The following is a 54,155-nucleotide window of genomic DNA, read 5'->3' on the forward strand; positions in this document are numbered from 1 at the left end:
TCAGCCGGGCAAGCCGCTCTTCAACGTCAAAAAATCCCGCCTGCTTCATGATCCATACTCCAATCAACGCAAGGAAAATGGAATCACAGAGCAGACCTCAATACCAGAGGGTTTTTCGAACCCTCCAGGTCTATCTAGGTGACATCCATCATTCTGCTCATATATTAGATTGGATTTATCAGATGTCCGAAAAAACGTGGGTCACCAATGATGATTTAGCCAATCTAGTAAAAGCTTTCCTTGATATTTTCGGGCGTGGTGTTTGTGGAGACGGTGCCAATAATACTATCAATCCGGAAGCGGTTTTGTCTCAAAGATATGGCATTGATTTCGATGTATAATTCCAGTCTTCGGAATTAAGCCCGCGCAATATCCAACGGCACCTGGCGGAAGTCATCTTCCGGCCGGGCGCGCTCATGGAAACGGATGTAAGCCTTGGTTGCATCGATGCGGATGCTGTCGGAAATGGCCTGCATCGCGCGCAGCCATTCCTCATCATCGATATTGAGGCGGCGCAGGCTGAGGATCTTGTCCGTGCGGATCTTGCCCTCTTTGCCGACTTCGAACGCATCGGTGACGATGACGCGCAGGTTCTCGTCAGCGCCCTTGGACCAGCGTCCCAGGCAGCTGTCGATCAGCGACTTGGCAGCCTGCAGTTCCGGTCCAAACGAAATGGAATCACCCATCGCGATGGTGATCTTTTTCAGCCCGTCGTAACTGGTCAGCGTGATGTTGCCCTTCTGACCGCCATATGTGGTGCCATACTTCTCGGCAATGAGCGCCAGGACGGTGCGGATGTCCTCGAAGGCTTTTTTGCGAAACCCACTCAGCGCCTTTCGCAGTTCCGCTGCGCCGGTGAACGTCTCGCGCACCAGCTCATCCACCATCAGGTGTTCAGGCTTGACCTTGTCACGGGGCACAAGGCGACCGCCTGAATCCTGCATGTAGCCTTCGGGCACCATCATGCGGCCTCCCGCTGCGCACGCCGCATGTTGGCCGCGCATTCCGCCGCGCGGTCGCTGGCCCAGATCTTCACGCCAGGGCGACGGTCACGGCCCGCAATACGACGATAATGCGCGGCGGCACGCTCCCAGACAGTGACATCCGTTGCGGGCTGGCGCGGCTTGCGGCTCGGCTTCATGAGGCTTCCTTGCTTCACGGGTGAGGGGACCGGCGTGCGTGACGCTACAGGTCCAGAAATTTCCCAGCGCCCGCGCCTTCGCGTGCGTGGCTGTATCGTGTCGTGGTCGCCAGCGATGTGTGGCCCAGCTGCTGCTGCACCACATGCGCTGGCGCACCGTTGTCCTGCATGTGGCTGGCATACGCATGGCGCAGCCAGTGCGCGGAAACCTGCGATGGCAGGCCTGCGCGCTTCGCGGCCCGCTTAACGGAGCGGTGGACCGCATCGACGCTAAGCGGACCGCCATCGTGGCCGGGGACCATCGGCGCTTCTGGCCGACTATCAACACGCAGCGCCACGATCTCCTTCCACACCTTGGCGGGGATCTCGACGGTTCTGTTCTTGCCGCCCTTGCCGAACACATGGGCGACGCCGCCCTGCTGGCGGCGCTTGAGGTCTTTCCACCGGACGGCGCAAAGCTCGGAGATGCGCAGGCCGGTGGCATACAGGACGCGCAGCATGGTCCGCTTGCGCGGGTCCATTTCCCCATCAATGAGGTCGCGCACCTGTTCCTGCGTAAGGATCCGCTCATGCAGGCTGTCGCGCATCTTCGGCACACGGACGGCAGGCCCCACATCGCGGGGCAGCATTTCCATGGCAGCGCCGTAGGACAGCAGCGACTTGACGGCCATCAGCTTCCGCCGTCGCGTGGCGTCCGCTCCCGTCAGGCTGTCGTACCAGCTTTGCAGGTCGGCCGCCGTCACCTGCGCCAGTGGTTTGCCCACATGCGCAAGGAAGGCGCGGACATCGCTTTCATACGCGCGGCGCGTGTTCGCACCACGGTTGTGAAGCCATGTCTTGATCAGCAGATTGTCGGCCGAGTTCTGAGGGGCTTTTGGGGCCTCATCAGTGGACGGCATGGCGCGGTCTCCGCTAACCATATGATTTCGTTATAAAACGGGGTGGTTAAGCCCCCCTGAAATCCGCCAGATAACTGGTGTTATCTTGCGGCTATCAGGCCCCTGCACGGGGTTATCTTGCGGATGCCCGATCCGGTGCTGCCAGATAACTTTGAGTTATCCTTGCGGCTATGGGTCGCGCCAGATGGCGATGCACAGCATGGGCTGCGCCACGATCCATCCCGCCAGAATGAGCAGATCGAAGAACCGAACGATCGGCATTGCGCTAAGCGCATGGATCAGATCAGTCATTATTTGCTGTTTCCATAAACGCCATAGTGTCCCAGCACGACCAACATTATGCTGATGGCAATCACGACGATTGCGAAGGCAACTGCCCACCATACGATGGACGGTAGGTGGCCATGTATTTCCATCGAATGGAGATTCATTTTCACCAGATCCTTGCTATAATCAGGCTTATTCATCCTCTGGTCCGTTCAGGGGGTGGAACAGAAGGCCGTCGGTGTTTGCCCACCGGCGGCCTTTGCTTTTTCAAGCCATGACTTTGTTATCGGGGAAGCAACGCCCGAAAAAGTCTGACTAGGCGTGGCTGAGGAAACATGCCGTTCAGAACAGCCAAAAACGGCAGCTTTCTCAGTGCTAGAAAGTGTTGTGTACCCGGGGGGCGAGTTTACCCCAGCGAAGGCGCGCCAACGCGACGCCCGCGACTGCCCATCATGGGACCGAAGGCCAATGTCGATTTGACCAGGCCGGCGGGAAACCGCTCACTCTGCCGGTCGATTTCTTCCCGTCGGATGGCATTCACGATCGCTGTCACGACAACGGGGGACACGCGGCCCGCAAAACGCTGGGCTTCCCGGGTTACCCACTGGCGATCCCCGCACCGCGCAACTGCATCATGGAACATGACCTGCGACGCCAGTGTCCCGATTCCGATATCTGCCCGATGACGCGGGAACGGTCTCCATTCCAGCGGTACGACCAACATTCGCCGGTTTGTCAGGGTCACGACGATGCCATGCCGGTTTCCACGCATGACAATGTCGCCGCGCGACAGGGTCGGCAGCTGTGATTTCATCTGATGGCTCTATGTTGGGAACGCCCGAGCGGGCATAAAAAAAGCGTGGCGTCCATTCTCTGGACCCACGCATAACGATAGTTTGCCACAATTGACTTAAAAGCGGTGGCACGTCAACCTTTCCATAACGGTCCCGGCATCCCGTCATAATGTTCGGAAAGCTGTTCCAGCAGAAAACACAGCGCGCCTGACGTGTTGCGTTTGTCCTGTTTCAGCCGTGCCGCCATGTCATTGAGGGACAGCCCATCGATCATCAGCAGCACCAGCAGCTGCTCGCCGCGCGCACCGATGCGCTGGCGGATGTAGTCGCGCCGTGCAGCAGATCCCATGCGCCCGATCATGGCGTCATGAATATCACCGCGTTTCGCACCGTGTTCCATTTCCGGATCGGTTCCGCCCAAGGCGCTGATTTCGTAATCGGTTGCCCAGAACTGGGCAGACTGAACCTGCCCTTCGGTAATCGCCTTGGAACGCAGCAGGCCATACAGCCCGGCGCACCGACGCCAGACCTCGACAGGGCGGGATTTCTTGGTGATCTCGACATCCACCAGCGCAAGGTCATGGTGGGCGATACGTGTCTCCGATGGCCGGAAATCGGGACGGTAGGCAGACTGAGCGGGCGACTGTGCCCGACGACGGGAAAGGGCGGCGACTGACACGCGAAGCCTTTCAGTAAGCAGGACTCCCGGCGTCATCGTCTCTTTGCGGAACCTGTGACATCCGGGTCATAGGCAGGATCGATCAGTGGTCGGGAATTGATCGGATTATATCCCCGTTTTGTACACAGGTCAGCAACCGATTCGATTTTTCCCGTTTCCCGCCAGTTTCAGGCGATGCGCGCGACCAGAACCCGCGAAATAATCCACATGGGATCAGGCCGGTACCAGCCGGTTCATCTGCGCCAGCGTATTTTTCCACGACCGGTAATCCGATGGCGTGCCAGGCGCGATGACAAACCGTGCCGCACGGTCATGCATCAGGCGGATATGCCCCTTGCTGGTCAGGCTGCCGCGCCAGCCTTTGGCACGAGCACGTGCGATCAGTTCACGCACGTTCTTGTGCCGCCGCATGTTCATGCCGCCACATCCTGCGGCCGGTAGGCATCCAGATAGGCCTCAAGGGTCAATTCCGTTGGCCTGCCAAGGCTGGCAGCAGTCTGGGCCCATTCCCGCTTGGCGCGGCCGTAGTCGCCCAGTTGCTGCATCAGGTCAGACCATTTGCGCCGGTCCTCGGCCAGATCCGCGCGGGCCTGCTTTTCCCATTCCTCCATGACCGGTGACGGCGGCGGTTCGGGCAGGTCTGCCGCAATCTGGTGCTGGGACCATGCCGCCTGCACGGGCTTGTCGAAACAGCCTGCGTGCTGGGGAACTTCCCGGTTTTCGTGCATGTCAGCCGTGTGATCGGTCACCGCCTGGACAATCACGGCTTCCGGTATGCCCTGTTGGAGCCATTTACGGACCATGCCGATATGCCGGCGCGTGCTGTAGCTGGGGAAGCCTGCTGCCTCCATCACCGCCTTGACCGTCCGATCGACGGCGCCGCGTTCGATAACGGCCTCGGTTTGGGGAAAACCGGTTTCGACAGATTCAGATATAGATGAATTAATATCCTTATCTTTATCTATATCTACGGAAACCGAAGAACCCAGTTTTGAAACCGAACCCCTGGAAACCGAAAACCGATTTGGGTTTTGGTTTCGGTTTTCGGTTTCCAGGGGTTGGCTGGCCGGCACAGACACCATCAGCGGCATGTGGCGCTGACGGACGGCGTCCTCGGCTTTCTGTGCGCGGCGGGCGCGTGCCTGCTCTGGTAATTCACCCTTGCGAGGACGGCCGCCCTTTTCACCATTGATCCGGGCCTTGTAGCCGCGCAGCGTATCGTCCGCAGGAATGGACCCGGCCGCCTGCGCGGCCTCGAACTGGCGCAGGGCCTCGTCCCGCTCGGCACGCCGCCGCGCACGCTCCTGCCGACGGATCTCGCGTTGCAGCAGATGGGGGCTGTACAGCGCGCCATCATCATCCCGTGCGGCAAAGCCCCATTGCTCGATCATGGGCAGCGTGCGGGCCAGCACGTCTGGGCTTTCGCTTATGAAGGTCGCAACCTCGGCATCCGTCAGCATGTGCGTACCGCTGCGCAGCACGATCATCCGGTTGGCCTTGAGGGTATCGAACAGGGAATGCGCCACGCCGCGCGCCTCGGCTGGCATGGTGCGGATCATGGACCACGGCGGCACGGCCCCGGCGTCGAAATCGGCAACTGTGGGCAGTTGTCCTGTCATTTCTGGTCATCCTCCAGCACACCTTTGGCGCATTGGTTCGCCTGCTTCGCCTTTCGCAGAGAGTTTTCCAGAGCGTTGACCAACTCGAGCCAGTCGTGCGGCCACCAGAACAGGCGGATCCAGCCCATGCGGAATGACGGGGGAGGTCCATCATCACGACCAACGCCAAATCGACAGAATTTCAGCTTAAACCACGACATTATCGACCTTCTCGCGCTTGGCGTCGTTCATGGACCAGAGCCATCACCTCATCTGCAAGCGCGTCAGATGAGGCCATGAGTTCGATCAGCGTTGGTGCATCCGGCACGTTCTTCCCCGCCAGCCAGTTCTTGGTGCAGCGCGGCGTGCTGCTGGACGCACGCGCAGCTTTTTCCGCAGCAAAGCGGTGCATGCTGAACGTGTTGCGGATGATTGCTGCCAGTCGCTCACGAATGGCCGCTTTTGGGTTGGGGGCGCTTACCGAGGGAAACATGTTTCCCCAAAAAGACCGATCTTTTCCCACCAGAATCCTCCATGATCTCGATCAGATGCAGATGAGATCAGGAATCGGAAGGAAAGGAGTTTACGGGAAACGGCGCGTGTCCCAGCCATCGCGGGTGAGGGAAGGGACACGCACCACAACAGACCTGACGCGGCAGTCATGCTGACACCTCATTCTGTTCAGGTGCGTCCTGATCCGCAGCCACTGGGGCCGCGAACACACGCACCGCATGTTCACCACACCACACACGACGCACGCATGCTGGCCTGCCGCAGAACGCGGGCCGCACGCCATGGCGCACGGTCCCCTCAATCCACTGGCAGGTTGCACTGCTGGTCATGGCGGTGGGTGAACGACGGGTCATCAGGCAGCCGCGCTGACCGGCGACCACGATACGCAAGGGAAGCCAGCATCGTCGTAATGCACCGCATGAATAATGAAACCCGCATTAAAGACCTTATCGATCTTCGACGAGATATCTTCGGCTGCAGTCTTTACGATAAGGCGAAGGAACAGGCTGTCGCGTCCCTTAAAATGCCAATGGCATATTGGCTCGCCATCAATGACCTTAACGTTTTCCAGACGCAAACCCAGCTGCTGCGCCGCTGCCAGCTTCTGTTCGATCTCACGTTTTTCGCTCTCGATGTCGTAAGCGAGGTCAGCTGTTGCTTTGTCCTGGACACTCTCGGTCGGCTTCGTTGCAGCCTGTGTCACCTTCATATCCAGCAACGGTTCATTATCAAGCGTGCCCAGACCGGCATTGAGACCGACAACCGGCTCAGATGCGCCATCGCCCATGTCCGTGTCGTCATCCATCGACGGCGCTTCGCCAGTCATGATGTAATCACCGAACATAGCCGCATGCGCGATTACGTCCTCGGCATCATAATTGTAGCAGGCCGCATCGGCATGCCGGATGGCCATGGCCAGGCACGCCGCGCGCCTGTTCTGGGGATGCGTCCAGTAGTCAGATTTTTTACCCATAGGGGCGATGTCCTATCGCGAAAGTTGAGGGAAACAGGTCACGCACCGGCTCGACCGCGTAAGCGGGAGCACTCGGTGCGTAGGTCTGGCCTGCGGGCGCATGACCGCCCTTACGGGCCGGTCGATTGTCCGACCGGCCCGCTTGGCCCACCATGGTTGTTGCAACACACACCATGGAGGAACTCGTGCACCCAAAACCCATGCTTATGCGGGCAGGACAATGCCCGCGCTGATTGGCATAATAATCGTGCTGCTGGTCGGCACATGGATATGGGGGAAGATAGAAGACACCTATCACGCGACCATCGGAAAAATGATGAGTGGCGATAATTTGTCGTTGATTCTGCTGGTTGCGTTTTGCGCTACCGTACCAGTGTGCCTGTGCATCAGCATGTTTGGGCGGCGCAAACGTACTGAGACCAATAGCGCACCCAGCGACCATTCCCAAAGCGCAGCAGTCCATACCCAGAAACTGCCCCAGCACGCCAAACTGGGGCGGTACACTGACGGAGTTGTCGACGATCTCGCAATCGGCGCAGGCGGCAAGGACAGCATCCGCATTCCCCTGCACATCAGCTATTTGGGCGGCAGCGGAACACCGACGGACCGCAACATAGATGTCCTGTCTTACACGTTGGGGTGGACGCCGACGCACGCGGTCGTGCCGCTGTATCTGACAGCCTTCTGCCACCTGCGGAATGCGCAGCGCATGTTTCGCGCCGACCGCATCCTTGACGCCTACGATCCCGAAACAGGGGAGGAAATACAGGACTTGCGCACGTATCTCGACGAAAAAGCCCCGCTGTGTCCGCGTGAGCCCAAATATGCCGGTGATGACATCGAACCGCCTAACAGTCGCCGTCGGGAACCATCCCGCGACACGATCCTGATCCCGATTTCTCCATGTAATGTCATGGTGGATTACGAGGATCAGAACGGACCGGAAACGTGCGTCGGAACTGTTGAATCGTTCACCTACGTCGTCAATCAGCGCGTGACCGTGGTGGTCGATATCAATATCCGACGCGCCTTTGACCAGAAAATGCAGGTCATCAAATACCGACAGGTCACATCCGCGACTGATCCCGCCAGCGGCAACGCCATTCCCAGTCTGGGTGAATGGCTCTGGTCGCATCGTATCCGTTAACCATCCAAAACCAGAGGCAAAAGATGGCAATCCGTGAAGTGCATTCCCTGAAATACACACGCCTGTTCGATGAGCAGATCCAGAAATGGTATTTTCTGGTGAAGGCCGTAGTCGTGATCCGGGAAGCGAATGCGACCAGCCTTCCTGCTTATCCAAGCGAGATCGTGACCAAGATGAAATTCCGGGTCTATGCATTGCCCGAAAAGAGCAGCATGAACGATCCGATACCGTGGCTATCAGCGATTCTGCGCATGAGTGCGGCGTAATCGGAAAGTGGGCAACATGGGTTTGCTCGCTCATGCTGCCCCCCGGTGCTCTGGCATCACGGGACAAGTTGCGGTCGGATCAAAGAAATCCGGGCGTATTCTTGCCCGGGAGATGCCAAAGACAGCCTCAATCTGGATCGCCCGGTGAGGAGGGACGTTCCCTTTTTCCCACTTATGCCAAGTCGAAAAATGGACACCCAAACGTGTCGCGGCTTCCTCCAACGTCAACCCGAGCTCTTTGCGGATATCTTTAAGCATCATGCTTCGTTTAGCGCATAAAGCTAAATTGCGGTCAAGCGAATTTCGCTAATAGCCCGATAGGAGGTAAGCAGTGAATCAGAACATCCTGCGGCTATGAGCAAACGTAAGCGAACCGTTCATTATCGCATGCCCCACTTGCGTGCATGGCGAGAGAGTAAGGGGCTATCACGCCAAGCTGTTGCTAACAGGATAGGAGAAATTCGCCTTGATCTGGCGGGTATGGACCAAGCCACAATCGCAAAATGGGAAAGTGGTGAGACCGCCGTGAAGGTAGAAGATCTTGAGCTTTTGGCGCAGGTTTATGGCGTAACAGCAGACCGACTTTTTTTTGCGCCAGGGGATGCACGTTTGCCAGAATGGATGAAGCGCGCATACGAAGTGTTTAGTGAGAAAAGCCCCGAGGCTGTAGAGGCTTGGTTGGAAATGGGCAAAAACTTATCGAGGCGGGACGTCCAGTCAGAATGAATTAGCGTTTTACGCTAAAAATATCTGGACAGATTTTAGCGCGTAAAGCTAACTACCTCCATCGCCACCCGCGATGGAGGTTTTTATGTCTACCGATTCTGATTTATCCCCGTCGGACACCCCGAAGCGTTTCGTTTGGAAAGGCTCAGGGCCGGCGTCTCATCTGAAACTTGACTTCGGCATCGGCATGATGTCGTCCGCACGCAATCTGCGCATACAGTTGGAAGCCGGTCGCGTCCTTGATGATGACATCCAGTCCGCTGCCTCCAATTGCCGGCAGCAGCGGGCCTATGACCTGCTGGACCTGCTCGATGTGCTCATGATCGGTGCGGAGACCATCACACTTGCCGATATCCTGAAGATTGACGCCGCACGCGACCGGCTGCTGGTCGCCTATGTCGCTGAAGCGATCGTCAGGGAAGCCGATATTTCCGAAGTGACGGATCATACCGATGCATAGGCGCACAACAGTTGTTATGCTCGCGCCCGTTCAGGAGAAGTCGCATGGCAGAGCAGTCGAATACAATCGACGTTGGAGAAGTCAGAACAAACGGCTTACGGCTCTGGTGCGCCAAAGAGGCGTTGCGTCAGGCGGAAAAACGGATCGATGCCGAGCTGGATGCGCTAGGCAAGTTTATGAACCGTGCAATTTCCTGCATCGGGTGGTCCATCACATTGACTGCTGCCCTGCTTGCCGCGGCCGTTCAGTATCACTCGTGGGTACTGTTTATCGCAGCGGTTGCCGCTTTTCTGGCAGCCTTGATAAGTGTTCCGATTATTCGGCCACGCAAATGGGGACAGCCGGGGGACAACGCAGGCTACATCATGTCCATGCCGTATCAAACCGAATTGGAGATGACCGAAAATCTTGCGGCACGTGCAGAGACAACCACCAAGCAGAACGAACAGATATTAAGCCGAATGGCAAAATATCTGTTCATTTCTTCGCTGCTTCTTATCGCATCAGTTTTGTTGGCAGCGCCAAAAGCGATAATGCTGGTTCACACTATTTCTTAACGGGCGGTTCATGGTTTACCTGTCCCGGTGGTCGTCCTGATGGCTGGACGGGTGGACGAGCAGGTGCAGGCTGTTGTGCCATAGGTTTCCTCATCGAGTCGTTGAACAGCCCGATGATGGAAGGCGCGGGGAAGGCTGACAACAGCCTTCCCCGATTGCCTGTTGCCCATATTTTTCCGTCAGGGGCAGGCGCATGAGCGGCGACCTGACCCGCATCGAGCCGCCGGAAAAGGTCATCAGTCTGGACACCATGCGGTGGCAGCCGCTTGGCCCCGGCGCAGCCGTGGTATTCTCCGCGCAGGATGAAACCCGTGCCCGGGCAATCATCGCGGACATCCAGCAGCAGTGTCTGGATGGTGATGGCCCATTCCGGCAGCGCCTGCTGGAACTGCACCGCGTTGGCCTGGCCCTCGACCTGATCCGGCTGCTCAGCAAGAATTTTGCCGGGCGTGGGACGGTCACCGTGCTGGAATTCGTCGAAGTGAAGCGTGCATGGGATGCCCTGCAGGCCTCGGTTCTTGCCGAAAAAATCAGAGAGGCGGGGGACGGACAATGACCCTTCCGCTTCCCACGATCGCCCCCAGCGAGGTGCGTGACCTGCAGACCGCGGTCCTGCGCCGGCAGGAATGTGAACGCCAGCTGCGCCTGGCGCTGTGCACCCACCCCGCTCCCGGCATTGTCCTCACCCACGCTGAACGCTGGCGCATCCGCCAGTGCATGGCGCTGCTGATCCAGGCCATGGATGCCGAGGACATCATTGCCCACCAGATCGGCTGCCACCGCGTGGCCAGCCACGTACCGAACGACAAGGAAGCTGCGGCATGACCGACATTTTCCGCCCCATGGCGCCGCGCGATCTGGCATCGCGCTCGACCCTGACCAATCAGTCCGTCGCCATGAACCTGCTGCACCAGCACAACCGCTTCATGGTCGATGCCGAGCAGGCCAAAGCCGAAGGCATCGAGCAGGCCTGCCGCCACGCCACCAGTCAGGCCGATGCCCGCTGGATGGACATGGAAAGCCTGCTGCTGCGCGCAGCCCCCATCGACAACGCCAGTGGCGAGATCGAAGCCACCATTTTCGCCGCGCGCCGGAAGGCGGGGAAGGTGCGGACATGAGGCTTTGTAACTTGGAAACTGTGATGCAACTGCGTCAGCAATATCGGGATGCAGTGCGGGCGTTCGATGAGGTCGCCAGATTGCCCAGATGCTTTTTCCCGTTGGGCACATCTTCTGGCTATGGATCCAGCATAGCCAAGCTGCGCGGGGCTGACGTGCTTCCGCTGCTAGGGAAAAATGCGGCACGTATAGCGGTCGATCTGCTCGACATGGGGATCGATATGCAGGGCGACATCAGTGAACATCTGACGCCGTATATTCTGGCCATCAAAGATGAGAAAACGGCTGACAGCGGGGGGAAGCAGGCATGATCCGACTTCCCGAGCACGTGCGCCATAACCTGCCGACGGCGCAGGAAGTCGGTGCCCATGTGCTGCTGTGCTGCGTGGTGTGGGGATGTCTGGGGCTGATCATTCTGGAGTGCCTGCCATGAAGACAGTCCACATCGGCATGCGCCAGAAGGTGCTGGACGCCCACCGCGACGCCATCCGCTACACCCATGCGCCTGCTGTCCCGGCCACGACCGTGCGCCGCTTCATGCCCGGCCTGAAACGGCAGAGCCACGTCACGCGGATCCTCAATGACCTGGTCCGCAGCGGCATGCTGGCCAAGTCGGGATATCAGGAGCGTGGTCGCTTCATCACGACCTACTGCATGCTTGGGAAAGCGGGAGCGGTCGAATGAAACAGCCCACCAAATTCAAGCGCATCACCGCCGCAACCATCAAGGCCCGATGGAAAAAGAAAGCACGCGCCCTCACTCAGCCCCAGCGACAGCAGGCGCTCGATATGTTGCGTGCGGGAAAATCAGTAAAGGCCATAAAGGAAACGTTGAACGTAGACCTTGATACCGTTCTGGGCATCGTTGAACTGTGCACCGTCAAGACCGTGATTACTTCGCTGAAGGAGGTTGCCCCGTGAGTACCATTCCCAGCGAAGTCGTAGAAGCCGGAGCACGTGCGCTGTGCGAATCATACAATGACCCGCGTGGTCCCGACGCTATGGTCGAGACCATCCGTGGCGGTGCATTGGTGCCCAACTTGCATAACTATCGCCGGGCAGCCGCCAACGTCCTGATCGCGGCCGCCTACGCATCCAAAGGACTGAAACCGCATGCCCTGAACGATCAGGCGCATCCGTGCCTGCGCGGTCTCCGGTTCGGGCAGGAGATCTATGACGTGGAAATCTACGGCGACGGGACCGGTCAGTACCTTGGCCAAGTGGTCGAAAGCGGTAGCCCCTGCCGGATTGTATTCCGTGGGCCGCTGGTCAGGGAAGGGAATGTGAAGCTGATCCGTGCGCGTGGCGTGCAGGCTTGGATGACAGAGGAACAGAAGGACGTCACGGCATGAAGGACGCATCGCGCCTGCCATATTGGCCGCGTGCCATGAGCGAGGAACTGGCGGCCGCGTATGCCGGCGGCATCAGCGTCACAACGCTGCGGCGAGAGGTGGCCGAAGGCAATGCGCCCAAGCCCCATCATATCTCTGGTCGCCGGGTCGTCTGGTTCATTGAAGAACTGGATGCCTGGATGGACCGGATCAAGGGGCAGACTGTCTCAGATCAGCCCGAAAAGAAGCAGACAACAAATTCATGGGCTGCTGCGGCTGCAGCGGCAGGGAAGACCAGTGGCCAACGTCGTTCTACCTTACGTTAATACCTATCAGGCCCGTCGCAAAAAATACGCTTATTACCGTCGGCATGGTGTTCGCCTGCGGATCGCGGGCGAGATAGGCAGCCCCGAGTTTCTGAAATCCTATCAGGAAATCCATAACCGTTTTGAGCAAAGCGAAAGGCCTCGGCCGGGCATTATTCCCGGCAGCCTGGCCGAACTGATAGCCCGTTATCGGGGAACACCAGAATGGACGCAGCTCAAGCCCAGCACGCGGAAGGACTATGAAAAGTTTCTCCAGCCGCTGGAGGACGATTTCGGCATGGCGCTGGTGTCTGAACTGGACAGGGCAGCCGTAAGGCTGGTCCGCGATCGCTACGCTTTCCGCCCCGGCCGGAAAGAAGGGGATGATCCGATTCCAAGCCCGCGTCGTGCCAACAAGACAGTATCGATGCTTTCGATCCTGATGAGCTACGCCATCGAGATCGGCATGCGTTCCGATAACCCGGCCCTTCGTCCCAAACGGCTCAAGACCGGTCCGGGATATCGCGCATGGACGCGTGAGGAAATTCAGACCTTCCTGCGGGAAAAGCCGCAGTTTCGGCTGCCCCTTCTGCTTGCGCTAGGTACGGGGCAACGCGGGATCGACCAGATTGCCATGACCTGGAGCGCCTTTGATGGGGACGTGATCGAGGTCGTGCAGGAAAAGACGGGCGCAAAGGTATGGATACCCTGCCATCCCGAACTGAAAATCGTCCTTGAACGGGAACTGACGCTTCGGACCGCGGATACCATCCTGACATACATACCGGGCAGGCCGTGGGAACTAGGACAGTTTCAATCCGCTGTCAGTAAGGCAATCCGGTCTGCCGGGCTGAAAGGAATCGTGTGGCATGGCCTGCGGGCGACAGCGGCGTCATGGTTGGCGGAAATGGGATGCACGGAACGGGAAATCATGGCGATCACAGGACACACTACGGCCGCATCTGTAAGCGCATATGTGCGTCATGCCGAGCAGAAAACCCGCGCGGTGAATGCCATCGCCAAGCTCTCCAATCGCGCCCTGGAGCAGCAGCAGGAAAAGAGGGGAGTGACTAACATTTTCAAACAGGGGAGAAAAAGTGACTAACAACCATACCGGCCCAGCCGTAGAAAAGTTGTCTAAGTCCTTGAGGATAAACCCTAACGTGATGGTAGCGGTGGACGGATTTGAACCGCCGACCAAGGGATTATGATTCCCCTGCTCTACCGCTGAGCTACACCGCCATCGCGTTAGGATGAGTGCGAAATACCCGCGCTTATGGGGGAAGTCAACCCGCGTTTTGGGCACCTGCATGAAAAAGCGCAAAAAGTCGCCTGATTTGTCAGGCTCAGTCGTTAGGGGGTAAAAGTGTCCGCTCACCCCATGGCACGCACACAACCCGAAAAGGCTGCGTATCCTTTGTGAGAACTGAATTCCTTAGATTTCTGACTGCCCTGCGCCTGATGTTCGGCTGGTTGCCCGGCCTGCTGTCTTCCATCCTCATGCTCTGCGTGGCGGGTCTGGCTGCTGAAATGTTCAGCCGATTCATCACGAAACTGATCCTGCGCATTCCGGGACAGAAGCGTGGGGCTTTCATACGCTCCTTCACCATGGCCATGCAGCGCCCCGTGCGCATCATGCTGGTGCTTCTTTTCGTGGGCACGGCGCTGCCGGTTTCGGGGCTGCCTTATTCAATCATGCAGGTCGCCACCCATACGCTGGTGGTGCTGTTCGTGCTGATGCTGGGTTATGCGGCGGTTGTCGCCACCCGTATCCTGTCCGACGCCTATCTCAGGCGGATCAATGGCAAGGATGACAAGGACGACATCCTGCTACGCACGCACATGACTCAGGTGCGCGTCCTGCGCCGCACGACGGATCTGCTGATCGGACTGCTGACCATCGGTGCTGCGCTGATGACGTTCGAGCCGGTACGGCAATATGGCCTCAGCCTGTTCGCTTCCGCCGGTGCGGCATCGCTGGTTGTCGGTCTGGCCGCGCGCCCGCTGCTGACCAACCTGTTCGCGGGCATGCAGATCGCCATGACCCAGCCCATCCGTATGGAAGACCTCATCATCATCAACGGGGACTGGGCGTGGGTGGAGGAAATCACCTCAACCTACGTCGTGCTGCGTGTGTGGGACTGGCGGCGGCATATCGTGCCGATTTCCTATTTTCTGGAAAATACATTCCAGAACTGGACCCATAATTCCGCGGCATTGATCGGGGTTGTGTTCATCTATGTGGATTTTAACGCGCCGATGGACCGGATACGGGCACGGCTGCGTGAAATCGTGCATTCCGCCCCCTTGTGGGATGGCAAGGAATTCGCCGTTCAGGTTTCCGACTGCAACGCCCATGTCATGACGATCCGTGTGATCGCAAGCGCGCGTTCCGCCATGCAGAGCTGGGACCTGCGCTGTGAAATCCGCGAACAGATCCTTGCCTTCCTGCGCGATGAATGCCCCGAAGCCCTGCCGCGTGACCGGCTTTCGCACGTCGCATCCGCATCGGGGCTGGATATGATGGGTGATCCGGCCATGCTGTCACCACCCATCTCACGCCCGCCGCCGGGCGCCTATATGGGGCCGCGTAATGGTATGAGCGGCGGTATGGGATCGACCGATGGCGGGCAGGGGCATGGCTGACCCCCACCGGCCGGTTATGGGTCAGGACAGGTAAAGGAACGCCGCCGCGCCGGCGCCAATGCAGTACCAGCCGAAGGGGCGTAGCGCCCAGTCCTCATGTTCGCGGAAATAACGCATCAGGATGCCGGTGCAGACCAGTGCGACGACAGCGGCGACGATCGCGGCGATAACGGCCACGTGCATCTGTCCCGGCAGGGGCGGGGCATGCCGCAGTTTCAGCGCTTCAAGCACGGTGGCGGCCAGAATGACCGGCTGCGCCATGAGAAAGGCGAAGCGCGCCGCGTTTTCATGCGACAGGCCGCGCAGCAGCCCGCCTGCGATGCATGCCCCCGAACGCGACAGGCCGGGAAAGAATGCCAGACACTGGAACAGCCCGATGACCACGGCTTCCCCAAATCCCAGTGAAGCAAGGGGGCGATCGCTTTCGGGCAGCAGGTTTTCGCGCATCCGGTCTACCAGCAGCAGCATGACGCCATTGAGTGCCAGGAAAACCGCTGCGTAACGCGCCGTGCCGAACAGGCTGCGGATGGCATGTTCGAACAGGCCGCCAATCAGCACCGCCGGAATGGTGGCCACGATCAGCAGTGCAAGGATACGGATGCTGTCCATCTGGATGGTGACGCCGTAGCGGCCGGTTGTACCGGTAAACAGCGCCACCCAGTCGCGCCAGAAAAATACCAGCAGTGCGACGCATGTGCCCAGATGCAGCATGACCAGCAGGGGCAGGAACATTTCCCCGTGCAGGTCCACCGGCCATTTCAGGATGGCGGGCACGATGGCCGCGTGGCCAAGGCTGCTTATGGGGAACTGTTCGGTAGCCCCCTGAATGATCGCTATAATAATTGCCTGAAGGAGTGTCATTGTCCGCTCGTCCATGACGCAGTAGGATGAAAAAAGAAGGTACGGCGTAGCGCCGGTCCCACCTTGTCCCGCATTGCGGCGGATTTCAGGATGGTACGGGGCCGCATCGGGCAGGGGGCCAGCATGGCACGGGAAAGAAGTGGCGCGATCATATCCAGCGGGCTTGTCCTTCTGGTTGCGGGAGGATTCTGTTTTTATGCCCGTGCATCGCAAAGTGGCGGATACCATGACCGCTACCCCGTAACCGCGCGTTTCGTGTCGGCTAACGGGCTGTCCGTGGGCGCGGATGTCGCCATGGATGGTGTGCCAGTGGGCCGGGTTACCTCCATCATGTTAGACCCGACGACTTATATGGCCAATGTGGGTTTCACGGTGGACCGTACATTGTCCCTGCCTGAAGATACAAGCATTTCAATCGGTAGCCCCACCCTTACCGCCGATAACGCCCTGATGATCGAAGCCGGGCATGCGACCACCATGCTCCGCCCCGGCGCCGTGATTACCAATACGCGCGAACCGGTCAGTCTGGAGCAGCAGGTCAGCAATTATATTTTCGGCAATGGCGGCCTGCCCACGGACTGACCGGGGCAGGCGATCGGCTTTCAGTCGTTCAGGGGGTAACTGGCCATCAGCCTGCGCTGGCGCAGCCAGCTCCGCAGCATGGTCATCGCGCCGCTGCTTTTCCAGCCATCGCGCCGTTTGCGCGCGCCGATGCGGAAAGTCTCGCGGTAGTGCATGAACTGCGTGGCGTAAGCATCGCGCAGGGTGGTGCGCGCATCCCATATATGGGTGGCTTCGGAACCCACGCCATTGATTTCGATGATCTGGAAATCTTCCCCCCGGCGCAGGGCGGCAAGGCTCTGCGCCTTGGCATCGATGCGGCCGAAGTGGAAATCGGGAATGTCGCGCATGATGGTGTTGACGCGCGCGACAAGGGCCGGGGTGATGTCCACCGCCCGGTCGTGGAAAATCGAACCCTTGCAGTGATTGCCCGCGAATACCAGTGGCAGGGACTGACCCAGGGGCAGAACGTCGCGCAGGCGGTCCTTCAGACGGGGCAGGTAGATATGCGGCACGAGCCGGGTGCGGGCATCGGCGTGGATCAGTTCCTCCACCGTGGAATGGCCATCGCCGGTCAGGTGCGGCACCTCCTTGTAGGTGAGGGAGGTAATGCGGCCCTCCGCCTCGTCAGGGTGGCGGATATAGAACAGCCCGACTTCATGCCCGTAGGGGATCAGGTGCTGGAGCATGACCGCCACATTGCGGCCAAAGGCGGCAAGCCCGGTGCGCAGGCTGTCCACGTCGCGCATGATCCGCACGCCCGTTCCGTTGCAGCCGATATCGGGCTTGAGCACGACGGGAAATGACAGACCGGCCTTTTCCATGGCGTCGAGCGCGCGGGGCAGGTCGTTGTCGCCAGTGGTCAGCACGGCGTAGGGGGCGATCCACTCGCGCGCTACATCGCCCGCCATGTCAAGGATGGAGCTTTTGCTTTCACCGCACAGCCCGCCGGTTTCGATGCGCGGATTGGCGGCGGTGGGCAGGCTGAAATCCCGGTACCACAGTCCCAGCACGATCCAGTACAGGACGACCGGCGTGTAGAAGATCCACCCCGGCCAGAACTCGAAAGCCGACACGGTGGGGGCGGCTGCTGGTGACGGCGGCCGGTGGTCAAGGGTGGTGGTCATGTCGGTCATCGGGTCTCATTGCTCTGCAAACGTGCGATCATGCGGCTGATCAGGAAAATGGTCAGGACAAAACCGGCCATGCCCGCCCATTTCCATGTTCCCAGATGGTCAATCAGGAACTGTCCCACGCGTAGCGAGACCAGAAAAAGCAGGGATGTCCATATCAGGGTTGCGAGGACCGCGGCGATACAGAACAGTCCGAACCGGGCGCGAAAGAAACCACATGCCGTATAAAGCGGCAAGCGTGCGCCGGGCACGAAGCGGCTTATGAACACGATGCGGAACACGTTGCGGTCGAACCAGCGGCCTTCCTGCACGTGATCGGGCAATGTGATCCACCGTCGCGCCGGGGGCCACAGCGCGGCCAGACGGCCCATGCCATAAAGCCCCATGTCCCCCACCACGATGCCGATATACAGCGCGACCAGCGCCACCATGATATCGACATGCCCGGTGCGCACCTGCATGGCGGTCAGGATTGTCGCCGCATCCTCCAGTATAAAGGTACCGACAATGATCGCCATCGCCTGCACGAAGGGGGAGGCACCGGCGGCGGCCAGACAGGACATCAGGTATGTTGGCATACAGGCTGTTTCAGTACATCCGGCGGGGATGGAAGGGAAAAACCGTAACCACGTAACACAAGCCCTTCGGTCGGCCCGTCAGGCGGGCAGGGAAATACAGGCCATAAGGCCAACGCATGAACTGCTGTTGGCGTTCTTGTGGCATGCTTCGTCCATGGCCACAAACCGGAAATTATGTCGCGTATTGTATCACGCCTTATCCGATCTGCTTATCAGTGATTGAAACGGGCGGAACGGCGTGGCACAGCATCGGGTATGCTCGTACGTCGTCGCCTTCTTCATGTTGCCGCCGCCTCCCTCGCCGGGGCGGGTGCGTCGTGGCTGCTGCCCGCCCATGCGGCACATCCGCATGCGGGCGCGAAAGCGGCGGCGGTGCCGGGGGATTACGCCAGTTTTGTCGCAGGCATCAGGCGTGATGCGATTCGGCAGGGACTGACGGCGGATGCCGTAACCCAGGCGCTTGCCCTGACCACGCCCAACATGCAGGTGATCCAGCGCGACCGGAACCAGCCCGAATTCCACCTGACATGGGCGCAGTACCGCAGCCGTGTGCTGACACAGCGCAAGATAGATGACGGACGCGCCGCCTTCGCCGCCCAACGCGCCGTGATGGAGCAGCAGGTCCTGACCCGTTACGACGTGTCGCCGGGCGCGGTTATGGGGATATGGGGGCTGGAATCGGCCTATGGTACGCTGACCGGCAGGTTCGACGTGGTCGATGCGCTGTGCACCCTTGCCTATGAAGGGCGGCGGGCGAAGTTCTTCCGCGATGAACTGTTCCATGCGCTGGCCATCCTCAATGCGGGTGATGTCGCACCGGGGGACATGACCGGCAGTTACGCGGGTGCCATGGGCCAGCCACAGTTCATGCCAGGCGCCTACCTGAAATACGCCGTGGATATTGATGGCGACGGGCGACGCGACATCTGGCATTCGATGCCTGACATATTCGGTTCCATCGCCAGCTACCTTGCCGGTTCCGGCTGGGTGGGGGGCGAAAGCTGGGGGCAGCAGGTCACGATGCCCGACAGCGTGCCGCAAGCCATACTGGGCCATGCCCGTATCCGTACACTGGCGGAATGGACGGCAATGGGCGTGCGCCAGATCGGTGGCGCGCCCTTCGCCCAGCCCGACATGACGGGCGCCGTGCTGCGCCCGGACGGGCCGGGGGGCGAAGCCTTCATGGTCTATCGTAATTTCGCCGCGATCCGTCGCTATAATCCATCTGATTTCTATGCGCTGGCCGTTGGCCTGCTGGGGAACGAAATCGCGTGACGGGCACCGTCACCCCGACCGGCGGTCCGCGCCCGGTCGGTACCTACCGGACCAAGGATGCAATGCACACCCGACGTTTCCTTCTGGCTGGGGCAACCAGCCTTCTTGTATCCACCACGGCGCTGGCCGCCCCGGCACGTCGTCGCCATGCGGCCCCACACGCAGTTGATGGCGCGACGCAGGCCTCAGCCGTGCCATCCACCCCGGCGAACAGCCTGATCGGTCCCATCGACACGATCGCGCGCTGGGCGTGCATTGTCGATTACACCACCGGGGCGGTGATACTGGAAAAGGCGGCTGATGAACGGATGCCGCCATCCTCGCTGACCAAGATGATGACGGCCTATGTGGTGTTCGGCATGCTGCATGCGGGCAGGCTGACTCTGGAGCAGACGCTTCCGGTCAGCGAGAAGGCATGGCGGATGCAGGGCTCGAAAATGTTCGTGCCGCTGAACGGAACCGTCACGGTCGCCGAACTGATTCAGGGCATGGTGATCCAGTCCGGTAACGATGCCTGCATCGTGCTGGCCGAAGGCATTGCCGGATCGGAGGACCAGTTCGTCAGCCTGATGAACGCGCAGGCGGCCCAGTTGGGCATGACCAACAGCCACTTCCTGAACGCGACGGGCTGGCCGATGGACGGGCATTACATGTCCGCGCGCGATGTGGCGACGATCGCCATGCACCTGATCCACGACTTTCCGGAATATTATCATTTCTTTTCGGAAAAAAGTTTCCAGTTCAACAAGATCACGCAGGAAAACCGCAATGCGCTGGTGGTCAAGGGCATTGCGGACGGCCTGAAGACCGGCCACACGGACGCAGGTGGATTCGGCCTGTGCGCCAGCGCCGAGCGTGGCGGCAACCGTGTCGTCATGGCGCTTAATGGCCTGCCCAGCAGCAACGCCCGCGCGCAGGAAGGCGAACGGCTGTTTGAATGGTCCTTCGTCAATTTTGAAAACGCGACGCTGATCCATAAGGGCGTGGCCATGGACAACGCGCCCGTATGGCTGGGGCAGACGGCGACCGTGCCGCTGGTGGCCACAAGGGACGTGACGCTGACCCTGCCGCATGGCTGGCAGAACAGGGTGCATGTCAGCATGGATTACAGCAGCCCCATTCCTGCCCCGGTCATGGCGGGGCAGCAGGTGGGCGAACTGGTCATCGCCAATACCGGGCTGGCTGAAATCCGCGTGCCGCTGGTCGCAGGCGCCAGCGTGCCCCGGCTTGGGCTTATGGGGCGGGCCACGGCGGTTCTGGGCCAGAAGCTGGGACGGGGCTAGGCATGTCCGGCCTGTTCATTACGTTTGAAGGAGGGGAAGGCGCGGGCAAGTCCACGCAGGCGGGCCTTCTGGCCGGTTTCCTGCGCGCGGCGGGGCATGAGGTGGAGCTTACGCGCGAACCCGGCGGCACGCCGGGGGCGGAGGCGCTGCGTGATTTCCTGCTGTTCGGTGGCCATGACCTGTGCGCCCGGGCGGAGGTGCTGGCCCATTTCGCCGCCCGGGCCGATCATGTCGAACGGCGCATCCTGCCTGCCCTGCAACAGGGGCGGATCGTCATCTGTGACCGCTTTACCGATTCAACCGAAGCCTATCAGGGCTATGGGTTGAGCCATGCCGATCCTGCCATGCTGGACATGATCGCCCGTCTGCGCGCGCTCATTCCGGTCGTGCCGGATCTGACCTTCGTGCTGCAGGTGCCTGCCGCCATCGCCCATGCCCGCATGGCGCAGCGTGGCAGCGACCGCACGGATCGGTATGAAGCGCTGGATACCGCTTTTCACGCCCGCGTGGCGCAGGGGTTTGACGCGGTGGCCAGCCGTGACGGCACGCGCTGCCGCCGCATTGATGCAAGTGGTGCGGTGGACGGGGTGCAGGCAGCGCTTCGCGCGGAACTGGAGCCTTTCCTTGCGGGTATGGCGGGCAGGGCTGGCAATGGATGATCCCCGCGCCTGCCGTCGCCTGATCGGGCATGACGCGGCATGGCAGGAGTTTCTTGCGGTCATAAGGTCGGGCCGGTTGCACCACGCATGGTTGCTGACGGGGCCGGAGGGGATCGGCAAGACCACCATGGCCTTCATGATGGCCCGTGTGCTGCTGGGCGCGGAAGATCATGACAGCGCCGTGGGCCGCCGGGTCACGGCTGGCACGCATGCCGATCTGCTGGTGGTGGCGCGCGGGATGGACGATCGCCGTCACCGCCAGCGGCGCGAGATCGTGGGCGATGACGTGCGTCCCATTTCAGCCTTCCTGCGCCGCACCGCAGCCGAGGGCGGCTGGCGCGTGGTGATCGTGGATGGTGCGGAATACATGAACCGCACGGCGGCCAACGCCATCCTCAAGATCCTTGAGGAACCGCCCGAACGCGCCATCCTGATCCTGACCTGCTCCGTGCCGGGGCGTCTGCTGCCCACGATACGCAGCCGGTGCAGGGTGCTGGGCCTGTCCCCGCTGGATGACGCAGCCATGCGCACCGTGTTCGCCGGGCGCACGGGGGGCCCCGATGCGGGCAGTCTGGCCACTATCCTGCCGCAGGCCCGTGGCGCGCCGGGCAGGGCGCTGGCGCTGCTTGATGGTGAGGGGGATGTGCTGGCCGGCCTTGTCGCGCGCGTCATGGAAGGTGAAGGGGGCGAGGCGGCAGGCTATGATATTGCCGAACAGGTCACAAAACGGGAAAATGGCTTTTCCGTCTTTTTCGATCTGCTGTGTAATGCCATATCTGAAAAGACGCGCGCGCTGGCCTGCAATCCCGGCCCCGCGCGCATGAGTGACCTTCGCCCGGCCCGCCTGGCCCTGCTGTGGCAGGAAATGGTACGGCTGCGTGCGGAAACCGAACAATTCAATCTGGATAAACAGCAGGCGGTCCTAACGGCGCTTGCGCGGGTGAGTGAAACATGACACGGCGCTACTACGTCACAACACCAATCTATTACGTGAACGGGGCGCCACATATCGGCCACGCCTACACATCCGTCGCAGCCGACGTGATCGCGCGTTTCAAGCGGCTGGCGGGTTTTGATGTCTTTTTCCTGACCGGCACGGATGAACACGGGCAGAAGGTGGAACAGGCCGCGCAGACGGCGGGCATGGAACCGATTGCGTTTGCGGACCGCGTGGCGGCCGATTTCCGCGATATGTACGATACGATGGCCATCTCCTACGATGATTTCATCCGTACGACCGAACCCCGCCATGCCGAAGGGGCATCCGCCCTGTGGAAGCGGCTGGAAGAAAACGGCCATATCTATCTTGATGCGTATGAAGGCTGGTACGCGCTGCGTGACGAATGTTTCTACGGCGAAGACGAACTGGTCGATGGTCCCGATGGCAGGAAGGTGGCCCCCACCGGCGCTGCCGTGGAATGGGTGCGCGAACCGTCATACTTCTTCCGCCTGTCGGCCTTTGGCGACAGATTGCTGGAACTGTATGAAAACCGTCCCGGCTTCATCGAACCGCAGAGCCGCCGTAACGAGGTCGCAAGCTTCGTGCGTCAGGGCCTGCGTGACCTGTCCATAAGCCGTACCAGCTTCAACTGGGGCATTCCCGTTCCGGGTGACCCGAAGCATGTGATGTATGTGTGGGTGGATGCGCTGGCCAACTACCTGTCCGCCCTTGGCTTTCCGGATGAAAAAGGGCCGCGATGGGATTTCTGGCCCGCCAACCTGCATCTGGTGGGCAAGGACATCCTGCGCTTCCATGCCATCTACTGGCCCGCGCTGCTGATGGGGGCGGGGCTTGAGCTGCCTGAGCGTGTGTTCTCCCATGGCTGGTGGACCATCGAAGGCCAGAAGATGAGCAAGTCGCTGGGCAACGTGGTGGACCCGCGTGACCTTGTTAAGACCTTCGGCCTCGACCCGATCCGCTTCTTCCTGATGCGGGAGATGCCCTTTGGCGGGGACAGTGATCTCAGCCGTCGGGCCATCGTCTCGCGCATGAATGTGGAACTGGCGAATGATCTGGGGAACCTTGCACAGCGCACGCTGTCGCAGATCGCGCGCAACTGTGAAGGGGTGCTGCCCCCGCAGGGCGCCCACACGGCAGAAGATACCGCCCTGCTGGCCCCGGCAAGCCTGCTGCCGCAGATCATGCATGAACAGATCGACCGTCAGGCCCTGACCGATGCGCTGGAGGAGGTGTGGAAGGTCATCCGCGCCTGTAACGCCTATATCGACCATCAGGCCCCGTGGAAGCTGAAGAAGACAGATGCCGCGCGCATGGCGGACGTGCTGCGCGTGCTGGCTGATGCGTTGCGGATTATCGCCACCGTGCTTCAGCCCTACATGCCCGGCAGCATGGACCGGATGCTGACCCAGCTTGGCGTGGAAGCCGGGGAACGTGATTTCGCGGCCCTCGATACGCCGCTGCCTGGTGGCCGGGTGCTGCCCGCGCCGCAGGGCATCTTCCCCCGCTTTGTCGAACCGGAGGCCACATGACCCGTACGGGACTGACTGACTCCCACTGTCATCTCGACCATTTTTCTGACGGGGAACTGCCCGAAATCCTGGCCCGCACGCAACAGGCCGGGGTGGATGGCATGGTCACCATCGGCACGCGTCTGTCGCGCGCGCAGCAGCAGAAGAAACTGGCGACGCTGGATCAGCCCGACCTGCGGGTGTGGTGCACCATCGGTACCCATCCCGACCATGTGACGGAAGAAGACCTGCCCGACGCCGCCACCATCGCCGCCATGGCGGATGATCCCTGCGTGGTGGGAATCGGGGAAAGCGGGCTGGACTATTTCCACGGTCAGGCCGATGTCCGCCCGCTGCAGCACGAAAGCTTCCGCGTCCATATCGACGCCGCGCGCAGGACCGGCCTGCCGCTGGTGATCCATACGCGTGAGGCTGATGAGGACACGCTGGCGATCCTGCGCGATGAGACGACGCGCAACGGTGCTTTCCCGTTCCTGATCCACTGCTTTTCGTCGGGGCCGGAACTGGCGCGTGGGGCGCTGGAACTGGGGGGATATATCAGCTTCTCGGGTATTGCGACGTTCAATCGTGCGCAGTCCGTGCGCGACGTGGCGAAAGACGTGCCAGCCGACCGGCTGCTGGTGGAAACCGATTCGCCATACCTTGCTCCCGTGCCCCGGCGTGGCAAGCGTAACGAGCCGGGTTATGTCGCCTATACCGCCCGCGTTCTGGCGGAACTGCGCGGGATGGAAGATGCGGCGTTTGCCGAAATGACCACGGCCAATTTCAGCCGTCTGTTCACTCAGGCGGTTTGACGGGATGGAAATGATCATCCTCGGCTGCGGTGGGTCGGCTGGCGTGCCCATGCTCGGCGGTCCGGACGGGGCAGGGGACTGGGGCGAATGCGATCCGGCGGAGCCGCGTAATCGCCGCACCCGGTCTTCCGTCATCATCAGTGACGGGCCGGGACGCACATTGCTGGTCGATACGGGGCCGGACCTGCGGGACCAGTTTCTGGCGCAGCGTGTCAGCGTGGTGGATGCGGTTCTGTATACCCATGCCCATGCCGACCATGTGGGCGGGCTGGATGAACTGCGGGCGATCAACCGTATTATCGAGGGACCACTGCCCGTCTACGGAACGGCGGAGACGCTGGATGAAATCGCCATCCGGTTCGACTATGCCTTTCGCCCGTGGACACCGCCGCGCATTTTCCGTCCCATACTGGACGCGCATCCGCTTACGCTGCCCTGCCGTCATGTGATGGCGGGGATGTCCATACACCTGTTCAGCCAGCGGCATGGCCGGACCGAGACGATCGGCCTGCGGGTGGGGCCGATGGCGTACTGCACCGATGTGGTCGAACTGAGCGACGCGGCCCTTGATACGCTGCGCGGGGTCGATACGTGGGTGGTGGACTGTTTCCAGCGTGACGATCACCTTTCCCACGGGTGGCTGGATCAGGTGCTGTACTGGCGCGGGATCATACAGCCCCGCCGCACGGTGCTGACCCATATGGGGCCGGACATGGACTGGGGCTGGATGCAGGAAAACCTGCCCGCAGGGGTCGAGGCCGCCTATGACGGGATGCGGCTGTACGCCTGATCCCGCACCGTGTACGGGCCACGGGGGGCAGAAAACGTACGGACCATGCGTGTAATGCTTGCCAGCAGCGGTTTCGCACCCTATGAGGGTGCGCCAACGGTCGGTGACCCGAGGCGCGGGGAAGCCGCCATCTGCTGACGAGGCCCCTGCATCATGTCTTCCATTCAGAAAAACACATCTGCTCCCCGGCTTGAGGATCGAATCCGTGAGGCCCTGGCGTTTGATGATGTGCTGGTTGTTCCCGACGAATCGAGTGTCCTGCCTTCGCAGACATCGACCAAGACCCGGCTGACCCGCAAGATCACCCTGAACATCCCGCTCATTTCCTCGGCCATGGATACCGTGACCGAAGACAGCATGGCCATTGCCATGGCCCAGAACGGGGGCCTGGGTGTCATCCACAAAAACCTGACCGTTGAACAGCAGGCCGAACAGGTCCGTCGCGTCAAGCGCTTCGAATCCGGCATGGTGGTCAATCCTGTCACGGTGTACCCGGACCAGACGCTGGCGGAAGTCAACGCCATCATGTCCCGCCATGGCATAAGCGGCCTGCCAGTGGTCGAGCGTGAGACCAACCGTCTGGTCGGCATCCTGACCAACCGCGATGTCCGCTTCGCCACCGATCCGGCGCAGCGCGTGTATGAACTCATGACGCGCGAAAACCTTGTGACCGTGCGCAACAATGCCGACCGCGATCAGGCCCGCCAGCTTCTGCACCGCCACCGGATCGAAAAACTGCTGGTCATTGATGATGAAGACCGCTGCATCGGTCTCATCACCGTCAAGGACATGGACCGGGCGGTGCAGTATCCGCAGGCCAACAAGGACAGCCTTGGCCGTCTGCTCTGCGCAGCAGCGACGGGTGTGGGTGATGACGGGGTGGTCCGCGCACGTGAACTGATCGGGGCAGGCGTGGACGTGGTGGTGATCGACACCGCCCACGGCCATTCCGCTGGCGTGCTGAAAACCATCGAGCGTATCCGCGCGATCGAGAACGACATCCAGATCATCGCCGGTAACGTCGCAACGCCGGAAGCCGCGCGGGCGCTGATCGGCGCTGGTGCCGATTGCGTAAAGGTCGGTATCGGGCCGGGGTCGATCTGCACCACGCGCGTGGTCGCAGGCGTGGGCGTGCCGCAGTTTTCCGCTGTTATGGAAACCTCTGCGGCCTGTCATGAACTCGATGTGCCTGCCATTGCCGATGGTGGCGTGCGTACCTCGGGCGATATCGTCAAGGCGATCGGCGCGGGTGCTGACGTGGTCATGATCGGCTCGCTGCTGGCGGGGACGGAAGAAGCCCCGGGCGAGGTGTTCCTGTATCAGGGACGGACCTATAAATCCTATCGTGGCATGGGCAGCCTTGGCGCCATGTCCCGTGGTTCGGCTGACCGCTATTTCCAGCAGGACATCAAGGACACGCACAAGATGGTCCCCGAAGGGATCGAAGGCCGCGTTGCGTACAAGGGCGCGATGGGTGCCGTGATCCATCAACTGGTGGGTGGCCTGCGCGCAGGTATGGGCTATACCGGGTCCGCTACGGTGGCCGACCTGCAGAAACGCGCGCGCTTCCGCCGGATTACCGGCGCGGGCCTGCGTGAAAGTCACGTGCATGACGTGTCCATCACGCGTGAAGCCCCGAACTACCGGCAGGACTGACCCTGCCGGTTTCATGACAGTATAACGGTTCCATAATCCATGACACCCAGCGCACGGCTTTCCGCCGCCATTGATCTTCTTACCGCAATGGAGGCGACGCCGCTGCGACCGGCGGACGCTCTGGCCAATGCCTTCTTCCGTGAACGGCGCTATATCGGCGGGGGCGACCGCCGGGCCATATCGGCGCGGGTGTGGGGCATCCTGCGGCACTGGCGCAGGCTGCACTGGTGGATTGAAAACGCTGACATGCAGCCGACGCCCCGTCTGCTGGCGCTGGCGATGATGGCGCTGGGGCCACAGGGGCGTGAAAACCCCGATGATCTTTTTACGGGTGAACGCTATGCCCCGCTGGGCCTGACCGGACCGGAGCGGCGGCTGTATGACCGGCTGCGGGGGCAGGACCTGCTCCATCCGGACATGCCGCGCGCCGTCAGGCTGGAAGTGCCCGACTGGCTGCTGCCCCGGCTGGAACGCACGTTCGGCGATGCGCTGGAAGCCGAACTGGCGGCCATGGAAGGTGAAGCGACACTCGACCTGCGTGTAAACCTGCTCAAGTCCGACCGTCCCACGGCGCGCGCGGCACTGGGGACGGAGGGCATTCATGCCGTGGAGACCACGCTTTCCCCCTGGGGGTTGCGGGTAACGGGGCGCCTGCCGGTTACATCCAGCGCTGCTTTCCGCAGTGGCCTGATCGAAATACAGGACGAAGGCAGCCAGCTTGTCGTCGCGGCCGTTGGTGCGCGACCGGGCATGCGGGTGCTGGATTATTGCGCTGGTGCTGCGGGCAAGACGCTGGGCATGGCCATGACTATGGAAAATCGCGGCCATATCGTGGCCTGCGACGTATCCGAACCCCGGCTGGAAGGGGCGGTGCGCCGCCTGCGCCGTGCGGGCGTGCATAATGCCGAACGTCACCTGCTGGTAGCGGGCGACCGCTGGGCGCGTCGGCGTAGCGGCAGTTTCGACCGTGTTCTGGTCGATGCGCCATGCACGGGCACGGGTACGTGGCGTCGTAACCCTGATGCCCGCCTGCGCCTGCGTGAACAGGACCTGCTGGAACTGACCGCCAAACAGGCCGAAATCATTGACCGTGCCGCAGCACTGGTCCGTCCCGGCGGACGCATGGTCTATGCGACGTGTTCCGTGCTGCGCGAAGAAAATACGGACCAGATCACGGCCTTTCTGGCGCGCAATCCCGACTTCGCACTGGTTCCCCCTGATTCGGAACATGATGACCTGCCGCCCGGACTGAGTACGGATGGTCAGGTCAGCCTTACCCCCCGCCAGCATCATACGGATGGCTTTTTTGCTGCCATGATGCAGCGTAAATCCTGATATACACGAACCATTACGCCCGGTCGTATTTACGCGCATGAACTGGATGCCGGCCAGGCGGCAGGGGTGTTTGCAACAAAGTGGGATACGGGCATGCAGGCCACAAACCTTGCCATAGGAATTCTGTGCGTTCTGGGCGGCGGGATCGCCGCGCAGTGGGTGGCGTGGCGCTTTCAGCTACCTGCCATCGTGCTGCTGTTCGCCCTCGGGCTGTTTTACGGGCCGGGGGTGGGGATGCTGCATCCAGCGGCGACCATTGGCCCCTATTTCCATCCCCTGGTTTCCATGGCCGTGGCCTTCATCGTGTTCGAGGGGGGACTCGCCCTGAACCTGCGCCAGTGGCGTGAATCGGGGGAAGGGGTGCTGCGGCTGACTGCGGCGGCCCTGCCGGTCAACTGGGTACTTGCATCCATTGCCGCGCATTATGTCGGGCACCTGAACTGGGGCACGGCATGGCTGTTTGGCGCTATCGTGGTCGTGACCGGGCCGACCGTGGTGCTGCCGCTGCTGCGGCATACCAAGCTGCAACCCCGGGTGGCGGCCTTCCTGCGGTGGGAAGCCATCGTCAATGACCCGATTGCGGCCATCCTTGCGACGCTGGTTCTGGAATACCTGCTGATCCGGCCTTCGCATATGGGGGGCATTTCGCTGGAAGCGGTCGAGATCGGGCCGCAACTACTGTTCGCCACCATGGTTGCGATCGGGTGTGGTGTCTTTGCCGCCCTGCTGATCAAATTCCTCTCCTCACGCGATCTGCTGCCCGAGATCCTGCGTATCCCGATGATCCTGGCCTTCGCCGTGGGGGTTGCGGCGGTGTGCAATCTGGTCATGCAGGGGGCAGGGCTTATGGCGGCGACCGTGTTCGGCATGGCGCTGGCCAACCTGCAGGTCTCGGGCATGTCGGAACTGCAGCGCATCAAGGAATCCCTCGGCGTGATCGTGGTTTCATGCCTGTTTGTCCTGCTGACGGCCGATTTGCAGCGTACCCTGCTGAACCAGCTTTCCCTGCCGATCATGGCGCTTACGCTTACGGTCATGTTCGTGGTGCGTCCGCTGGGTATTTTCCTGTCCACCATCGGGGCCAGCATGTCATGGCAGGAGCGGCTGTTCGTGGGCTGGATCGCGCCGCGCGGGATCGTGGCCGCCGCCGTGGCGGGGGTGGTCGGGTTGCAGTTGCAGGAAGCGGGCTATCCGGGGGCGGACCTGATTACGCCCGCCGTGTTCGCCCTGATCGCATCGACCATGATCCTGCATGGCTTCTCGCTGCGTCCACTGGCGCGCGCGCTGCGGCTTACGCTGTCTGATGAACCGGCGCTGGCCATCATGGGGGCCAATGCGTGGTCCACCAACCTTGCCCGCGTGGTGCACGAGGTGGGAGTGCCGGTGCTGCTGGTCGATACCTATGCCCCGGCACTGGACAAGGCCGCGCGGTTTGGCGTGCCGGTGCTCAAGGCGGAACTGTTATCGGTCGAAGGACAGGAGAGCCTTGAGGAGCGGCCTGCGGATTACCTGATCGCGGCGACGCCGGATGCCATCTATAACGGTCTTGTCTGCGCGCGCATGGCGCCTGATCTGGGGCGGCAGCGTGTGTTTCAGGTCAGTCCGGGACTGGCGCGTCTGGACCTGTACCATGGCCTGAGTCGGGATTCGCGCGGGAAGGTTCTGGGGGAACCGGGCTGGAATTTCTCCCTGATCGATTCCCGTTATGCGAAAGGCTGGCGTTTTAGCAGCCACGTCATCGAAGAATCCGATAACGAGGATGAAAACCCGTTACCCGGTGATCCGGTCATGCTGTTCATGATTATTCGCAAGGGAACCGCGATCTGGGTCTTTTCGGCCGAGGACGTAACCCCGATCGAGCCTGCGGCGGGTGACATCATCATTACCTACGTGCCGCCAGAAGAGGCCGCAGCGCCGGATGCGCCACAGGTGGCGGTGCCTATACCGGCCTGACCTCGATTTCCCCCAGTCCCGCCGCCAGCAGGTGACGCAGCACGGGTTCGGGCAGGGCGATGCAGCCTTCCGTCGGTCTGCCACCGGCGGGCGGCAGGTGCATGAATATGGCCGACCCCGCGCCACGGCGCACAGGCGCGTCGTTATAACCAAGTACCACGATGATGTCGTAAACGTGATCATCCCGCCAGAGCCGTTCGTGGCGGGCGGAATGGGGCAGCGTGATATGGCGGTTATAGTCGGGATGGGTGGGGTCATCGCACCATCCATCAAGCGCGGAGAGGGGTTCCACCGGCAGATGACAGACTGGTGATGACACGCGGTCCGCGCGGTAGAAAACCCGCCGCAGCGGCAGAATACCGGCAGGCGTTGCGTGATCTCCCTCAGTTTTGTGGTTTTTTATGCCCCCCGCGCCGATGATGGCGGGAACAATTTCGCGCATGCAATGCAGTTGTGCATCCAGCCCTGTATTCGTTTGCAAAATTGCGCGTATCATGGATTCCTCTGGATTGGGTCGTATTTATGTTTATCTCCGGCCCAGATCTGACTGCGTAAGGCATCATGACCGGGGGTTGTGGGGCCGGGCATGAACAGGCAAGACAAAGACCGGACCGATAACGGGCCGGGACTAAAGTGATAAAGAGGGTTCGATGGCAGGAGCACGTCCCATACTGATAGCGGACGACGATCAGACTTTACGTCAAATGCTCGTTGAACAGCTACAGGTTGATGGTGAATTTGAAGCGATCGAGGCTGGCTCCGTCGCCGAAGCCTGGGAGAAACTGCAGACGCCGGGCGCCCGGTTCGATGCAATTATTCTGGATGTTTCCCTTCCCGACGGGGATGGCCGCGATTTCTGCGCCGAGCTGCGCCGCAAGGGCAAGCGCATTCCCATCATCATCCTGACCGGTTCCGATGATGAAACGGATGTCGTGCGCGGGCTTGACGCCGGGGCGAATGACTATGTCGCCAAACCGTTCCGTATCGCGGAACTTCTGGCCCGTCTGCGCGCGCAGATGCGTATTTTTGAAAACAGCGAGGACGCGGTTTTCGCTATCGGGCCTTATATCTTCCGCCCGTCCGCCAAGCTTCTGCAGGAAACGGCGAAGAACCGCCGCATCCGCCTGACGGAGAAGGAAGCGGCCATCCTGAAGTTCCTGTACCGCGCCGGCACGCGTCCCGTGCCCCGTCAGGTACTGCTGAACGAGGTATGGGGCTACAACGCAGCGGTTACCACCCACACGCTGGAAACCCATATCTACCGCCTGCGCCAGAAGATCGAGCCGGACCCCACCAACGCCACGCTGCTGGTGACGGAAGGGGGCGGTTACCGTCTGGACCCCGAAGGTGGCAAGACGGTCCTCGCCTGAGGGCGCTCGCCCCTGGATTTACAGGCTGATTATGACGGGCCACCTGTGATGGGTGGCCCGGTCGCATTTCAGGGGGGGGGGCCATCCGCATCGGGGGTTAACCGGTGGCCTGTTTCTTCCCGCCCTGCGTCGAAAAAACGCTGCTAGACGGCAAGATCGACAATGACCGGCACATGGTCGGATGGCTTGTCCCAGTCACGGGCGGGGCGAAGCACTTCCACGCCACGCAGCGCGTCCTTCAGGTCCGGCGTGACCCATACATGGTCCAGGCGGCGCCCACGGTTCGATGCGCTCCAGTCCCGGTTGCGATACGACCACCACGTATAAAGCTTCTCGCTGGCCGGGACGAAGTGACGCATGGCGTCAACAAAACCGGTATCCTGCCATTTCAGCAGTCCCTCGGTCTCCACGGGCGTATGGCTGACGATCTTGAGCAGTTGTTTGTGGCTCCACACATCATGTTCCAGCGGGGCGATGTTCAGATCCCCCACCAGAACCGTGCGCCGCATCGCGCGGGCGGAAAACCAGTGCCGCGCTTCCTCGATAAAGGCGAGTTTGTGCGCGAATTTTGGATTTTCCACCGGATCGGGAATATCGCCGCCCGCGGGGACGTAGAAGTCATGCACATCAATGGCGTCCGCGCCCGCGCCATGGCGCACGGCGATATGGCGGCAGTCGCCGCGCTGGCACCAGTCGGGTGTATCCTCCAGCACGGTTACGGGCTGGCGTGACAGGATGGCGACCCCGTTATACCCCTTCATGCCCCGGAAAACGACATGATCGAATCCCAGCGCCCGGACCTGTTCCATGGGGAACAGATTGTCCGGTACCTTGGTTTCCTGCAGGCACACCATATCGGGTGCCGTATCCCGGCAGAGCTGTTCCAGCAGGGGCATCCGCAGGCGAAGGGAATTGATATTCCAGGTGATGATACGCATATCGGGTGCATTGCCGATCCGGCGCGGGCTGACAAGAATATTTTTGCCACCATCGGGAAGCGGACAGGACAAAAACAGGAACGAATTGCAAAAGGCGGCTGATATTTCGTGTGAAAAGGAAAACAACCCTCTTGAACACAGGGATGCCACAATTTGTCCACTTGTGGGGTTGACAGGGTTAAATTTGGCTAATGTTGCGAAGGAATTTTGTTCCGGTCCATGGGTTCCCAAATATATTTATTTAAAAACAATAGGTTAGCATTAGTGATGTTTTTTTGGGCAATCCAAGTTCAGGAAAGGAAAACCGCCATCCGCACGTTTTTTTCTGCTTCTGCTCCACAGACTTATCCACATCATCGGTGGATGAACGGCTACCATCCATGACAACAGCCATTTCAGCCCCCTCCACCCGTCCCAAAGGGGTGGAGGCGATTCACCATGCCCTGCAGACCATGCCGCAATCGCCCGGCGTGTACCGCATGCTGGGGCCGAAAGGCGATGTGCTGTATGTGGGCAAGGCGCTGAACCTGAAAAAACGGGTGACGTCGTATACCCATGTCAGCCGCCTGACCGAACGGCTGCGCCGCATGGTGTCCGAAACGGGCAGCATGGAAATCGTCACGACCCATACCGAGGCCGAAGCCCTGTTGCTGGAGGCCAATTACATCAAGCGCATGCAGCCGCGTTACAATATCCTGCTGCGTGACGACAAAAGCTATCCATGGATCATGCTGACCGACCGGCACGATTTCCCCCAGATCAGCAAGCACCGGGGCAAGCCGGTCAAGGGGGCGTCGTACTGGGGGCCATTTGCATCCGCATGGTCGGTCAACCAGACGCTCAACCTGCTTCAGCGGACTTTCCTGCTGCGTTCATGTTCCGACAGCGAAATGCAGGGCCGCACCCGTCCGTGCCTGCTGCACCAGATCCACCGCTGTTCCGCGCCCTGCACCGACCGCATAAGCCGTGAGGAATATGCCGAACTGGCGCGCGAGGCCCGTAACTTCCTTGCCGGAAAAAGCACCCACCTGCGCGAGGAACTGGGCCGGGATATGGAACAGGCCGCCGAGGCGCTGGAGTTCGAGCGCGCCGCCGCCATCCGTGACCGGATACGCGGCCTGTCCGCGCTGCAGCAGGATTCCAGCGTGATCAATCCGTCTACCGTGAGCGATGCGGACATCATCGCCATCTGGCAGATTGCAGGACAGTCCTGCATTCAGGTGTTCTTCATCCGCGGCGGGCGCAACAACGGCAATCGCGCGTTTTTTCCCAGCCATGCGCGCGATGAAAGCGCGCCCGACGTGCTGGCCGCCTTCATCGGGCAGTTTTACGATGACAAGCCGCCCCCCGCGCAGGTGCTGGTCAATCAGGACCTGCCGGAATGCGATGTGCTGACATCCGCCCTCAGCATACGGCGCGGGCGCAAGGTGGAAATCACCCATCCGCAGCGCGGGGAAAAGCGCGGCGTGATCGAACATGCCGAAATCAACGCGCGCGAAGCGCTGGAACGCAGGCTGGCCGAAAGTGCCGGGCAGGCCCGGCTGCTTCAGGGGGTTGCCGACCTGTTCGGGCTGGATGCCCCACCCAGGCGGATCGAGACCTACGATAACAGCCACATTCAGGGCGCGAATGCCTATGGCGTGATGGTGGTTGGCGGGCCGGAAGGGTTCGACAAACGTGCCTACCGCAAGTTTTCCATCAAGGGACCGGTCACGCCGGGCGATGACTTCGGCATGATGCGCGAAGTGCTGGAACGCCGGTTTCGCCGCGCCCTGCGCGACCGGGAAGAAGGCAACCGCCCCGAAGACTGGCCCGACATCCTGCTGATCGATGGCGGTGCGGGGCAGTATTCAGCCGTGCGGGCGGTTCTGGATGAACTGGGGGTGACGGGCGTGACGCTGGTGGCCATTGCCAAGGGGCCGGATCGTGACGCGGGGCGGGAGTGGTTCCATATGGCTGACCGTCCACCCTTCCAGCTCCCGCTGCGCGACCCGGTCCTGTACTACCTTCAGCGCCTGCGTGATGAAGCCCATCGGTTTGCCATCACCACCCACCGCGCGGGGCGGTCCAGGACGCTGGTGCGCTCGGAACTGGATGATATTCCCGGCGTTGGTCCGGCACGCAAGCGTGCGCTGCTCAATCACTTCGGCTCGGCGCGCAGTGTACGGCAGGCGGGGCTGGGGGAACTGGAAAATGCGCCTGGCATCAACCGTGACATGGCGCGCGCCATATACGGATATTTCCATCCGGACTGGACAGGGGACTGAGCGCCTGTCATGCAGGTGTGAGCGCAGAACCTGCCTGACAGGCGTTATCGGTATTTCGATTTTTCCTCATCCTTGGCTATAGCAGTATCAGCATGCTTACCGACCTGCCCAATCTCCTGACCCTGTCCCGCATTGTCGTGGTTCCCATTGTTGTGGGACTGGTCGTCATCCATACCCCGCAGACCGATTGCGCGGCCTGCGTGCTGTTCATCCTTGCGGGGATCACGGATTATCTGGACGGAAAGCTGGCGCGGGCGTGGAACCAGAATTCCGATCTGGGCCGGATGCTCGACCCCATTGCGGACAAGCTGCTGGTCGGTGCCTCGCTCATGGTCATGGCCGGACTGGGACGGCTGCCCTATGGCTGCCTGTATCCGGCCATCATCATCCTTTCACGCGAAATTCTGGTCAGCGGCCTGCGTGAATATCTGGCAGCGACCCGTGTGGGGCTGCCGGTAACGCGGCTGGCAAAATGGAAAACCGGCTTCCAGATGACGGCCATCGGCTTCCTGCTGGCCGGGGACAGCACGGCGGCCCTGCTGCATATCGGCTGGCTGCCGGTTGATGCGCTGGGGGCGGTAATGATGTGGATCGCGGCGGCGCTCACCCTCATCACCGGGTGGGATTACCTGTCCACCGGGCTGCGTCACGTCAACGGAACCGGTACGGGCGCGACCAAATTATCTTCCTGACCTACATGAAAAATTAACGCGTATCGTTGTTGTTCTTTCCTGCGGGCCGATGCGCCCGCCTGTTGCCAGACAGGTCAAGGGGGAAGAACGGTGCGCCATGTCTTGATGCTGCCAGTGCTGGTCGGTCTGGCGGGATGCGGTGGATTCGGCAAAATCCTGTCCGACAATACGGAACTGCCCGGCTCGCTTCCCAATACTCCGCGTGCCGATGTGGAAAACATGCGGCGCGTGGCGGGCGAAGCGCCACAGGTGCTGCCGATCCTGCCGCAGGAAACCAATATATGGCCGGTCGTGCCCCGGGGGCAGTCGATGCTGGCGGATACGGACGATACATCCGGCACAACGGTCGGCGCGCGCATGGCGGTGCGTGAGCAGGACCTGCCCGCGGGTGGGGAGATGCAGATCGGCAACGATGGCGTGCTGCTTGCCATGCCGGGGCAGGGGGCGCGCGTTTCTGCATTGTCTTCGGGGGCATCGCCGACGCATAAGGGCGTGTCGGATACGGCCATCATCGTGCCCAACGGCGATGGCACCAATACCGTGGTCGCATCAGACGGCACGGTGCAGGAACAGCAGACCCCCTGACAGCGAGTGGCTGTCAGTTTTCGGCCTGGCGTTAAGGGAGATAAGACCGGAATGCTGCGCATTCTCTATTTTGCATGGCTGCGGGACCGGCTCGGTCGTTCAGGTGAAACGCTGGACCTGCCACAGGGCGCGCGTTCCGTGCAGGATCTGGTTGACCAGTTGCGTGCCCGTGGTGGTGAATATGGCGAAATCTTTGCCCGGCCCGAACTGATCCGCGTTGCCGTCAACCAGAGTTTCGCCGCCATTTCGGCCCCCATCGCCGCCAATGACGAAATTGCCTTCTTCCCCCCGGTCACGGGGGGCTGATCCGGTCATGCCGCGCATCACGATCCGGGTTCAGGCCGAAGTCTTCGATTCCGGCCATGAAACCACCCTGCTGCTGGACGGGCAGGAGAGTGTGGGCGGGGTTGCCGCATTCACTGGCATCGTCCGTGGTGGTGACGGCCTGTGTGCGCTGGAACTGGAACATTATCCCGGCATGACCGAGTCCATGATGCAGCGCATCGCCGAATCGGCATGTGCGCGATTCGGGCTGGTTGGCTGCACGGTCATCCATCGCGTAGGGCGGCTGGAGGTGGGCATGCCCATCGTGCTGGTATTATGTGCCGCCGCGCATCGCAGTGCCGCCTTCGATGCGACCGAATTCATGATGGACTGGCTCAAGACCAGCGCACCCTTCTGGAAACGCGAGGAATTCGGAAATGGTCGCAGCGCATGGGTCGAACCCCGGGCGCAGGATGACGCGGCGACGGCGCGCTGGGGCACCCTGGAATCCTGATGGCGTCGGGGCGGAAAATTTAAAAAATATTCTGCCCCTTTTCGTGCTTGACCCAGCTTCCCCGCTGATTCGGACAATCCGTCCACAATTTTGTCCCCTACATTATATAGTGCAATCGGGCGCGCGGTGGTCCATATATAGGGGGTAAATCAGAAAACCTTGCCCCCAGCCACAGGCTCGAAAGACCCTGTGCATTGGCACGAGCCGATTACGGAGAATGTAAATGGTCCTGGATGACGTATCCGAAGGCATGTCCGACTGTTCTGCCTACGGGGACGGTAGCGTCCGGGGAAAGGACAGTGAGACAATGTCTGACATGCTGGATAACGTGGTCCAGCTGCCCGGTCATCATCCCGTGCGCGTGGACCATTCCCGCGATGCGCTGCTGACGGCATTTGGCAAGGCCACGCTTGATAACCGCTATCTCCTGCCGGGTGAAAGCTATCAGGACCTGTTCGGGCGGGTTGCGTCCTATTACGGTGCCGATGCCGCCCATGCGCAGCGGCTGTATGATTATATTTCCCGGCACTGGTTCATGCCCGCAACCCCGGTGCTGTCCAATGGTGGCACCACGCGCGGCCTGCCCATTTCGTGCTTCCTGAACGAAGCGAATGACAGCCTGCGCGGCATTGTCGACCTGTGGAACGAGAATGTATGGCTGGCCTCCAAGGGTGGGGGCATCGGCTCCTACTGGGGCAACCTGCGTTCGATTGGCGAGAATGTGGGCCGCAACGGCAAGACATCCGGTGTCATCCCCTTCATCCGCGTGATGGACAGCCTGACGCTGGCGATCAGCCAGGGATCGCTGCGCCGTGGATCGGCTGCGGTATACCTGCCGGTCTGGCACCCCGAGATCGAGGAATTCATCGAACTGCGCCGTCCGACCGGCGGCGATCCCAACCGTAAGGCGCTCAACCTGCACCACGGCGTGCTGGTGTCCGATGCGTTCATGCGTGCGGTGGCGGACGATGCGGAATGGGCGCTGCTTTCGCCCAAGGACAATACGGTCATCCGCAAGATTTCGGCGCGGGCGCTGTGGATCCGGATTCTGACCGCGCGCATGGAACAGGGTGAGCCATACATCATCTATTCCGACCATGTGAACAATGCCCGTCCCGAACACCACAAGCTGGCGGGGCTGGAGGTCAAGACATCCAACCTGTGCGCGGAAATCACGCTGCCCACGGGCATGGACCATCATGGCCGGGAACGTACGGCGGTGTGCTGTCTGTCCTCGCTCAACCTTGAGACATGGGATGAGTGGAAGGACGAACCGCAGTTCATCGAGGACGTGATGCTGTTCCTCGATAACGTGCTGCAGGATTTCATCGACCGCGCGCCTGACGATATGGAACGCGCCCGCTACGCCGCCATGCGCGAACGTTCGGTAGGGCTGGGAGTCATGGGTTTCCATACCTTCCTTCAGGCCAATAACGTGCCGTTCGAAAGCGTTGTGGCCAAGGTGTGGAACCGCAAGATATTCAAGCATATCCGTGAGCAGGCGAATGCGGCGTCCATCAAACTGGCGCAGGAACGCGGGCCGTGCCCCGATGCCGCCGAATACGGTGTGATGGAACGTTTTTCCAACAAGATGGCGATTGCGCCCACGGCGTCGATTTCGATTATCGCGGGCAATGCCAGCCCCGGAATCGAACCGATCGCGGCCAATGTGTTCCTGCAGAAGACGCTGTCGGGTTCCTTCACCGTGCGCAACCGTCACCTTGACCGCCTGCTGACCGAAAAGGGAAAGAACACCAGCGAGATCTGGTCCTCCATCACCCTGAACAAGGGCAGCGTGCAGCATCTGGATTTCCTGACCCAGCAGGAAAAGGACGTGTTCAAGACCGCGTTTGAACTGGACCAGCGCTGGGTGATCGAGCATGCCGCCGACCGTGCGCCGTTCATCTGTCAGGCGCAGTCGATCAACATCTTCCTGCCCGCCAACGTGAACAAGCGCGACCTGCACCAGATCCATTACATGGCATGGAAGCGGGGCGTGAAGTCGCTGTATTACTGCCGTTCGCTGTCCATCCAGCGCGCCGATGCGGTAAGCGACGGACAGGAAAAGCGTGACATGACCCAGAAGGAAGGCTCCGCGCCCGCTCCGGCGGCCACGGGCACTTCCACCGATTACGAGGAATGCCTGGCCTGCCAGTAAGGCGGGGCATTCCACCCTTGGTATAGTATTCCATGCGTTCCCCAGCCTGTCCGGGCCGGGGGGCGCATATCGATGTACAGGACAGGCATGGCCATGACCGACAACGCCCCCGGCGCAGATGCCACGACCAGGCAGGAACATAACCTGCTGACCTCCAACCCCGTCTACAAGCCCTTCCGCTACCCCTGGGCCTATGATGCGTGGCTGACGCAGCAGCGCGTCCACTGGCTGCCCGAGGAGGTGCCGCTGGCCGATGACGTGAAGGACTGGCACCGCACGCTGAGCGAAAGCGAACGCCATCTGGTCACCCAGATCTTCCGCTTCTTCACACAGGCGGATGTGGAGGTGAACAACTGCTACATGAAGCACTACAGTCAGGTGTTCAAACCGACTGAAGTGCTGATGATGCTGTCAGCCTTCTCCAATATCGAAACGATCCATATCGCTGCCTACAGTCATCTGCTCGATACCATCGGCATGCCCGAGACCGAGTATTCCGCTTTCCTTAGCTATAAGGAAATGAAGGATAAATATGACTACATGCAGAAATTCTCGGTCTCCGATAACTACCAGATTGCCCGCACGCTCGCGGCTTTTGGCGCGTTTACCGAAGGGCTCCAGCTTTTCGCATCCTTCGCGATCCTGCTGAACTTCCCGCGTTTCAACAAGCTCAAGGGCATGGGGCAGATCGTCTCGTGGTCCGTGCGTGACGAATCCCTGCACTGTGATTCGATGGCGCGGCTGTTCCGGGTCTTCGTGCAGGAAAATCCGGAAATCTGGACCGATACGCTGCGTGACGACATCCGCCAGATCTGCCGCGACATTGTCGAACACGAGGACGCCTTCATCGACCTCGCGTTTGAAATGGGCGCGGTCGAAGGGCTGGATGCCGGGCAGGTCAAGCAGTACATCCGCTTTGTCGCCAATCGCCGTCTGGGACAACTCGGGCTTGATGGCATCTACGATGTCGCCACCAACCCGCTGCCGTGGGTGGATGAAATGATCAACGCGGTCGAACACGCCAATTTCTTTGAAAACCGGGCGACCGAATACAGCCGTGCCTCGACCACCGGCACGTGGGAAGAAGCTTTCGCCGACTGAACCGGCGGCAGGGCCGCCCTTTGCCCGTATCAGGGCAGCAGGGCGGCCCCATCTTCCAGCACCGCGCGGGTGGCGGCGGTAAAGCGGCCATCGGCTTCATGCAGAATCAGTCCGGGCAGCATTTCGCTGCCCGCGCGTGCGTTCGCGCATCCCTGTAGCAGCACGATACGCGCCGGGCGGCCCTGCCGGGGCCAGCATGGGAAAATCCTGATCCGTCCCAGCCCGGCGTCTTCCATGGCGGCGATCCCCATGGCCAGCAGCGTGGCGGGCAGGGCGAGTGTCAGCGTGCCATGATGGCGAAGCTGGCTGCCAAGGGCGTTTACCCATCCCGCCAGCGTGCCTGCGGGCAGGCGGCGGGCAAGATCACGGCGCAGATGGGGCGAAGGGGACGAATCATGCCTATGCCATGGCGGATTGGCAAAGGCATGGTCGATCCGGCGCTTGCCCGGCCCTGACAACAGGGGGTCATCGGGCAGGGCGGGAATGGTGGCAGCGCACACACGCAGGTCGCGGCGTCCGTTCAGTTCGAAATTATGACCGGCGAGCGCGGCGGTCGCCGTGTCATGCTCCAGCCCGATTCCGGCAAGACCGGATATCCGATTCGTCAGGCAGAGCAGCCCTGCGCCAGCGCCGCATCCACCCTCCAGCACGGTCTGACCGGCGCGCGCAGGCACGAAAGCGGCCATCAGAACCGGTTCCAGTCCGGTCCTGTTTCCCGTGATAAACTGGCGATAGATCACCTTTCCGCCCAGCAGCGCACCGGTCGAGACCGGGGGCAGGCCGACAGGTGGCGCGGGCAGCAAATCACCCGCTCCGGACCTCATGCCTGTCTGCTCCCGCTTGACCGTTATTCCAGCGCCGCCCATATACTCATATTCATGTTCATACATTCGGAACCCGGAGAGTAACCTTTTGGCCCTAGCAGTTAGTCTGCCGGAATCCGACGAAACGGCAAGTCAGAAAGACGAAGGGGCTCGCCGCCCGATGGCAGATGGATCAGAAGTCGCCCTGCGCGATCTGGCGGAATATCTCGCTGATGACATGGCTGCGTGCAATCGCGCCATTGTCGAGCGGATGGACAGCCCGGTTGCGCTCATTCCCCAACTTGCGGCCCATCTGGTCGCCGCTGGCGGCAAGCGGCTGCGGCCGCTGCTGACGCTGGCCTCCGCGCGGCTGTGCGGTTACCAGCCCGATGCCACCCATCAGCGGCATGTGGCGCTGGCAGCCTGTGTGGAGTTCATCCATACCGCGACCCTGCTGCATGATGACGTGGTGGACGAAAGCGCCCTGCGTCGCGGCATGGCGAGCGCCAATGCCGTATTCGGCAACAAGGCATCGGTGCTGGTGGGCGATTTCCTGTTCGCGCGCTCCTTCCAGCTCATGACCGATGACGGTTCGCTCAAGGTCATGAACATCCTCTCCTCCGCTTCCGCCACGATTGCGGAAGGGGAGGTGCTGCAGATGTCCACCCAGAACGATCTTTCCACCAGGATCGACCAGTATCTGGAAGTCATCCATGGCAAGACGGCGGCCCTGTTCGCCGCAGCCTGCCGTGTGGGGGCGGTTGTGGCCGAACGTGACGAGCGTGAGGAACGCGCGCTTGAATCCTACGGCACCAATCTGGGCATGGCGTTCCAGCTTGTGGATGACGCGCTGGATTACGCCGCCGATCAGGCCCGTCTGGGCAAGACGGTGGGCGATGACTTCCGTGAAGGCAAGATCACCCTGCCGGTGCTGGCGGCCTATGCCGCGGGATCGGAGGAAGACCGTGCCTTCTGGCAGCGTGTGATCGAGGAAAGCGAGCAGCGTCCCGACGATCTGGATCATGCGCTTAGCCTGATTGAAAAGACCGATGCGATCCGCATCACCCTGGACCGTGCGACGGAATATGCACAGGCAGCCTGCGAGGCCCTGTCGATCTTCCCGCCGGGCCGCCTGCGCCAGCTTTTGCAGGATACGGCAAGCTACACGGTCAACCGCCTGCGTTGATCCCGGACAGGGGCGGTGAAAGCCGCCCCTGTTCAGAAAACATCCAGAAATCATAAGAAAATTTCTGGTGAAGCTTTTTTCAAAAAGCTTTGGAAGACGCCCCCTTTTATGGGGCAGTCATCTTTCGAGGGGTCTCAGCCCCGTCTTCGTCAAAAAAGCCGATATTGCTGGCGTCATACCCCATCTGGTCCAGACCCGGCAGCAGGGCATCCAGATCAGCGGGCATTGCGGTGAACAGCACCTGCTCGGCTCTGGCAGGTATGGTTTCCCGTAGGGGGAAACTGCATGTCGCCAGCATGCGGGCGGCCTGTCTTGCAACCGCAGGGGCGGGGTCCAGCCATGTTACATCAGCCGGTCCCAGCGTCCGCATGGCATCCAGCACAAAGGTGTAGTGGGTGCAGCCAATGCCCACGACATCAATATGCTCGCCACCCGGTTGGCCAAACAGGCCAGCCAGTTCGGCTTTCAGTCGTTCGGGGTCAGGCGGGATCTGCCGGAATGCGGCTTCCCCCATATCCGCCAGATGGCGCGCACCATGGGCCAGCAGCGTGCAGGCCGGTGCAAAGCGCATCTGTAGATCATGCAGATAGGGACGGCGCACTGTCGCGCGCGTAGCCAGCAGGCCAATCGTGCCGGTACGGGTATGATCCGCCGCCCATTTGATCGGGGGCACACACCCGACAAAGGGCACGGCATAGGCAGCGCGCAGGCTGTCCAGCGCAAGGGTGCTGGCGGTATTGCAGGCAATGACCACCACATCGGGTTTCAGCCGGGTGATGGCATGGCCCAGAAGCCTGACGATGCGCTCCCGCAGGAGCGCATCGGGCTGTTCCCCATAGGGAAAGACGGCGGTATCGGCCAGATAGTCAATCGGAACGGCGGGCAGGAGCGTGCGCAACCGGGCGACAACGCCCAGCCCCCCGATACCGGAATCAAAAGCCAGGATACGCGACATCAGCAGGGATGCGCATCAGGCTCCGGCGTCGCGCTTGGCCTTGAGCGCCAGCGCTTCTTCCGCGCTGCCCACGCCACCATGCTTTGCGGACCATGCGCAGGGATCTTCAAGGAAGCGGCGGACCTCGGCTGCATCCTTTTCCGAGAAATAGGGCTTGCCCGCGCAGGCTTCCAGCACGTCCCACCATGTGCACAGGGCATGCAGGCTGATGTTCATGTCAGCCAGCGTGCGGTAGGCGCCGGGGAACACGCCGTAGAAGAACACGACGAATGTATGGTCCACGATCGCGCCCGCATTGCGCAGGGCATTGGCGAACTGCACCTTGGAAGAACCGTCCGTGGTCAGGTCTTCCACCAGCAGGGTGCGCATGCCTTCGGGCACATCGCCTTCAATCTGCGCATTGCGGCCAAAGCCCTTGGGCTTTTTACGCACATAGGCCATGGGGGCCATCATGCGGTCCGCAATCCATGCGGCGAAGGGAATCCCGGCCGTCTCGCCGCCGACTACCGCGTCGATGCTTTCATAGCCGACATGGCGGCCAATCTTCTCGACCGCCAGTTCCATGATCTTCTGCCGCGCGCGGGGGAAGAAGATGATGCGGCGGCAATCGATGTAAACCGGGGACTTCCAGCCGGACGTAAGGGTATACGGATCATCGGGACGGAAGTTGACGGCCTTGATTTCCAGCAGAAGGCGCGCCGTCATCAGTGCCGCATCGCGGTCCCACGCTGTTGAACCTGTTGACAGTCCAGCCCCGTTTCCCGTGGCGTCGTGCATACCCTATCTCCGGCCAAATGATATTCGCTGTCGTGAATGACAGGACAGACGATTAACCGCAACAGATGGGAAAATCCATCGGTCTGCACGGCCTGCGGCCAAAAATGCGTAAAAAAGCGGTCCGGGAAATATAATGTGACAACTCGGCGCGGGATGAGGGGCATGTATACCTTGCCCAATCAGTCCATTCGCTCTAGTATCCCAGTATTGATAATCATTCTCAATAATAGGTCATCGCATCGTGTCTGTTGAAAACAGTCGCATCGCTCGTAAATGTGAGCGTGCCGTAATCACCGCCTACCAGGAACTGCGTGGCGTTGGGACCAGCGATGTGTCGGCTTTCCATGCCTGCACGACCCTTTACCGCATCCACCATCCCGAATCCTCGCTGAACGAGGCCCGGCGGCTGGTGTCGGAATGGATCGACCATCACGTGATCCAGAAGCGCCCCGGCCCCACAAACGGCTGCGAGTGCGACTGACCCCACTGGCTGGGGCCAAAGACATGAGAAAGGCAGGCACATGAATGTGGCCTGCCTTTTTTGTATCGGGGGTAAATCCCGATGCGACCCTATCGCGTTATTTCAGTCCTGAAATCAGGCCGGTGACGGGAGAGGGCGGCTGGTTGTCATCATGTCCATGCCGGGCGACATTCCTGCCGCCCGGCATGAAATATGATCAGCTCCGTTTGTCGAACCCGACGAAGTCACGCTGCGGCGAACCGACATAAAGCTGGCGGGGACGGCCGATGCGCTGGCCCGGTTCTTCGATCATTTCCTTCCACTGGCTGATCCAGCCGGTGGTGCGGGCGACGGCAAACAGCACGGTGAACATGCTGGTGGGGATGCCCATGGCCTTCAGGATGATGCCCGAATAGAAATCGACATTGGGGTAGAGGCTGCGCTTGACGAAATATTCGTCATGAATGGCAATCTTTTCCAGTTCGATCGCCAGATCCAGCAGCGGATCATCCTTGATCCCCAGTTCGCCCAGCACCTCATGGCAGGTGGCCTGCATGATCTTCGCACGCGGGTCGAAGTTCTTGTATACGCGGTGGCCAAAGCCCATCAGGCGCACGCCGCTGGTCTTGTCCTTCACCTTGGCGATGAATTCGGGAATGTTGTCCTTGTGGCCGATTTCAGCCAGCATCTTCAGCACGGCTTCGTTGGCGCCACCATGCGCAGGCCCCCACAGCGCCGCGATACCGGCGGAAATACAGGCAAACGGATTGGCGCCCGTGGACCCGGCCAGCCGCACGGTGGAGGTCGATGCGTTCTGTTCGTGGTCGGCATGCAGGATCAGGATGCGATCCATCGCGCGCGCCAGAACCGGGTTGATCTTGTACGGTTCGCTGGGCACCGCGAACATCATGGACAGGAAGTTTTCCGCATAGGACAGGTCGTTACGCGGGTAGATGAAGGTTTCACCCTGCGTATATTTGTACGCCCATGCGGCGATGGTCGGGATCTTGGCGATGATGCGCAGGGCCGACTGGTAGCGCGTCGCCGCGTTCGAGACATCCAGCCCTTCATGATAGAAGGAGGATAGCGCCCCGACCGTCCCGCACAGGATGGCCATGGGATGCGCATCACGGCGGAAACCGTTGAAGAAGTTGCGGATCTGTTCGTGCAGCAGGGTGTGGTGCTTGATCGAGTTCACGAAGCCGTCGTACTGCGCCCGGTCCGGCAGTTCACCGTTAAGCAGCAGGTAGGCCACTTCCATGAACGTGGCCTGTTCGGCCAGTTGGGCGATGGGGTAGCCGCGATGCAGCAGGATGCCCTTTTCACCATCAATGAAAGTGATCTTGCTGGAGCAGGATGCGGTTTCGCCATAACCGGGATCGTAGGTGAATACGTCGGCCTGTGCCGGCAGCTTGCGGATATCGACGACATCGGGGCCCATCGTGCCGGACAGCACGGGCAGTGACACATCCTTGCCGTTTAGCGAGATTGTGGCGGTTTTTGCGGACTCGCTCATCTACAACTCTCCTCTTGGGTGCCAGCCCCGGCGCGCTATGGGGCAGGGCGGGCACATGTCTCCATCCTCCGGGCGGTCTGTTGTTCGGCAACAGTTTGTAAGTCTGCCCGGATTTTATATTCCCGCCTGCCCATGTGGCGGCAGTCGGCGGGTCTCGGGTGTGACGATAGGAACGAAACCCCCGGCGTGGCAATCCATGCACCCGTCCTGTGGCAATGACATTATTGGCAAGACAGTTCCACAAGCCGTATTTCACCGTCAGTCGCGGTATTCCACCGCTGGTCCGTGGTGAAACAGGCGATTGATGCCGGTGGAAACCCGCGTATCAGCATGTTTTCCAGTCCGGGCGGGCAGTGCCCCCCGGCCCAGTGAAGCACCAGTCCCTGCAGGCCGGGATTGTGGCCTAATATCATGATATTGTTAATTTTATCGGGAACGGCATACAGGCTGTCACGGATTGTTTCCGCCGTGGCGTCATACAGCGTGTTCACATATCGGATATCGGGTGCCTGATCGCCATAAAATGATCCGATGGCGTCCAGCGTCTGGCGCGTACGCAGCGACGGACTGACCAGAACCAGTTCCGGCGCGAAATGCCGCGCGCGCAGCCATGCCCCCTGCCGGGCGGCTGTTTCATGGCCATGGGGGGTAAGCGGGCGCTCAAGGTCGGCGTGCATTCCCATCTCCCCGAACGGGGCAGGGGCGGCCTGTGCGTGGCGCATCACAATCAGCCGCCGGGTGGGGAAGCCCCCTTCGGATCGGTCCGGCATCTGGGATTTACCGGCTTTCGCGTGCGAAGGCTTCGTGATGGCGGATGACCTCGCGGATGATGAAGGCGAGGAATTTTTCCGCGAAGTCCGGGTCAAGCTGTGCCGCCGTGGCCAGTTGCCGCAGCCGGGCGACCTGACGGGATTCGCGCGCGGGGTCGGCGGGCGGCATCTCGTTGGCGGCCTTGAGTTTGCCCACCGCCTGCGTATGGCGGAAGCGTTCGGCCAGCATGTAGATCAGGGCGGCATCGATGTTGTCGATGCTGCGGCGCAGTTCTTCCAGTTTCTGCTGCGCTGCGTTTGCTGCGTCATGCGTGGCCTGGGTGGTGTTCATCTGTTTCTGTTCTCCTGGAAGGGGCGTGCGGAAGGCATGTCGTATGCCCCTGTTATATGACAGGTGGCAGGTCGATCCATGCCAGATGGCCGCCCTTGCCTGCGCCCGTATCGGTAAAGATGGCCTTGCCGCCCATGCGGCCCTGCCGGACCCAGGGCCTGCCATCGGTCGAACGGCGGTCATGCCCGCAATAGACGGTGTAGCCCGCAGGAATATGATCGACCCAGTTCAGCCGCCGTTCCGGGTAGCCATCTTTCTGCATGTGGCCTGTTGTCTCGCCAAACAGGGCGCGTGACAGCAGGGGACTGACCGTGCCCAGTCCTGGCGGCGGCAGTTCGCCCAGCATGCGGACATGAAAACCCCCATGCACGAATATGGACTGCCCCAGCACGATCCACGCGGGCGCACGCGACAGGTCGGCCAGCGCGCGCTGGTACACATCGCTGTTTTCTTCCGCCATGAACTGCGCCAGCGTTTCCATAAGCGGCGGGTCGCGCCGCATCTTGCGCCCCTGTAGCGCGCGGGCAAGCTTGCGGTCGTGATTGCCCAGAATGAACAGGCCCCGGCGTTCGTCTATCAGGCGCTGCATGAGGCGGAACGCCCCCGCGCTGTCCGGTCCGTAATCGACAAGATCGCCAAGCTGGATGACAAAACGGTCCGTCGCGGCCGCATGGCGGAAGGCGTGAAGATCGCCATGCACATCGCCCACAACACGCAATGGCCGCCCGGCCAGAAGTTCGGTCAGCGGGTGCGCAGGCATGGCTGTGGGCAGCACGGATGCTTCCGCTGCCGGGGGCGGGGCGGAGTCCTCGCGCGCCATGACAGGCCGGTAAGAGGGAAATCGACGTCTCAAGCGAAAAACCTCTCCTGTCTGTTGCTGGCTATGCCGTGTGGATACCCCTTGCTGGGTCTGGTTTCCTATTATTCACAAGATTGGTCGCCATGCACTAGGGGATGGTCAATAATGTGTCGGGAATGACACGAAATGGTTGCAGGCGGGTAACGTCATGCGCGGGGGAAGGCGGTGTATTGCCAAAAATACATCCAAAAAATACACCGCATGTCTGATCGCGCTTCCCGATGGAGCAAACGTGAAACCGCAAAGCGAAGCCTGCCGCCCGGTGTCACACTTTTTTGTTGTGACGTGGCCCGCAGGACGGAGAACAGATGATGACGTCATGCTGAAGTCAAACGCAGCGCCACGGCATAAGGTGCAAAGGGAATACCCACACCGGATGCGGCACGCGGGCTGACGGGGACAGGCCAGAGGTACTATCGGGGGCACGCTGCCCCGCCTGCCGGACCGTGGCTGAAGCATCTGACATATCCGGCCCGGCGCAGGCTGGCCGGACATAACAATAAGAGTTTGAGGGAAAGTTCATGATCGACCACACCCGAATCCGGAATGCGGCGCTCCGGGCCAAGATCACTACTGCCGAACAGGCGGCCGCCCTGATCCGCCCCGGCAGTACGGTCGGCACCAGCGGCTTTACCGGTGCAGGCTACCCCAAGGCCGTGCCGCAGGCGCTTGCGGCCCTGATGGAACGTGAGCACGCCAAGGGAAACGAATACCGCATCCGGCTTCTGACCGGGGCTTCCACAGGCCCGGAACTTGACGGCGCGCTGGCGAAGGTCAACGGCATCTCCTTCCGCATGCCCTATAATTCCGATGCCGGCCTGCGCGCGCGCATCAACGCGGGCGAGACGGAATATCTGGACATGCACCTCAGCCACGTCGCGCCAATGGCATGGGCGGGCTTTTTCGGGGAAATCGATACGGCCGTCATCGAGGCCACCGCCGTCCGTGAAGATGGCAGCATCGTCCCGTCCTCCTCCGTCGGTAATTCCAAGACATGGCTCGATACCGCCCGGCAGGTGATCATCGAGGTCAATAGCTGGCAGGACAGCGCGCTGGAAGGCATGCACGACATCTGGTACGGCGCGGCCCTGCCGCCGCACCGCCAGCCCATTCCGCTGCTGCGTCCCGATGACCGCATCGGCGGCACGTCGCTCAAGGTGGACCCGGCCAAGATCGTGGCGATTGTCGAAACCAACGCCCCGGATCGTAATGCCCCGTTCTCCCCGCCCGATGAGACCGCGCGCGGCATTGCCGGGCACCTTATGGAATTTTTCCGCCATGAAGTGAAAATGGGCCGTCTTCCGCCCTCGCTCCTGCCGCTGCAGTCCGGTGTGGGCAACGTGGCCAATGCGGTCATGAGCGGGCTGGAAGACGGGCCGTTCGATGACCTGACCGCCTATACCGAAGTCATTCAGGACGGCATGCTGGGCATGCTGGAAACGGGCAAGATGCGCGTGGCGTCGGCTACCGCCTTCTCGCTCAGCCCCGAAGCGGCAGAGTCGCTCAACAGCCGCATGCGGGAATTCCAGAAGAAGATCATCCTGCGCCCGCAGGACATCAGCAACCACCCCGGCCTGATCCGCCGTCTGGGCTGTATCGCCATGAACGGTCTGATCGAATCGGATATCTACGGCAACGTGAACTCAACGCAGATCATGGGGTCCAAGATCCAGAACGGCATCGGCGGATCGGGCGATTTTGCCCGCAATGCCTATATTTCCGTGTTCATGACGCCGTCCACGGCCAAGGGTGGCAAAATCTCCGCCATCGTGCCCATGGCATCGCATGTCGATCATATCACGCAGGATTCGCAGGTTCTGGTGACGGAGCAGGGACTGGCCGATCTGCGTGGCCTGTCGCCCAAGCAGCGGGCGGAGGTAATCATCGCCAACTGTGCGCACCCGGATTACCGCCCGATGCTGCAGGATTATTACAAGCGCGCCCGCGCGGGGTCGTTTGGCCAGCAGTCGCCGCATCTGCTGACCGAAGCCCTGTCATGGCACCAGCGCTTCATTGAAACAGGCAGCATGAAAGCCTGATTCAGGACCGGCCGCGCGTGCATGACATGTGCGGCCACCCGATAAAAGCGGCAGGACGGGATTTTTCAGCCCGTCCTGCCGTTCGTGTTTTCAGGATACGGAAACGGGACGTTCCTCATCCACCATTTCGGTGGCGCGTTCCAGATCGACGGACAGTACACGGCTGACGCCGCGTTCCTGCATGGTCACGCCATACAGACGGTCCATATGGGCCATGGTCAACTGGTGATGGGTCACGACCAGAAAACGCGTGCCCGCTTCGGCCACCATGTCGCCCAGCAGGCTGCAAAAGCGACCGACATTGGCATCATCCAGCGGGGCGTCCACTTCGTCCAGCACGCAGACAGGGGCCGGATTGCACCGGAACACCGCGAAGATGAGCGAAAGCGCCGTCAGCGCCTGTTCCCCGCCCGAAAGCAGCGAAAGCGTCGCCAGCTTCTTGCCCGGCGGCTGGGCATAGATTTCCAGCCCGGCCTGTAGCGGGTCGTCATTGCCGACCATGCCCAGATGGGCGCGGCCACCGTTGAACATGCGCGCGAACAGGGACTGAAAGTGCTGGTCGATCTGCGAAAACACGGCCATCAGTCGTTCGCGGCCTTCGCGGTTGAGCTGCCCGATCATGCCGCGCAGACGCGCGATGGCGGAGTTCAGCTCATCACGCTCATGCAGGATCGTGTCGATTTTGGTCGATGCGTCCTGTGCCTCGATTTCCGCACGCAGGTTGACCGGTCCCAGTTCATCGCGCTGGCGGCCAAGGCGCGCCACCTTGCGGCGCAGGCTGGTTTCGGCGGCGACACTCAGGTCGGTCGGGACAATATCGGCAGGCGGGGAGGATTCTGCCTGTAGCTGCGCCAGCAGCACCTGCGCCTGTTCACGCCTGCCTTCGGCGCGTACCAGTGCCTCACGCGCGGTCCCCAGCGTATCTTCAGCCATGCGGCGGCCCTGCTGCATTTCCGCCAGCCGGTTTTCCGCCTGTTGCAGTTCCTGCGCCGCCTGATCGTGCGCGGCGGTATGCTGTTCCAGTTCGGTGGCGATGGCGTCCCGGCGGGCACGTACGGCTACGGGCTGTGGCGCCAGACGCTCATGTTCCGTCCGGGCGTTGTCCAGCCGGGTCCGGGCGGCTTCGGCTTCCAGTGTTGCAGCTTCCACGCGATCGGCCCATTGCGTCCTGTCCTGTTCCAGCGTGGTCTGGCGCTGGTGCAGGGCTGCCTGTTCCGTCTGAAGCCGCGCCATGTCATCACGACTGGCCTGTTCCTGCGTGCGCAGGATTTCCGCCTGTTCGCGCAGCGTGGTCAGGGCCTGTTCCAGTTCTCCGGTATCGGGGAGGGCGACCATGCGGGCCTGTGCGGCCTGCATCGTTGCGTCCGCCTGTTCCAGCGCGTGCGACAGGTCGGCCATACGGGCACGGCGTGCTTCCAGCCGCGCGCCCGTCTCACGCGATTTCTGTTCCAGTTCGGCGCGTGCGGCGCGGACGTGTTCCAGATGGGCGCTGGTCGTATCCACCGCTTCACGCGCCTGCCGCAGGGTCTGTTCGGCCTGTGCTGCGGCATCCGTGGCCTGTGTGGCGGCGGTTTCGGCAATGGCTGGCAGGGGCAGGCTGGCCAGATGGGCCTGCTTGGCTTCCAGTTCCGTACGCAGGGCATCATGGTCGTTTTCCAGCCGCGCCTTTTCCGGCAGCATGGAATGCAGCCGCGTTTCGGCTTCGCTATGGCTGGTTGTGGTGGCGTGCAGGGCCTGACGGGCCTGTTCCACGGTGGTTTCAGCCTGCTGGCGTTCCGCGCGCAGGCGGCTTTCCGTTGCCTGCGCCTCGGCAGTCTGTCGTGCGGCCTGCTGCTGCACCTGTTCCAGTTGCGCCAGTTCCGGCAGGGCGGATGCCTGCGCCATGGCCCGGTCAAGGGCCGCATCGGCTTCGCCCAGGGCCGCCTGCGCGGTTTCGTGCTGCATGCGGACGGCGTTGATCTGCGTGGCGATGGTGGCATGCCGTCGGGACAGGTCGGATTCCTCGGCCCGGCAGGTTTCCAGCACGTTTTCGGCTTCGGCCCGTGCGGTACGGGTGGTGTCCAGAAGCCCTGTTGCCTGCTGGCGGGCCTGCATGGCGTCCTGACATGCCTGTTCCAGCGCGGGCAGGGCATCGCGTGCGTGTTCCAGTTCCGCGCGCAGTTCCCGCAGGCGGCCAAGCTGTTGCAGGCGCAGCGCCGCGCGTCCCGGCAGATTGGGGGCCTGAACATAACCATCCCAGCGCCATAGCGCGCCGTCACGGGTTACAAGGCACTGCCCCGCTGCCAGACGGGACTGTAAATCCGCCCCATCGCGCCCATCCGCCAGCAGTCCCGCCGCATTCAGCGCGCGCGACAGGGCCGGTGGGGCATCCAGCAGGGTGGAAAGCGGCGTAATATCCGCATCCGCGAAGGGAACGGGCGTGCCGGGTGGCAGGTCGCGCCATTCACGCGGGGCCTTGCCATCAATCGTGGCATCGAGGCCATCCGCCAGCACTACCGCCAGCGCCGTTTCCAGACCGGCGGGCACATGCAGGCTTTCCGCCAGCGTCACGCCGCTGGCCGGGGTCTGCTCCGTATCGCTTTGCAGGGCGCGGGCGAGACCGTCGGCTTCCGCTTCCAGGCCCGACAGGCTGGCGCGGGCCTGCGCCAGTCGGGCAGTGCAGGATTCTTCCGCCTTTGCCGCGGCAACCTGTTCGGTTTCGGCGGCGGTCATGGCCTCACGGGCGGCTTCAAGCGTCCGTTCGGCTTCCGTGCGGCGGTCAACAAGCCGCGCCAGATCGGCATCGGGTATGGCCTGTGCCTGCAACTGTTCCAGACTGGCGGCCAGCGTATCCACTTCGCTACGGGCACGGGCCTGTGCCGCCTGTGCGCCACGAAGTGCTTCCTCGGCTGCCTGCCGGGTGGAACGGGCTTCCTTCAGCCGCGCATTGGCCTGTATTTCAGCCTGCGTGGCCTGCGTGCGGTTTTCTTCCGCAACAGTCAGTTCCCCGCGTATCTGCGCAAGGCGATTATCCGCCTGCGCCACCACCTGAGCCAGACGTTGCCGTTCGGCTTCGGGCACAAGGCTGGCACGGGCTTTTTCCACATGGGCATTCAGGGTGGCGACATCGCGCTCCAGCGCTTCCTGCCGGTCGCGCAGCGCCATGGTGTCGCGCGTGGCCTGTTCATGCACGCGACGGCTTTCCACGCTGGCATTACGCGCCAGCCCGGCCTGTAGCACGGCTTCGGAATGGGTGCGGGTTGCTTCTTCCCGCGAGGTCAGGGCCGTGGTGGCCTGTTCCTGCGCGATACGGATCTGTTCATCATGGGCCGCGATTGCGGCTTCGGTCGGCATGGCTGCTTCAAGGGCCGCGATTTCTTCGCTCAGGGCCGCATGCTGGGCCGCCAGTTTTTCGTGCGCAAGGGTTGCAGCATCCAGCACTTCGCGGGCCTGCGTGGCCTGTAACTGGGCTTCACGCAGGGCCACGGTGGCCTGTTCCACGCGCGCGGCCATATCGCCGCTGGCCTGCGCCAGTGCCGCGCATTCATCCTGTCTGGCGTCCCGCAGGGCGGGCAGTGCGGACAGGCGTTGTGCAATCCCGGTCCGTTCGGCCTCAAGCTGTTCCAGCATCGTCTGCGCATCATCGCGCCGGGTCAGGGCGGCGGCCTGCACGCTTTCGCACTCGGCAAGGCGGGTGCTGGCCTGTTCCAGGGCGGATTCCGCGCGGGCCAGTTCCTCGGCAATGGTTTCGGCCCGGACCCGGAAACGTTCCAGCGCGGTGCGTCGATCATCCACCTGCGCCCG

Annotated in this window: 65 protein-coding genes and 1 tRNA gene (1 of these 66 running past the window's edge); 38 read left to right on the top strand and 28 right to left on the bottom strand. The window is 61.5% G+C overall.

What is annotated here, in order from left to right:
* A partial coding sequence (locus ACBR42_RS12930; RefSeq protein WP_371208278.1) for a hypothetical protein occupies nt 1–341 on the top strand: 341 nt, incomplete at its 5' end.
* A gap of 15 nt (nt 342–356) precedes the next feature.
* Here ACBR42_RS12930 and ACBR42_RS12935 read toward each other — a convergent pair.
* The 13 genes from ACBR42_RS12935 to ACBR42_RS12995 form a co-directional block, all read right to left on the bottom strand.
* Nucleotides 357–965, bottom strand: coding sequence for a DUF3164 family protein (locus ACBR42_RS12935; RefSeq protein WP_019085779.1), 609 nt, complete (start codon nt 963–965; stop codon nt 357–359).
* Nucleotides 962–1,141 carry a hypothetical protein gene (locus tag ACBR42_RS12940; protein ID WP_019085778.1) on the bottom strand — a complete coding sequence of 60 codons (180 nt, stop codon included), beginning with the start codon at nt 1,139–1,141 and terminating at the stop codon, nt 962–964. Before ACBR42_RS12940 ends, ACBR42_RS12935 begins: the two co-directional genes overlap by 4 nt.
* Before the next feature lie 44 nt (nt 1,142–1,185).
* Nucleotides 1,186–2,061 carry a tyrosine-type recombinase/integrase gene (locus tag ACBR42_RS12945; protein WP_371208279.1) on the bottom strand — a complete coding sequence of 292 codons (876 nt, stop codon included), beginning with the start codon at nt 2,059–2,061 and terminating at the stop codon, nt 1,186–1,188.
* A gap of 147 nt (nt 2,062–2,208) precedes the next feature.
* On the bottom strand, nt 2,209–2,331 hold the full coding sequence (locus ACBR42_RS12950; RefSeq protein ID WP_371208280.1) for a hypothetical protein: 123 nt from the start codon (nt 2,329–2,331) through the stop codon (nt 2,209–2,211).
* Between the two features lie 382 nt (nt 2,332–2,713).
* Nucleotides 2,714–3,121: a hypothetical protein gene (locus tag ACBR42_RS12955; protein ID WP_371208281.1), complete on the bottom strand. Its 408-nt coding sequence runs from the start codon at nt 3,119–3,121 to the stop codon at nt 2,714–2,716.
* Nucleotides 3,122–3,234: 113 nt separating this feature from the next.
* Nucleotides 3,235–3,780 carry a hypothetical protein gene (locus tag ACBR42_RS12960; RefSeq protein WP_371208282.1) on the bottom strand — a complete coding sequence of 182 codons (546 nt, stop codon included), beginning with the start codon at nt 3,778–3,780 and terminating at the stop codon, nt 3,235–3,237.
* Nucleotides 3,781–3,993: 213 nt separating this feature from the next.
* Complete coding sequence (locus ACBR42_RS12965) at nt 3,994–4,197, bottom strand: hypothetical protein (protein WP_371208283.1); 204 nt, start codon at nt 4,195–4,197, stop codon at nt 3,994–3,996.
* Nucleotides 4,194–5,399: a hypothetical protein gene (locus tag ACBR42_RS12970; RefSeq protein ID WP_371208284.1), complete on the bottom strand. Its 1,206-nt coding sequence runs from the start codon at nt 5,397–5,399 to the stop codon at nt 4,194–4,196. The genes ACBR42_RS12965 and ACBR42_RS12970 overlap by 4 nt, the downstream gene beginning before the upstream one ends.
* Complete coding sequence (locus tag ACBR42_RS12975) at nt 5,396–5,599, bottom strand: hypothetical protein (RefSeq protein WP_371208285.1); 204 nt, start codon at nt 5,597–5,599, stop codon at nt 5,396–5,398. Before ACBR42_RS12975 ends, ACBR42_RS12970 begins: the two co-directional genes overlap by 4 nt.
* A complete protein-coding gene (locus ACBR42_RS12980) occupies nt 5,599–5,871 on the bottom strand; it encodes a hypothetical protein (protein WP_141260432.1) in 273 nt (90 codons plus the stop codon). Before ACBR42_RS12980 ends, ACBR42_RS12975 begins: the two co-directional genes overlap by 1 nt.
* A gap of 166 nt (nt 5,872–6,037) precedes the next feature.
* Entirely contained in the window at nt 6,038–6,244 is a 207-nt protein-coding gene (locus ACBR42_RS12985; RefSeq protein ID WP_371208286.1) for a hypothetical protein, read from the bottom strand.
* Complete coding sequence (locus tag ACBR42_RS12990) at nt 6,244–6,864, bottom strand: hypothetical protein (RefSeq protein ID WP_371208287.1); 621 nt, start codon at nt 6,862–6,864, stop codon at nt 6,244–6,246. Before ACBR42_RS12990 ends, ACBR42_RS12985 begins: the two co-directional genes overlap by 1 nt.
* Nucleotides 6,857–7,039, bottom strand: a complete 183-nt coding sequence (locus tag ACBR42_RS12995; RefSeq protein ID WP_371208288.1) for a hypothetical protein — start codon at nt 7,037–7,039, stop codon at nt 6,857–6,859. Before ACBR42_RS12995 ends, ACBR42_RS12990 begins: the two co-directional genes overlap by 8 nt.
* A 45-nt stretch (nt 7,040–7,084) precedes the next feature.
* Here ACBR42_RS12995 and ACBR42_RS13000 point away from each other — a divergent pair, with 45 nt between their 5' ends.
* Entirely contained in the window at nt 7,085–8,011 is a 927-nt protein-coding gene (locus ACBR42_RS13000) for a hypothetical protein (protein WP_371208289.1), read from the top strand.
* Between the two features lie 23 nt (nt 8,012–8,034).
* Nucleotides 8,035–8,277 (top strand): hypothetical protein, encoded by a 243-nt coding sequence (locus ACBR42_RS13005; protein WP_371208290.1) that lies wholly within the window; start codon nt 8,035–8,037, stop codon nt 8,275–8,277.
* A gap of 30 nt (nt 8,278–8,307) precedes the next feature.
* On the opposite strand, the gene ACBR42_RS13010 is transcribed toward ACBR42_RS13005, so the two are convergent.
* Nucleotides 8,308–8,538 (bottom strand): helix-turn-helix transcriptional regulator, encoded by a 231-nt coding sequence (locus ACBR42_RS13010; protein WP_141260425.1) that lies wholly within the window; start codon nt 8,536–8,538, stop codon nt 8,308–8,310.
* Between the two features lie 93 nt (nt 8,539–8,631).
* On the opposite strand from ACBR42_RS13010, the gene ACBR42_RS13015 reads away from it, so the two are divergent.
* From ACBR42_RS13015 to ACBR42_RS13070, 12 genes are all read left to right on the top strand, one after another.
* Nucleotides 8,632–9,003, top strand: coding sequence for a helix-turn-helix domain-containing protein (locus tag ACBR42_RS13015; protein WP_141260424.1), 372 nt, complete (start codon nt 8,632–8,634; stop codon nt 9,001–9,003).
* A gap of 187 nt (nt 9,004–9,190) precedes the next feature.
* Nucleotides 9,191–9,463: a hypothetical protein gene (locus ACBR42_RS13020; RefSeq protein ID WP_371208291.1), complete on the top strand. Its 273-nt coding sequence runs from the start codon at nt 9,191–9,193 to the stop codon at nt 9,461–9,463.
* Nucleotides 9,464–9,507: 44 nt separating this feature from the next.
* Entirely contained in the window at nt 9,508–10,020 is a 513-nt protein-coding gene (locus ACBR42_RS13025; protein ID WP_371208292.1) for a hypothetical protein, read from the top strand.
* Between the two features lie 193 nt (nt 10,021–10,213).
* Complete coding sequence (locus tag ACBR42_RS13030; RefSeq protein ID WP_371208293.1) at nt 10,214–10,576, top strand: hypothetical protein; 363 nt, start codon at nt 10,214–10,216, stop codon at nt 10,574–10,576.
* Nucleotides 10,573–10,845: a hypothetical protein gene (locus ACBR42_RS13035; protein ID WP_371208294.1), complete on the top strand. Its 273-nt coding sequence runs from the start codon at nt 10,573–10,575 to the stop codon at nt 10,843–10,845. Before ACBR42_RS13030 ends, ACBR42_RS13035 begins: the two co-directional genes overlap by 4 nt.
* The gene (locus tag ACBR42_RS13040) at nt 10,842–11,138 is read left to right on the top strand and encodes a hypothetical protein (protein WP_371208295.1); all 297 of its coding nucleotides are present in this window, start codon (nt 10,842–10,844) and stop codon (nt 11,136–11,138) included. Before ACBR42_RS13035 ends, ACBR42_RS13040 begins: the two co-directional genes overlap by 4 nt.
* Before the next feature lie 23 nt (nt 11,139–11,161).
* Nucleotides 11,162–11,449, top strand: a complete 288-nt coding sequence (locus tag ACBR42_RS13045) for a hypothetical protein (RefSeq protein WP_371208296.1) — start codon at nt 11,162–11,164, stop codon at nt 11,447–11,449.
* The gene (locus ACBR42_RS13050) at nt 11,446–11,571 is read left to right on the top strand and encodes a hypothetical protein (protein WP_371208297.1); all 126 of its coding nucleotides are present in this window, start codon (nt 11,446–11,448) and stop codon (nt 11,569–11,571) included. The genes ACBR42_RS13045 and ACBR42_RS13050 overlap by 4 nt, the downstream gene beginning before the upstream one ends.
* Complete coding sequence (locus tag ACBR42_RS13055) at nt 11,568–11,822, top strand: hypothetical protein (RefSeq protein WP_371208298.1); 255 nt, start codon at nt 11,568–11,570, stop codon at nt 11,820–11,822. Before ACBR42_RS13050 ends, ACBR42_RS13055 begins: the two co-directional genes overlap by 4 nt.
* Nucleotides 11,819–12,058 carry a hypothetical protein gene (locus tag ACBR42_RS13060; RefSeq protein ID WP_371208299.1) on the top strand — a complete coding sequence of 80 codons (240 nt, stop codon included), beginning with the start codon at nt 11,819–11,821 and terminating at the stop codon, nt 12,056–12,058. Before ACBR42_RS13055 ends, ACBR42_RS13060 begins: the two co-directional genes overlap by 4 nt.
* Nucleotides 12,055–12,489 (top strand): hypothetical protein, encoded by a 435-nt coding sequence (locus ACBR42_RS13065; RefSeq protein ID WP_371208300.1) that lies wholly within the window; start codon nt 12,055–12,057, stop codon nt 12,487–12,489. The genes ACBR42_RS13060 and ACBR42_RS13065 overlap by 4 nt, the downstream gene beginning before the upstream one ends.
* A gap of 60 nt (nt 12,490–12,549) precedes the next feature.
* A complete protein-coding gene (locus ACBR42_RS13070) occupies nt 12,550–13,878 on the top strand; it encodes a tyrosine-type recombinase/integrase (RefSeq protein WP_371208301.1) in 1,329 nt (442 codons plus the stop codon).
* 62 nt (nt 13,879–13,940) lie between these two features.
* On the opposite strand, the gene ACBR42_RS13075 is transcribed toward ACBR42_RS13070, so the two are convergent.
* Nucleotides 13,941–14,015, bottom strand: a tRNA-Met gene (locus ACBR42_RS13075).
* Nucleotides 14,016–14,192: 177 nt separating this feature from the next.
* Between ACBR42_RS13075 and ACBR42_RS13080 the strand changes: the two genes are divergently transcribed.
* Nucleotides 14,193–15,419 carry a mechanosensitive ion channel family protein gene (locus ACBR42_RS13080; protein ID WP_102323453.1) on the top strand — a complete coding sequence of 409 codons (1,227 nt, stop codon included), beginning with the start codon at nt 14,193–14,195 and terminating at the stop codon, nt 15,417–15,419.
* 21 nt (nt 15,420–15,440) lie between these two features.
* Here ACBR42_RS13080 and ACBR42_RS13085 read toward each other — a convergent pair whose 3' ends face one another.
* A complete protein-coding gene (locus tag ACBR42_RS13085; RefSeq protein ID WP_102323454.1) occupies nt 15,441–16,280 on the bottom strand; it encodes an undecaprenyl-diphosphate phosphatase in 840 nt (279 codons plus the stop codon).
* Nucleotides 16,281–16,370: 90 nt separating this feature from the next.
* Here ACBR42_RS13085 and ACBR42_RS13090 point away from each other — a divergent pair, with 90 nt between their 5' ends.
* A complete protein-coding gene (locus tag ACBR42_RS13090) occupies nt 16,371–16,862 on the top strand; it encodes an MlaD family protein (RefSeq protein WP_243705302.1) in 492 nt (163 codons plus the stop codon).
* 20 nt (nt 16,863–16,882) lie between these two features.
* Here the strand turns inward: ACBR42_RS13090 and ACBR42_RS13095 are convergent, their stop codons facing one another.
* Together ACBR42_RS13095 and ACBR42_RS13100 are read right to left on the bottom strand one after the other, a co-directional pair.
* Complete coding sequence (locus ACBR42_RS13095) at nt 16,883–17,977, bottom strand: D-alanine--D-alanine ligase (protein ID WP_102323455.1); 1,095 nt, start codon at nt 17,975–17,977, stop codon at nt 16,883–16,885.
* Entirely contained in the window at nt 17,974–18,552 is a 579-nt protein-coding gene (locus tag ACBR42_RS13100) for a DedA family protein (protein WP_110547973.1), read from the bottom strand. The genes ACBR42_RS13095 and ACBR42_RS13100 overlap by 4 nt, the downstream gene beginning before the upstream one ends.
* 255 nt (nt 18,553–18,807) lie before the next feature.
* On the opposite strand from ACBR42_RS13100, the gene ACBR42_RS13105 reads away from it, so the two are divergent.
* The 10 genes from ACBR42_RS13105 (at nt 18,808) to ACBR42_RS13150 (ending at nt 30,787) form a co-directional block, all read left to right on the top strand.
* On the top strand, nt 18,808–19,827 hold the full coding sequence (locus ACBR42_RS13105; RefSeq protein WP_118963107.1) for a lytic transglycosylase domain-containing protein: 1,020 nt from the start codon (nt 18,808–18,810) through the stop codon (nt 19,825–19,827).
* Nucleotides 19,824–21,110: a D-alanyl-D-alanine carboxypeptidase family protein gene (locus tag ACBR42_RS13110; protein ID WP_371208302.1), complete on the top strand. Its 1,287-nt coding sequence runs from the start codon at nt 19,824–19,826 to the stop codon at nt 21,108–21,110. Before ACBR42_RS13105 ends, ACBR42_RS13110 begins: the two co-directional genes overlap by 4 nt.
* Nucleotides 21,111–21,112: 2 nt before the next feature.
* Entirely contained in the window at nt 21,113–21,769 is a 657-nt protein-coding gene (gene tmk, locus ACBR42_RS13115; RefSeq protein ID WP_371208303.1) for a dTMP kinase, read from the top strand.
* Nucleotides 21,762–22,724, top strand: a complete 963-nt coding sequence (locus ACBR42_RS13120) for a DNA polymerase III subunit delta' (protein WP_102323459.1) — start codon at nt 21,762–21,764, stop codon at nt 22,722–22,724. Before tmk ends, ACBR42_RS13120 begins: the two co-directional genes overlap by 8 nt.
* Complete coding sequence (gene metG, locus ACBR42_RS13125; protein ID WP_102323460.1) at nt 22,721–24,259, top strand: methionine--tRNA ligase; 1,539 nt, start codon at nt 22,721–22,723, stop codon at nt 24,257–24,259. The genes ACBR42_RS13120 and metG overlap by 4 nt, the downstream gene beginning before the upstream one ends.
* Entirely contained in the window at nt 24,256–25,053 is a 798-nt protein-coding gene (locus ACBR42_RS13130) for a TatD family hydrolase (protein WP_110547977.1), read from the top strand. Before metG ends, ACBR42_RS13130 begins: the two co-directional genes overlap by 4 nt.
* Nucleotides 25,054–25,057: 4 nt before the next feature.
* A complete protein-coding gene (locus ACBR42_RS13135) occupies nt 25,058–25,843 on the top strand; it encodes an MBL fold metallo-hydrolase (RefSeq protein WP_102323462.1) in 786 nt (261 codons plus the stop codon).
* Nucleotides 25,844–25,996: 153 nt separating this feature from the next.
* Nucleotides 25,997–27,499 carry an IMP dehydrogenase gene (gene guaB, locus ACBR42_RS13140; RefSeq protein WP_102323463.1) on the top strand — a complete coding sequence of 501 codons (1,503 nt, stop codon included), beginning with the start codon at nt 25,997–25,999 and terminating at the stop codon, nt 27,497–27,499.
* Nucleotides 27,500–27,538: 39 nt separating this feature from the next.
* Nucleotides 27,539–28,834: an RsmB/NOP family class I SAM-dependent RNA methyltransferase gene (locus ACBR42_RS13145; RefSeq protein WP_371208304.1), complete on the top strand. Its 1,296-nt coding sequence runs from the start codon at nt 27,539–27,541 to the stop codon at nt 28,832–28,834.
* Nucleotides 28,835–28,927: 93 nt separating this feature from the next.
* The gene (locus tag ACBR42_RS13150; protein WP_371208305.1) at nt 28,928–30,787 is read left to right on the top strand and encodes a cation:proton antiporter; all 1,860 of its coding nucleotides are present in this window, start codon (nt 28,928–28,930) and stop codon (nt 30,785–30,787) included.
* On the opposite strand, the gene ACBR42_RS13155 is transcribed toward ACBR42_RS13150, so the two are convergent.
* Nucleotides 30,774–31,229: a L,D-transpeptidase gene (locus ACBR42_RS13155; protein WP_102323465.1), complete on the bottom strand. Its 456-nt coding sequence runs from the start codon at nt 31,227–31,229 to the stop codon at nt 30,774–30,776. The genes ACBR42_RS13150 and ACBR42_RS13155 overlap by 14 nt on opposite strands.
* 208 nt (nt 31,230–31,437) lie before the next feature.
* Between ACBR42_RS13155 and ACBR42_RS13160 the strand changes: the two genes are divergently transcribed.
* Nucleotides 31,438–32,157 carry a response regulator transcription factor gene (locus ACBR42_RS13160; protein ID WP_102323466.1) on the top strand — a complete coding sequence of 240 codons (720 nt, stop codon included), beginning with the start codon at nt 31,438–31,440 and terminating at the stop codon, nt 32,155–32,157.
* A gap of 143 nt (nt 32,158–32,300) precedes the next feature.
* Here the strand turns inward: ACBR42_RS13160 and ACBR42_RS13165 are convergent, their stop codons facing one another.
* Nucleotides 32,301–33,095, bottom strand: coding sequence for an exodeoxyribonuclease III (locus ACBR42_RS13165; RefSeq protein ID WP_371208306.1), 795 nt, complete (start codon nt 33,093–33,095; stop codon nt 32,301–32,303).
* Nucleotides 33,096–33,475: 380 nt separating this feature from the next.
* Here ACBR42_RS13165 and uvrC point away from each other — a divergent pair, with 380 nt between their 5' ends.
* The 7 genes from uvrC to ACBR42_RS13200 all read left to right on the top strand — a co-directional run bounded on the left by uvrC (nt 33,476) and on the right by ACBR42_RS13200 (nt 40,676).
* Nucleotides 33,476–35,362, top strand: coding sequence for an excinuclease ABC subunit UvrC (gene uvrC, locus ACBR42_RS13170; RefSeq protein ID WP_371208307.1), 1,887 nt, complete (start codon nt 33,476–33,478; stop codon nt 35,360–35,362).
* A gap of 92 nt (nt 35,363–35,454) precedes the next feature.
* Nucleotides 35,455–36,054 carry a CDP-diacylglycerol--glycerol-3-phosphate 3-phosphatidyltransferase gene (gene pgsA, locus ACBR42_RS13175; RefSeq protein ID WP_102323469.1) on the top strand — a complete coding sequence of 200 codons (600 nt, stop codon included), beginning with the start codon at nt 35,455–35,457 and terminating at the stop codon, nt 36,052–36,054.
* A 105-nt stretch (nt 36,055–36,159) separates the two neighbouring features.
* Nucleotides 36,160–36,639 (top strand): hypothetical protein, encoded by a 480-nt coding sequence (locus ACBR42_RS13180; protein WP_254058021.1) that lies wholly within the window; start codon nt 36,160–36,162, stop codon nt 36,637–36,639.
* Nucleotides 36,640–36,690: 51 nt separating this feature from the next.
* A complete protein-coding gene (gene moaD / locus ACBR42_RS13185; protein WP_102323471.1) occupies nt 36,691–36,945 on the top strand; it encodes a molybdopterin converting factor subunit 1 in 255 nt (84 codons plus the stop codon).
* Nucleotides 36,946–36,952: 7 nt separating this feature from the next.
* On the top strand, nt 36,953–37,417 hold the full coding sequence (locus ACBR42_RS13190; protein ID WP_102323472.1) for a molybdenum cofactor biosynthesis protein MoaE: 465 nt from the start codon (nt 36,953–36,955) through the stop codon (nt 37,415–37,417).
* 307 nt (nt 37,418–37,724) lie between these two features.
* Nucleotides 37,725–39,575: a ribonucleoside-diphosphate reductase subunit alpha gene (locus ACBR42_RS13195; RefSeq protein WP_371208308.1), complete on the top strand. Its 1,851-nt coding sequence runs from the start codon at nt 37,725–37,727 to the stop codon at nt 39,573–39,575.
* Between the two features lie 87 nt (nt 39,576–39,662).
* The gene (locus ACBR42_RS13200) at nt 39,663–40,676 is read left to right on the top strand and encodes a ribonucleotide-diphosphate reductase subunit beta (RefSeq protein WP_102323474.1); all 1,014 of its coding nucleotides are present in this window, start codon (nt 39,663–39,665) and stop codon (nt 40,674–40,676) included.
* 29 nt (nt 40,677–40,705) lie between these two features.
* Here the strand turns inward: ACBR42_RS13200 and ACBR42_RS13205 are convergent, their stop codons facing one another.
* On the bottom strand, nt 40,706–41,500 hold the full coding sequence (locus ACBR42_RS13205; RefSeq protein WP_371208309.1) for a methyltransferase: 795 nt from the start codon (nt 41,498–41,500) through the stop codon (nt 40,706–40,708).
* Between the two features lie 160 nt (nt 41,501–41,660).
* Between ACBR42_RS13205 and ACBR42_RS13210 the strand changes: the two genes are divergently transcribed.
* The gene (locus ACBR42_RS13210) at nt 41,661–42,665 is read left to right on the top strand and encodes a polyprenyl synthetase family protein (protein ID WP_110547983.1); all 1,005 of its coding nucleotides are present in this window, start codon (nt 41,661–41,663) and stop codon (nt 42,663–42,665) included.
* A gap of 106 nt (nt 42,666–42,771) precedes the next feature.
* Here ACBR42_RS13210 and ACBR42_RS13215 read toward each other — a convergent pair whose 3' ends face one another.
* Together ACBR42_RS13215 and ACBR42_RS13220 are read right to left on the bottom strand one after the other, a co-directional pair.
* A complete protein-coding gene (locus tag ACBR42_RS13215; RefSeq protein ID WP_371208310.1) occupies nt 42,772–43,620 on the bottom strand; it encodes a glutamate racemase in 849 nt (282 codons plus the stop codon).
* Between the two features lie 15 nt (nt 43,621–43,635).
* Entirely contained in the window at nt 43,636–44,397 is a 762-nt protein-coding gene (locus tag ACBR42_RS13220) for an orotate phosphoribosyltransferase (protein WP_102323477.1), read from the bottom strand.
* A 226-nt stretch (nt 44,398–44,623) separates the two neighbouring features.
* Here ACBR42_RS13220 and ACBR42_RS13225 point away from each other — a divergent pair, with 226 nt between their 5' ends.
* Nucleotides 44,624–44,878 carry a hypothetical protein gene (locus ACBR42_RS13225; RefSeq protein ID WP_102323478.1) on the top strand — a complete coding sequence of 85 codons (255 nt, stop codon included), beginning with the start codon at nt 44,624–44,626 and terminating at the stop codon, nt 44,876–44,878.
* Nucleotides 44,879–45,074: 196 nt separating this feature from the next.
* Here the strand turns inward: ACBR42_RS13225 and ACBR42_RS13230 are convergent, their stop codons facing one another.
* The 4 genes from ACBR42_RS13230 to ACBR42_RS13245 all read right to left on the bottom strand — a co-directional run bounded on the left by ACBR42_RS13230 (nt 45,075) and on the right by ACBR42_RS13245 (nt 48,234).
* Nucleotides 45,075–46,373, bottom strand: a complete 1,299-nt coding sequence (locus tag ACBR42_RS13230; protein ID WP_102323479.1) for a citrate synthase — start codon at nt 46,371–46,373, stop codon at nt 45,075–45,077.
* A gap of 221 nt (nt 46,374–46,594) precedes the next feature.
* Nucleotides 46,595–47,143, bottom strand: a complete 549-nt coding sequence (locus ACBR42_RS13235) for a histidine phosphatase family protein (RefSeq protein ID WP_110547985.1) — start codon at nt 47,141–47,143, stop codon at nt 46,595–46,597.
* A 7-nt stretch (nt 47,144–47,150) separates the two neighbouring features.
* The gene (locus ACBR42_RS13240) at nt 47,151–47,474 is read right to left on the bottom strand and encodes a chorismate mutase (RefSeq protein ID WP_371208311.1); all 324 of its coding nucleotides are present in this window, start codon (nt 47,472–47,474) and stop codon (nt 47,151–47,153) included.
* A 52-nt stretch (nt 47,475–47,526) separates the two neighbouring features.
* Nucleotides 47,527–48,234: a metallophosphoesterase gene (locus ACBR42_RS13245; RefSeq protein WP_162900534.1), complete on the bottom strand. Its 708-nt coding sequence runs from the start codon at nt 48,232–48,234 to the stop codon at nt 47,527–47,529.
* Between the two features lie 620 nt (nt 48,235–48,854).
* Between ACBR42_RS13245 and ACBR42_RS13250 the strand changes: the two genes are divergently transcribed.
* Nucleotides 48,855–50,372, top strand: a complete 1,518-nt coding sequence (locus ACBR42_RS13250) for an acetyl-CoA hydrolase/transferase family protein (protein ID WP_371208312.1) — start codon at nt 48,855–48,857, stop codon at nt 50,370–50,372.
* A 90-nt stretch (nt 50,373–50,462) separates the two neighbouring features.
* Here the strand turns inward: ACBR42_RS13250 and ACBR42_RS13255 are convergent, their stop codons facing one another.
* Nucleotides 50,463–54,155 carry the 3' portion of an AAA family ATPase gene (locus ACBR42_RS13255; protein WP_371208313.1) on the bottom strand. Its footprint extends 852 nt past the window's final position, so the window shows 3,693 of its 4,545 coding nt (coding positions 853–4,545); the start codon falls outside the window, past its right edge; the stop codon is at nt 50,463–50,465.

The sequence above is a fragment of the Komagataeibacter sp. SM21 genome (genome assembly GCF_041402665.1).
Classification (GTDB): Bacteria; Pseudomonadota; Alphaproteobacteria; order Acetobacterales; family Acetobacteraceae; genus Komagataeibacter; species Komagataeibacter saccharivorans.

Coding starts and splice junctions, on each gene's coding strand:
- ACBR42_RS12995 (WP_371208288.1), bottom strand. CDS start 7,039: ATGGTGTGTGTTGCAACAACCATGGTGGGCCAAGCGGGCCGGTCGGAC.
- ACBR42_RS13070 (WP_371208301.1), top strand. CDS start 12,550: ATGCCGGCGGCATCAGCGTCACAACGCTGCGGCGAGAGGTGGCCGAAG.
- ACBR42_RS13085 (WP_102323454.1), bottom strand. CDS start 16,280: ATGACACTCCTTCAGGCAATTATTATAGCGATCATTCAGGGGGCTACC.
- ACBR42_RS13155 (WP_102323465.1), bottom strand. CDS start 31,229: ATGCGCGAAATTGTTCCCGCCATCATCGGCGCGGGGGGCATAAAAAAC.
- ACBR42_RS13190 (WP_102323472.1), top strand. CDS start 36,953: ATGCCGCGCATCACGATCCGGGTTCAGGCCGAAGTCTTCGATTCCGGC.
- ACBR42_RS12975 (WP_371208285.1), bottom strand. CDS start 5,599: ATGTCGTGGTTTAAGCTGAAATTCTGTCGATTTGGCGTTGGTCGTGAT.
- metG (WP_102323460.1), top strand. CDS start 22,721: ATGACACGGCGCTACTACGTCACAACACCAATCTATTACGTGAACGGG.
- ACBR42_RS13010 (WP_141260425.1), bottom strand. CDS start 8,538: ATGATGCTTAAAGATATCCGCAAAGAGCTCGGGTTGACGTTGGAGGAA.
- tmk (WP_371208303.1), top strand. CDS start 21,113: ATGTCCGGCCTGTTCATTACGTTTGAAGGAGGGGAAGGCGCGGGCAAG.
- ACBR42_RS13130 (WP_110547977.1), top strand. CDS start 24,256: ATGACCCGTACGGGACTGACTGACTCCCACTGTCATCTCGACCATTTT.
- ACBR42_RS12980 (WP_141260432.1), bottom strand. CDS start 5,871: ATGTTTCCCTCGGTAAGCGCCCCCAACCCAAAAGCGGCCATTCGTGAG.
- ACBR42_RS13040 (WP_371208295.1), top strand. CDS start 10,842: ATGACCGACATTTTCCGCCCCATGGCGCCGCGCGATCTGGCATCGCGC.
- ACBR42_RS12935 (WP_019085779.1), bottom strand. CDS start 965: ATGATGGTGCCCGAAGGCTACATGCAGGATTCAGGCGGTCGCCTTGTG.
- ACBR42_RS13030 (WP_371208293.1), top strand. CDS start 10,214: ATGAGCGGCGACCTGACCCGCATCGAGCCGCCGGAAAAGGTCATCAGT.
- ACBR42_RS12965 (WP_371208283.1), bottom strand. CDS start 4,197: ATGAACATGCGGCGGCACAAGAACGTGCGTGAACTGATCGCACGTGCT.
- ACBR42_RS13005 (WP_371208290.1), top strand. CDS start 8,035: ATGGCAATCCGTGAAGTGCATTCCCTGAAATACACACGCCTGTTCGAT.
- ACBR42_RS12990 (WP_371208287.1), bottom strand. CDS start 6,864: ATGGGTAAAAAATCTGACTACTGGACGCATCCCCAGAACAGGCGCGCG.
- ACBR42_RS12970 (WP_371208284.1), bottom strand. CDS start 5,399: ATGACAGGACAACTGCCCACAGTTGCCGATTTCGACGCCGGGGCCGTG.
- guaB (WP_102323463.1), top strand. CDS start 25,997: ATGTCTTCCATTCAGAAAAACACATCTGCTCCCCGGCTTGAGGATCGA.
- ACBR42_RS13020 (WP_371208291.1), top strand. CDS start 9,191: ATGATGTCGTCCGCACGCAATCTGCGCATACAGTTGGAAGCCGGTCGC.
- ACBR42_RS13135 (WP_102323462.1), top strand. CDS start 25,058: ATGGAAATGATCATCCTCGGCTGCGGTGGGTCGGCTGGCGTGCCCATG.
- ACBR42_RS13215 (WP_371208310.1), bottom strand. CDS start 43,620: ATGTCGCGTATCCTGGCTTTTGATTCCGGTATCGGGGGGCTGGGCGTT.
- ACBR42_RS13180 (WP_254058021.1), top strand. CDS start 36,160: ATGCTGCCAGTGCTGGTCGGTCTGGCGGGATGCGGTGGATTCGGCAAA.
- ACBR42_RS13095 (WP_102323455.1), bottom strand. CDS start 17,977: ATGACCGACATGACCACCACCCTTGACCACCGGCCGCCGTCACCAGCA.
- ACBR42_RS13205 (WP_371208309.1), bottom strand. CDS start 41,500: ATGAGGTCCGGAGCGGGTGATTTGCTGCCCGCGCCACCTGTCGGCCTG.
- ACBR42_RS13235 (WP_110547985.1), bottom strand. CDS start 47,143: ATGCCGGACCGATCCGAAGGGGGCTTCCCCACCCGGCGGCTGATTGTG.
- ACBR42_RS13015 (WP_141260424.1), top strand. CDS start 8,632: ATGAGCAAACGTAAGCGAACCGTTCATTATCGCATGCCCCACTTGCGT.
- ACBR42_RS12955 (WP_371208281.1), bottom strand. CDS start 3,121: ATGAAATCACAGCTGCCGACCCTGTCGCGCGGCGACATTGTCATGCGT.
- ACBR42_RS12985 (WP_371208286.1), bottom strand. CDS start 6,244: ATGACCCGTCGTTCACCCACCGCCATGACCAGCAGTGCAACCTGCCAG.
- ACBR42_RS13100 (WP_110547973.1), bottom strand. CDS start 18,552: ATGCCAACATACCTGATGTCCTGTCTGGCCGCCGCCGGTGCCTCCCCC.
- ACBR42_RS13160 (WP_102323466.1), top strand. CDS start 31,438: ATGGCAGGAGCACGTCCCATACTGATAGCGGACGACGATCAGACTTTA.
- ACBR42_RS13250 (WP_371208312.1), top strand. CDS start 48,855: ATGATCGACCACACCCGAATCCGGAATGCGGCGCTCCGGGCCAAGATC.
- ACBR42_RS13145 (WP_371208304.1), top strand. CDS start 27,539: ATGACACCCAGCGCACGGCTTTCCGCCGCCATTGATCTTCTTACCGCA.
- ACBR42_RS13055 (WP_371208298.1), top strand. CDS start 11,568: ATGAAGACAGTCCACATCGGCATGCGCCAGAAGGTGCTGGACGCCCAC.
- ACBR42_RS13035 (WP_371208294.1), top strand. CDS start 10,573: ATGACCCTTCCGCTTCCCACGATCGCCCCCAGCGAGGTGCGTGACCTG.
- ACBR42_RS13060 (WP_371208299.1), top strand. CDS start 11,819: ATGAAACAGCCCACCAAATTCAAGCGCATCACCGCCGCAACCATCAAG.
- ACBR42_RS13220 (WP_102323477.1), bottom strand. CDS start 44,397: ATGCACGACGCCACGGGAAACGGGGCTGGACTGTCAACAGGTTCAACA.
- ACBR42_RS13045 (WP_371208296.1), top strand. CDS start 11,162: ATGCAACTGCGTCAGCAATATCGGGATGCAGTGCGGGCGTTCGATGAG.
- ACBR42_RS13210 (WP_110547983.1), top strand. CDS start 41,661: ATGGCAGATGGATCAGAAGTCGCCCTGCGCGATCTGGCGGAATATCTC.
- ACBR42_RS13050 (WP_371208297.1), top strand. CDS start 11,446: ATGATCCGACTTCCCGAGCACGTGCGCCATAACCTGCCGACGGCGCAG.
- ACBR42_RS12950 (WP_371208280.1), bottom strand. CDS start 2,331: ATGACTGATCTGATCCATGCGCTTAGCGCAATGCCGATCGTTCGGTTC.
- pgsA (WP_102323469.1), top strand. CDS start 35,455: ATGCTTACCGACCTGCCCAATCTCCTGACCCTGTCCCGCATTGTCGTG.
- ACBR42_RS13245 (WP_162900534.1), bottom strand. CDS start 48,234: ATGCCTGCGCACCCGCTGACCGAACTTCTGGCCGGGCGGCCATTGCGT.
- ACBR42_RS13120 (WP_102323459.1), top strand. CDS start 21,762: ATGGATGATCCCCGCGCCTGCCGTCGCCTGATCGGGCATGACGCGGCA.
- ACBR42_RS12940 (WP_019085778.1), bottom strand. CDS start 1,141: ATGAAGCCGAGCCGCAAGCCGCGCCAGCCCGCAACGGATGTCACTGTC.
- ACBR42_RS13195 (WP_371208308.1), top strand. CDS start 37,725: ATGTCTGACATGCTGGATAACGTGGTCCAGCTGCCCGGTCATCATCCC.
- ACBR42_RS13090 (WP_243705302.1), top strand. CDS start 16,371: ATGGTACGGGGCCGCATCGGGCAGGGGGCCAGCATGGCACGGGAAAGA.
- uvrC (WP_371208307.1), top strand. CDS start 33,476: ATGACAACAGCCATTTCAGCCCCCTCCACCCGTCCCAAAGGGGTGGAG.
- ACBR42_RS13230 (WP_102323479.1), bottom strand. CDS start 46,373: ATGAGCGAGTCCGCAAAAACCGCCACAATCTCGCTAAACGGCAAGGAT.
- ACBR42_RS13105 (WP_118963107.1), top strand. CDS start 18,808: ATGCTCGTACGTCGTCGCCTTCTTCATGTTGCCGCCGCCTCCCTCGCC.
- ACBR42_RS13165 (WP_371208306.1), bottom strand. CDS start 33,095: ATGCGTATCATCACCTGGAATATCAATTCCCTTCGCCTGCGGATGCCC.
- ACBR42_RS13025 (WP_371208292.1), top strand. CDS start 9,508: ATGGCAGAGCAGTCGAATACAATCGACGTTGGAGAAGTCAGAACAAAC.
- moaD (WP_102323471.1), top strand. CDS start 36,691: ATGCTGCGCATTCTCTATTTTGCATGGCTGCGGGACCGGCTCGGTCGT.
- ACBR42_RS13000 (WP_371208289.1), top strand. CDS start 7,085: ATGCCCGCGCTGATTGGCATAATAATCGTGCTGCTGGTCGGCACATGG.
- ACBR42_RS13200 (WP_102323474.1), top strand. CDS start 39,663: ATGGCCATGACCGACAACGCCCCCGGCGCAGATGCCACGACCAGGCAG.
- ACBR42_RS13150 (WP_371208305.1), top strand. CDS start 28,928: ATGCAGGCCACAAACCTTGCCATAGGAATTCTGTGCGTTCTGGGCGGC.
- ACBR42_RS13240 (WP_371208311.1), bottom strand. CDS start 47,474: ATGAACACCACCCAGGCCACGCATGACGCAGCAAACGCAGCGCAGCAG.
- ACBR42_RS12945 (WP_371208279.1), bottom strand. CDS start 2,061: ATGGTTAGCGGAGACCGCGCCATGCCGTCCACTGATGAGGCCCCAAAA.